Raw genomic sequence first — 57,671 nt, forward strand, 5'->3', positions numbered from 1 at the left:
CAGCCGGACCAGGGCATCGCTGACAGCCCTCAGTCATTTAGAAAGCAACTTTATTGCTTCTGCATAAAAAAATTACTGGGGATCCCTCAGCCCCGTGGGAGAGGGTTGGGTGAGGGCATCAGCCCGCACTAAATCTACTTCTCCTCCACCGCCGGCACATCCGGCCACGCGTGGACCACGGCTTTAATCAGCGTCGCCAGCGGAATGGCGAAGAACACGCCCCAGAATCCCCATAGCCCGCCGAAAATCACCACTGACAGGATAATCACCAACGGATGCAGGTTAACTGCTTCTGAGAACAGCACCGGTACCAGCAGGTTCCCGTCCAGTCCCTGAATAATCAGGTATACGGCGAAACAGCTCCAGAACTCCGTACCCAGACCAAACTGGAACAGCGCCACACCGACTACCGGAATGGTCACCACAAACGCGCCGATATACGGGATCAGAACCGAGAATCCGACCAGCACCGCCAGCAGCAGCGAGTAGTTCAGCCCAAAAATCACGAAGCCAATCCAGGTCGCCACGCCCACCACAATCATCTCAAGCACTTTGCCGCGAATGTAGTTGGTGATCTGCTGGTTCATCTCCTGCCAGACCTGTCCTGCGAGACCGCGATTGCGCGGCAGCACGCGGCGCACCGCATTCAGCATCTGCTCTTTATCTTTGACCAGGAAAAACACCATTAACGGCACGAGAACAAGGTAAACCGCCAGCGTCAGCAACCCCACCAGCGAGGCCAGAGAGTATTTCACCACCGAGTCACCCATGGTCATGATGCGGGCGCGCATGTTTTCGGCCATCGCATCGATGATCCCGGCGTCCATCAGCGCAGGATAGCGGCGCGGCAGCGTGGCGGCAAAATCAGACAGTTTATTCAGCATGCCGGGCATGTCGCGGATCAGGTAGATCCCCTGTTGCCAGGCGATGGGCATCACCACGAAGGACATCAGCAGCAGAATGCCGACAAACAGCACCAGGACAATGCTGGTCGCCCAGCGTCGGGAACAGCCGATATGTTCCAGACGCGCGGTGGGCCACTCCAGCAGATACGCCAGCACAATTGCCACCAGAAGCGGTGCCAACAGGCCACTAAAGAAGAACAGGATACCGAATCCGGCAACCAGAATGACCAGCAAAGCAATGGCTTCCGGATCGCTAAACCGACGCCGATACCACTGCATTAACATTTCGAGCATACAACCCTTCCCTGAATCGAATGGCGGGAGTGAGACGGTGAATTGTATCTAACTGTCACAAAAAAGACTTTCCTTTTTGTTTCACTGTCAGGTTTCGCAAAACCCTGATGAATGGGATTTTCTTCATCTCTTAACACGGCTACACTCGCAGAGCAGCGGAGATGAACGTTATGCGGGTTCATCGGTCAAATTAGCACATCCAACATACAGGACAGTGGTTATGTTCAGGCAGTTGAGAAAAACACTGGTTGCGACACTGATTGCCACCGTGACGGTGGGTCAGGTGTTGCCCGCTTTCGCTGACTCGTCCGATTCATTGCCGGACATGGGCACCACGGCAGGAAGCACGCTCTCCATCGGGCAGGAGATGCAGATGGGTGATTATTACGTACGCCAGCTGCGCGGCAGTGCTCCGCTGATTAACGACCCTTTGCTGGTGCAGTACATCAACGGTCTGGGGATGCGACTGGTGGCGCACGCAGACTCGGTAAAAACGCCCTTCCACTTCTATTTAATCAATAACGACGAAATCAACGCCTTCGCCTTCTTTGGCGGGAACGTGGTGCTGCATTCGGCGTTGTTCCGTTATTCCGATAACGAAAGCCAGCTGGCGTCCGTCATGGCGCACGAAATTTCGCACGTCACCCAGCGCCATCTGGCGCGTGCGATGGAAGATCAGAAGCGTAACGCCCCCCTGACCTGGGTGGGCGCGCTGGGCTCTATTCTGCTGGCGATGGCCAGCCCGCAGGCCGGGATGGCGGCGCTTACCGGGACGCTGGCGGGAACGCGTCAGGGGATGATCAGCTTTACCCAGCAGAACGAGCAGGAAGCAGACCGCATCGGCATTCAGGTTTTACAGCGTTCCGGCTTTGACCCGCAGGCCATGCCGAGCTTTCTGGAAAAACTGCTCGACCAGGCACGCTACTCGTCGCGCCCGCCTGAAATTCTGTTGACCCACCCGCTGCCGGAAAGTCGTCTCTCGGATGCGCGTAACCGTGCTAACCAGATGCGTCCGGTCGTGGTGCAGTCCTCGCAGGATTTCTACATGGCCAAAGTGAGAACGCTTGGCATGTACAACTCCGGACGTAATCAGCTCACCAGCGATCTGCTGGACGCGCTGGCGAAAGGCAACGTGCGCGAGAAGAACGCCGCGCAGTATGGCCAGGCACTCCAGGCGATGGAGGCCAGCAAGTACGATGAAGCGCGTAAAGCGCTACAGCCGCTGCTGGCGTCGGCGCCTGACAATCCGTGGTATCTCGACCTCGCAACCGATATCGATTTAGGACAGAAAAAAGCGACCGATGCGATCAACCGTCTGAAAGGGGCGAAAGACATTCGCAACAATCCGGTATTGCAACTTAACCTGGCGAACGCCTACTTACAGGGTGGCCAGCCCGGCGAGGCGGTGACCATTCTGAACCGCTATACCTTTAACAATAAAGATGACCAGAACGGCTGGGAGCTGCTCGCCCAGGCCCAGGGGCAACTGGGTAATCGCGATCAGGAGCTGGCCGCGCGTGCGGAAGGTCTGGCGCTGGCGGGACGCCTCGATCAGGCCATTTCCCTGCTAAGCAGCGCCAGCTCACAGGTGAAGCTCGGCAGCCTGCAACAGGCCCGCTACGATGCGCGAATCGACCAGCTGCGTGGCCTGCAACAACGTTTTAAGCCGTACGAGAAGATGTAATAAAGGAGAAGTCATGACAGACGCGGTAAAAATTTACCATAACCCTCGCTGCTCCAAGAGCCGCGAGACTCTGAATCTGCTGAAGTCTAACGACATCGATCCGGAAGTGGTGTTGTATCTGGAGACGCCCCCGGACGCGCAGACCATCCGCCAGTTGCTGAAGATGCTGAACATGGGCAGCGCACGCGAGCTGATGCGTCAGAAAGAAGATCTGTATAAATCGCTCAATCTGAACGATACCAGTCTCACTGAAGATCGGCTGATTCAGGCGATGGTCGACAATCCTAAGCTGATTGAGCGCCCGATTGTCGTGGCGAACGGCAAGGCGCGTATCGGCCGTCCGCCGGAAGACGTACTCGGGATCGTCTAATCGTTACGCCGCAGCGCTTCCAGAAACGCCTGCGGCGTACTCTCCCCCAGCTTTTTCTGCGCTTTTCCCCGGTTGAAAAATTCACACAGCTGGATCAACAGCTCTCCCGCCGGTTCACTATTCACGCGCGGAATGATCTCACGTAACGGCACGGCGACCTGAAGGGCAAGATAATACTGTGAATGCACTTTTACGATGACGTTATGCTCCGGCAAGTTCACTTCTAGCCCAAAAGTCTCAATAGATTGAATATCAGCCGGACAGGCAGCCAGCACCTCGTTCGTCCAGCGGGTCAGCAACTGCGGCGAGACACCGGCATAAAGCCGGGCGTAGCACCAGCCGCTGACGGGTTCACGCGCCCAGAGCAGGTGTTGCTCCCCACCGTCGTCCATATGCAGCGATAGCGGCTGATGATGCAGAAGTAGCTTCTGCGGCATGATACCGGCCTTCAGCGCCTTTTTGCCCTGCAACGACGCCCCCTTTTGTCTTACCGAAGCCGGTTTGAGGTAGCGGTTCAGGGTCGCGCGGGAAACGGCGATCCCGAGTCCGTCATTCACCAGCAGCAGCAGTTCATCCAGCGGTGCCCCAGTGATATCCCGCAGGGCATTTATCAGTGCCGCCTGCTCTTGTCTCAATGCTTTGTGTATCACTTTTGGCGTTGTGTGGTTATCCGAAACCTGGTCGCGGTTGCGCCAGCGCCTGACGGTGGTGACCGAGATCCCCAGTTCAACAGCTAGCTCTCTGTCGCTTTTATCTGACTGCTGAAGATAGCGACGGATACGCGGTGTGGTGGTGGCGTTAGCATGCAGTTTGATTTCCATCGCGTCTCTCTCCGCAACTAATCTTATGAGATTTATAGTAGAACAGCGAATGCTTTGTGACCGATTTCACCTTTCGCTCGCCGCGCTTCACTGATAATCCACAGACATAACATAAACAACACCTCTCAATCTTGTACGGAGTTCACAATGAACAATGTTCTGGGATTTCTTGAAGCAAAACTGATGCCGCTGGCGGCGAAAACGGCCCAGCAGCGTCATCTTGGGGCCATTCGTGGGGCCTACGTTTCATTCATGCCGTTTATCATCGTCGGCTCCATCCTGCTGGTGATCTCCTCCTTCCCGAATCAGGCCTATCAGCAGTTTATGTCTCAGGCCTTTGGTGAGAGCTGGAGTGCGATTATAGAGATTCCATTCAACGCGGTATTCTCAACCATGTCGCTGTTTATCAGCTTCCTGGTGGCCTACCGCCTGGCTGAGCACTATGGCGAGGACCGCATCTCCTGCGGCATCCTGGCGCTGGTCGCCTTCCTGATCCTGACGCCCTTTATCAAAGTGGCGGAAAACGGCGGCATTACCGTGATGCCGGTGGAGTGGATTGGCAGCAAAGGGTTGTTTGTGGCGATGATCGGTTCCCTGCTGTGGACGGAACTGTTCTGCTGGCTGAAGCGCAAAAAGCTGGTCATCAAAATGCCGGACGGCGTACCTCCGGCGGTGCAGGAGTCGTTCGCGGCGCTGATCCCGGCCCTGCTGGTGATGATTCTGGTGCTTATTATCCGCATCATCTTCGAAAACACCCACTACCACACCATCCACCAGTTTATTTATGAAGTGGTTGCCACCCCGGTGCGCCACTACGGCACCTCTTATTTCGGTGCGTTGATGACCGTATTCAGTATCACCATTCTGTGGTCAGTGGGCATTAACTCCGGTTCGATGATCAACGGCATTATTCGCCCGCTGTGGATGGAAAACCAGACCGACAACATCGCCGCGATCCAGGCGGGAACGACGCCGCCGCACATCATCACCGAACAGTTTTTTGACATGATCTGGATGGGCGGCGCGGGCGCCACGCTGTCGCTGGTGATAGCGATGCTGATTTTCGCCCGCAGCAAAAACATGCGAGAGGTGGCGCGCCTCGGTGCGGGTGCCTCGGTGTTTAACATCAACGAACCGATCCTGTTTGGCCTGCCGGTGATCATGAACCCGATCATGCTCATCCCGTTTAATCTGGTGCCGCTGGTGCTGGTCACCGTGCAGTATACGGCGATGAAAATTGGCGCGGTCGCCGTCACCACCGGGGTGTTTATTCCCTGGACCCTGCCGCCGGTTATCAGCGGCTTTATCGTCACCGGGCACCTGAGCGGCAGCGTGATGCAGCTGATCAACCTGCTGATTGGCGCCATGCTGTACCTGCCTTTCATGCGTATCGTGGATAAACAGTACCGCGCCGCGGAGCTGACTACCGCTACGCAACCCGACACCACCCTTGCAAAACAGGAGTAAAGCATGTGGGGAATTATCGCAACCTGGCGAATGGCACTTGAAGGGGTAACGGAATCCGCGTCTGCCCTGGCGGCGGGAAAACCGGTCGCTTCGGCGGTGGTCGATGCCGTCGCTGCCGTGGAAGACTTTCCGCTGTATAAATCCGTCGGCTACGGTGGCCTGCCGACCGAAAACGGCGAGGTGGAGCTGGACGCGGCCTATATGGACGGCGACACGCTGGCGTTCGGCGCCGTGGGGAATCTGGTGGATATCGCCAACCCGGTGCGCGTGGCGCACGCGCTCAGCCGTCAACGCTATAACAGCCTGCTGGTCGGCCAGGGCGCGCGCGAATGGGCGCTGAGCCAGGGCTTTGCCGACAAAACTATGCTCACGGATCGCGCCATGCAGCACTACCGCAAGCGCTGCCGCGAAACGCTGGATAAGGGGTTAAGCCCCTACGACGGACATGACACCGTCGGCATCATTGGCCTTGATAAACAGGGTTCGATGAGCGTCGCCACCTCCACCAGTGGCCTGTTTATGAAAAAACGTGGTCGCCTCGGTGACTCACCCATCATCGGCTCCGGCTTTTACTGCGACAGCGAAACCGGCGCGGCCACCGCCACAGGCGTCGGTGAAGACCTGATGAAGGGCTGTACCAGCTACGAAATCGTTCGCCGGATGGCGCAAGGGATGACGCCGCAGCAGGCGGCGGATTCAGTCGTATTCGAACTGGAAGACAAGCTGATGTCGCGCTTCGGTCGCGCGGGCGATCTCTCCGTGGTGTGCATGAACAACCAGGGCGAATTTGGCGCCGCGACTAACATAAAAACCTTCTCGTTCGTGGTGGCGACGGCTCGCCAGCCCCTCACCGTTTTTCGTACTGAACGCCTGCGGGAGAAAACGCACTATCACGCGGTAGATGAGGAGTGGATGCAGGCCTATGCCGCACGGATCCGCGCGCCGATTGAGGAATCATGATGATCACTTACCAGTTTATCAACGCGCTTTCAGACGCGAAGCCGAACAGCCATTTGATTGCGCGCGCTGACAGTTCCCTGTTACCGGAAAGCGCTCTTGTCGCTGAAATGCGCCAGCAGAGCACCGTCGCGGACGCTCGCTTTGGCTGCGCGCCGTTTGCGCGCATTACTCTGTTGCCGGACGCGCTATGGCATGACGCCCTGACCGAAGGGTTGCTCACCGCCCTGCGACCGCTGCTTACCGCCCCCGCCAGCGCCGAACTCGTGCTGGACGTGACGGATATCGACGATGTGGTGCTGGCGCAGGTGCTGCGTTTTCTCTTTAATCAGGCGCACAGACTCAGTGACCTGAAGCTGAAGAAGACGGACGAAGCGGTGCGTCTTACCTGCATCACTGCCCTCTGCCTGCCGGAACAGCAGGCGAAGCTGGAGACGACCTTCCGCCAGCAGCAGGCCATTGCGCTCGGCATGATCGCGGCGCGACGTCTGGCGGATATGCCGTCCGACCGCTGCACGCCGCAGTTTGTGGTGGAAGAGGCGCAAAAACTGTGTGCCGCCAGCCCTGCCCTGCGCTGCGAGGTGCTGAACGAAAAAGATATTGCTGAGCAGGGTCTTGGACTGCTGCACGCCGTTGGCAAAGGGGCGACCTGCCCGCCGCGTCTGCTGGCTATTCATTATGATGGTGCCAACGACGGCCCGATACGCTGCTACGTGGGAAAAGGCATTACCTTTGACACCGGCGGCCTGTGGCTGAAGGAAGGCGCGGGCATGTACACCATGAAATATGACATGTGCGGCGCGGCCAACGTACTGGGGCTGATGCTGACCGTTGCGGAGCTGAAATTACCCGTGCGCATCATGGGCGTGCTGGCGCTGGCGGAAAACGCCATCGGCCCCGACGCCATGCAGCCCGGCACGGTGGCAACAGCCTGTAACGGCACCACCGTTGAAATCAATAATACCGATGCCGAGGGCCGGCTGGTGCTGGCTGACGCCATTGCCTGGGCCAGCCAGCGGTACCCGCAGGCCCGCTACATCATTGATATGGCGACTTTAACGGGCGCAGTGGTGAAAGCGCTGGGGTATGAGCTGAGCGGGCTGATGACCCAGGATGAACCGCTGCGCGCCGCGTTGACGCAGGCAGGAAAACGGAGCGGTGACGAGGTGTGGTCTCTGCCGCTGGACGCACGGCTGAAAAAGCAGACCGACAGCGCGATTGCCGATCTGTGCAATACGCCGACTAACAATGCGGCGATAAGCGCCTCGGCGGCGTGGCTGCTGCATCACTTCTGTCCGCCGGCGATCCCATGGGCACATCTGGATATCAGCGGGACGGCGCTGTGGCGTGAGAACGGCAGAAGCGTGGCGTCGGGAAGACCGATTCCGCTGCTGGTTGAGCACCTGATGGGGGATCTTTAGCCCGGTGGCGCTGCGCTTACCGGGCCTACGGGTGCCATATGTAGGCCGGGTAAGGCGCAGCCGCCACCCGGCATAACTACAGCTTAAGAATATCTTTCACAAACGGAATGGTCAGCTTGCGCTGGGCGGTGATGGAGGCGCGATCGAGCTGATCGAGCGTATCAAAGAGCGTGCGCATCTCCCGATCCAGACGCTTGAGCAGGAAGCGCCCTACGTCTTCCGGCAGTTCAAATCCGCGCAGTCTGGCGCGCAACTGAAGTGCCTGGAGTTTGTCTTCATCCGACAGCGGTTGCAGCTTGTAGATTTGCCCCCAGTCCAGACGAGACGCCAGATCCGGCAGCCCCAGATTGAGCTGACGCGGCGGACGATCGCCGGTGATCAGCAGCCGGGTTTTGCCCGACTCCAGAATGCGGTTGTAGAGGTTAAAGATCGCCATTTCCCACGGCTCGTCTCCCGCCACGCATTCAATATTATCGATGCAGACCAGGGAGAGATGTTCCATGCCCTCCAGCACTTCAGGCACAAACCAGGTGCGTTTATCCAGCGGCACATAGCCTACCGCGTCACCGCGCGCCGAAAGTTCCGCACAGGCGGCATGCAGTAGGTGGCTGCGTCCCGCGCCTTCGCGTGACCAGATATAGATGTATCCGCTGTGTTCCTGGCGCAGCACGTTTTGCAGTGCAGCCAGTAAAGAGGGGTTATCACCCGGCCAGAAACTCGCGAAAGTTTCGTCGTCAGGGAGATAAAGTGGCAGAGAGAGCTGTGCCGGTCCGTTCAGAAATACCTCAACCAGAGATCTTACATAAAATCGGAATGGAGTTTAACACGGAACCAGCAAGGAGAGAACCGGGCGGATCGTCCGCCCGGTTAAAGGATCAATGTGGTGCTTTTTGGCTATCGTCAGCGTCCAGGATTTCTTCTTCCGGACGAATGACCGAGATCAGCTTGAAAATCAGGCTCAGGCCCACGCCGACGATGGTCGCCAGCGCCATACCCTTCAGCTCTGCCGCGCCGATGTGCACCTTCGCGCCGCTCACGCCGATGATCAGGATAACGGAGGTCAGGATCAGGTTCTGCGCCTTGCTGTAATCCACTTTGGATTCAATCAGCACGCGAATACCGGACGCACCGATCACCCCGTAAAGCAGCAGGGAAACGCCGCCCATCACCGGAACCGGGATAATCTGGATCGCCGCCGCCAGTTTGCCGACGCAGGAGAGCAGAATAGCGATGATCGCCGCGCCGCCGATAACCCAGGTGCTGTAGACGCGGGTGATCGCCATTACGCCGATGTTCTCCCCGTAAGTGGTGTTAGGCGTGGAGCCGAAGAAACCGGAGATGATGGTGGAGAAACCGTTGGCAAACATGGAGCGATGCAGGCCCGGGTCGCGGATCAGGTCACGCTTCACGATGTTCGCCGTCACCACCAGGTGGCCAACGTGCTCAGCAATCACCACCAGTGCAGCAGGCAGAATGGTGAAGATAGCAAACCATTCGAAGCGTGGGGTGTAGAAGGTCGGCAGCGCGAACCAGTGTGCCTCGGCAATCGGTGTGGTATCCACAACGCCCATCACGAAGGAGAGCGCGTAACCCGCCAGCACGCCGATCAGGATCGGGATAATCGCCATAAAGCCGCGGAACAGGACGGAACCGAAAACCGTCACGCCCAGCGTCACCAGCGAAATAATAATGGTTTTAGAATCCGGTGACTGACCGTCCGCAGGCAGCAGCCCAGCCATGTTCGCCGCGACACCCGCCAGTTCCAGGCCGATGACGGCAACGATTGCCCCCATTGCCGCAGGCGGGAACATCACGTCCAGCCAGCCGGTACCCGCTTTCTTCACGATGAAGGAGACCAGGCAGAACAGCACGCCGCACATGATAAAGCCGCCCAGCGCGACCTCGTAACCCAGCGGCAGCAACAGCAGTACCGGGGAGATAAACGCGAAGCTCGACCCGAGATAGGCCGGGATTTTGCCTTTACAGATGAAGAGGTAAAGCAGCGTACCGATGCCGTTAAACAGCAGCACGGTAGCCGGGTTAATGTGAAACAGGATTGGCACCAGCACGGTTGCGCCAAACATGGCGAACAGGTGCTGCAAACTAAGCGGGATTGTCTGTAAAAGCGGCGGTCTTTCACTCACCCCGATAGCACGGCGCGTCATAGTGTTTTCCTCTGAGTGTCATTGTTGGTTTTTATTCAAAAAAAAGCCGACTATCAAAGTCGGCTTCTTTATCGTTATTCGATTATTTAGTCCCAAAAATCTTATCGCCGGCATCGCCGAGCCCCGGGATAATGTACCCGTGCTCGTTCAGTCCCTGGTCGACAGACGCGGTATAGAGTTCAACGTCCGGGTGCGCTTTTTCCAGCGCCGCGATACCTTCCGGCGCCGCGACCAGCACCAGCACTTTGATGCTGCTGCAGCCTGCTTGTTTCAGCAGGTCAATGGTGGCGATCATCGAACCACCGGTCGCCAGCATCGGGTCAACTACCAGCGCCATACGCTCATCAATGTTAGAGACCAGCTTCTGGAAGTATGGGACCGGCTCAAGCGTCTCTTCGTTACGGTAGATACCTACCACGCTGATACGCGCGCTTGGGACGTGCTCCAGCACGCCTTCCATCATGCCCAGACCCGCACGCAGGATTGGCACCACGGTAATTTTTTTACCTTTGATCTGCTCAACCTGTACCGGGCCGTTCCAGCCTTCGATGGTCACTTTTTCCGTTTCCAGATCAGAGGTCGCTTCGTAGGTCAGCAGGCTACCCACTTCAGAAGCCAGTTCGCGAAAACGCTTCGTGCTGATGTCATGCTCACGCATCAGGCCCAACTTGTGTTTAACGAGTGGGTGTTTCACTTCCACAATCTTCATTCTCTTTCTCCTCTGAGGTGGCATCCGCAAAAAAATCGCGGGATTATACCGCTTTTTTCGGATTGCGCCATACCCATGTTGCTTGATGTACATCAATCAAAAACAAAAAAGCCGGAGGCTGGGCTCCGGTTTGGGTGCGGGGTCTTGCCCGGTGGCGCTGCGCTTACGCGGGCCTACGTGTAGTGTAGGTCGGGTAAGCGTTAGCGCCACCCGACAATTACAGGTTATCGCCGTTGCTCGCAATCACCTGCTTATACCAGTCGAAAGATTTCTTCTTGCTGCGGTTCAGCGTGCCGTTACCTTCGTTATCTTTATCGACAAAGATAAAGCCGTAGCGTTTCTTCATCTCGCCAGTGCCGGCAGAGACCAGGTCGATACAGCCCCACGGGGTATAGCCCATCAGATCTACGCCGTCTTCCACCACCGCTTTTTTCATCTCGCGGATGTGGGCGGAAAGGTAGTCGATGCGGTACTGGTCGTTCACCGTGCCGTCGCTCTCCTGCACGTCGATCGCGCCAAAGCCGTTTTCCACAATAAACAGCGGCAGCTGATAGTGATCCCAGAACCAGTTCAGAGAGTAGCGCAGCCCGACAGGATCGATCTGCCAGCCCCAGTCCGATTTCTGCACGTACGGGTTAGAAACCAGGCTCTTGCTCTCGTCATAATCCAGCGTCGGATTATCCGCCGTCGCTTTGGTGGCGAACGACATGTAGTAGCTGAACCCGATGTAATCCACGCAGCCCTGCGTCAGCGCCACTTTATCTTCTTCGGTGATATCCAGCGCGAAGCCGCGACGTTCAAAGTAGTTGAACAGATGCTGCGGATACTTGCCGCGCACGTGAACGTCGGTAAACCAGTAGCGGCGATGCATGGCGTTCATCGCCATCATCATGTCGTCCGGGGCACAGGTCAGCGGATAGATGGGGCACATGGCAATCATGCAGCCGATATGCAGTGACGGGTTGATATCACGCCCCGCTTTCACCGCCAGGGCGCTGGCCACCAGCTCATAGTGCGCCGCCTGGAACATCACCGGCTCGCGATCTTCTCCCGGCGCATATTTCAGCCCGGAGTTGGTAAACGGCGCAAAGTCTTCATGAAAGTTGGCCTGGTTATTGATCTCGTTAAAGGTCATCCAGTACTTCACTTTATGCTGATAGCGCTCAAAAACGACCTTCGCGAAGCGGACAAAGAAGTCGATCAGCTTACGGTTACGCCAGCCGCCGTATTCCGTTACGAGGTGGAAAGGCATCTCGAAGTGGGAAAGCGTGATCACCGGCTCGATGCCGTGCTTCAGGCACTCGTCGAAAAGATCGTCATAGAATTTGAGTCCCGCTTCGTTCGGCTCCAGCTCGTCGCCTTTCGGGAAGATACGCGTCCAGGCGATGGAGGTGCGGAAGCATTTGAACCCCATTTCGGCAAAGAGTTTGATGTCTTCTTTATAGCGGTGATAGAAGTCGATGGCTTCGTGGTTTGGGTAATTTTTCCCCTCCAGCACGCCGTTGGTGATTTCACGCGGTACCCCGTGGGCGCCTGCCGTCATGACATCGGCAACGCTCACGCCCTTGCCGCCCTCTTTCCAGCCGCCTTCAAGCTGGTGCGCCGCAACGGCCCCACCCCACAGAAAACCTGCTTTAAATCCTGACATTCGCTTTCCCTCATTCTGCGTTATTGTCTGCAAAAACAGTTACAGAAACCGGTTTCATTTTGATGATGTGCAAAGGGGATAGCCGTTGCAAGCAGATCGCCGAAACCGGTTTCATTTTCGTGAACGGAGTCAAGTTTGTTGCCCTGGACAGTCCGCACAGAAAAAAAGATCCCCGCGCCGAGAATAGGCTCGCAAACGTTTGCCTGGACTGTTAGAATTGCGCCGATTTTTCTTACTAGCTATGCAATCGCGTGGGGATTTAAGCCGTGACCAACAAAACTTCTCTCAGCTACAAAGATGCCGGTGTTGATATTGACGCAGGTAATGCGCTGGTTGACCGAATCAAAGGTGTGGTGAAAAAAACCCGCCGCCCGGAAGTGATGGGTGGCCTGGGTGGATTCGGCGCACTGTGCGCGCTGCCGCAAAAATATCGTGAACCTGTGCTGGTCTCGGGTACGGATGGTGTCGGTACAAAACTGCGCCTGGCGATGGATCTTAAGCGTCACGATACGATTGGTATTGATCTGGTGGCGATGTGCGTCAACGACCTGGTGGTACAGGGCGCTGAGCCGCTGTTCTTCCTGGATTACTACGCGACCGGCAAGCTGGATGTGGATACCGCAGCCAGCGTCATTAACGGTATCGCCGAAGGCTGTCTGCAATCCGGCTGTGCGCTGGTCGGCGGTGAAACCGCTGAAATGCCAGGCATGTATCACGGTGAAGATTATGACGTCGCAGGCTTCTGCGTCGGCGTGGTAGAAAAATCAGAAATTATCGACGGCAGCAAAGTGGCTGACGGCGATGTGCTGGTTGCGCTGGCCTCCAGCGGTCCGCACTCCAACGGCTACTCTCTGGTGCGTAAGATCCTCGAAGTGAGCGGTTGCGACCCGCTGACCACCGAGCTGGACGGCAAACCGCTGGCCGATCACCTGCTGGCCCCGACCCGCATCTACGTGAAAAACGTGCTGGAGCTGATTGAGAACGTTGACGTGCACGCCATCGCTCACCTTACCGGCGGCGGCTTCTGGGAAAACATTCCGCGCGTGCTGCCGGACAATACCCAGGCGGTGATCGACGCCTCCTCATGGCAGTGGCCGTCCGTCTTCAACTGGCTGCAAACCGCAGGCAACGTGAGCGAGCATGAAATGTACCGCACCTTTAACTGCGGCGTGGGCATGGTTATCGCCCTGCCAGCCAGCGAAGCGGATAAAGCGGTTAAGCTGCTGACAGAAAAAGGTGAAAACGCGTGGAAAATCGGTACGATTAAAGCTTCCGATTCCGAACAGCGTGTGGTCATTGAATGAAAAACATCGTGGTGCTCATTTCCGGCAACGGAAGCAATTTGCAGGCAATCATAGACGCCTGCAAACAGAAGAAAATCAATGGCACCATTCGGGCAGTATTCAGCAACAAGGCCGATGCGTTCGGCCTTGAGCGCGCGCGGGAAGCGAACATTCCTGCGCACGCGCTGGAAGCCAGCCAGTTCGCCGGGCGTGAAGCCTTTGACCGTGAGCTGGTGCAGGAGATTGACGCCTACGCGCCTGACGTGGTGGTGCTGGCGGGCTACATGCGTATCCTGAGCCCGGCCTTCGTCGCGCATTACAACGGACGTTTGCTGAATATCCACCCTTCTCTTCTGCCGAAATATCCTGGCCTGCATACCCATCGTCAGGTGCTGGAGAACGGCGATGAGGAGCATGGGACCTCCGTGCATTTCGTTACCGACGAGCTGGACGGCGGTCCGGTCATTTTGCAGGCAAAAGTACCGGTCTTTGACGGTGACAACGAAGACGACGTGACCGAACGTGTACAGGCTCAGGAACATGCCATTTATCCGCTGGTGGTAAGCTGGTTTGTTGACGGCCGTCTTGAGATGCGCGACGGTGCCGCCTGGCTGGACGGCGTGAAGTTGCCCCCGCAGGGTCATGCGGCTGAAGAGTAGTTTGTTCTGTCGGGTGGCGCTGCGCTTACCCGACCTACATATTGCATTACCCGATATTCCCTTCTCCAACCCCCTAAAATCCCCAACAAAAAAAATAACTGTCATACTTTTCTGGCACTGTTGGACATATCGTGGAAATGCTCGCCATAATAAGGACGAGACGGATTTACCACGTCCTGTGATTGAACTGGAGTGTGAGCTGTAATGGGTCAGGAAAAGTTATATATCGAGAAAGAGCTAAGCTGGTTAGCATTCAACGAACGTGTACTTCAGGAAGCGGCCGATAAAAGCAACCCGCTGATTGAGCGTATGCGTTTTTTAGGCATCTATTCCAACAATCTGGATGAGTTCTACAAGGTTCGCTTCGCCGAACTGAAACGCCGAATCATCATCAGCGAAGAACAGGGCTTAAACTCCCACTCGCGGCATCTGCTTGGAAAAATCCAGTCTCGCGTCATGAAAGCCGATCAGGAATTTGATGGCCTCTATAACGAGCTGCTGCTGGAAATGGCACGCAACCAAATCTTCCTGATCAACGAACGCCAGCTCTCCGCGAATCAGCAAAACTGGCTGCGCCACTATTTCAAACACTATCTGCGCCAGCATATCACCCCGATTCTGATCAACCGTGAAACCGATCTGGTGCAGTTCCTGAAAGATGATTACACCTATCTGGCGGTAGAAATCATTCGTGGTGAGACCATTAACTACGCGCTGCTGGAAATACCGTCTGATAAAGTCCCGCGCTTTGTAAATCTGCCGCCGGAAACCCCGCGCCGACGTAAGCCGATGATCCTGCTGGATAACATTCTGCGCTACTGTCTGGACGATATCTTCAAAGGTTTCTTCGATTACGACGCGCTCAACGCCTACTCGATGAAGATGACCCGTGACGCCGAGTACGATCTGGTGCATGAGATGGAGGCCAGCCTGATGGAGCTGATGTCTTCCAGCCTCAAGCAGCGCCTGACGGCAGAGCCGGTGCGTTTTGTCTATCAGCGCGATATGCCGGACGCGATGGTGGAGATGCTGCGCGATAAGCTGACCATCTCCCGCTACGACTCCATAATCCCCGGTGGGCGTTACCACAACTTTAAAGATTTCATTGGCTTCCCGAACGTCGGCAAAGCCAATCTGGTAAACAAACCGTTGCCGCGCCTGCGCCATATCTGGTTCGATAAATTCCGCAACGGGTTCGATGCCATCCGCGAGCGGGATGTGCTGCTCTACTATCCGTATCACACCTTTGAACACGTGCTGGAATTGCTGCGTCAGGCCTCGTTCGATCCGAACGTACTGGCGATTAAAATCAACATTTATCGCGTGGCGAAAGATTCCCGCATCATCGATGCGATGATCCACGCAGCGCACAACGGCAAGAAAGTGACCGTGGTGGTTGAGCTCCAGGCTCGCTTCGACGAAGAGGCCAACATCCACTGGGCGCGCCGACTGACGGAAGCGGGCGTGCACGTCATCTTCTCCGCGCCGGGGCTGAAAATTCACGCCAAGTTGTTCCTGATCTCCCGTAAAGAGGGCGACGACGTGGTGCGCTACGCCCATATCGGTACCGGGAACTTTAACGAGAAAACCGCGCGTATTTACACCGACTATTCGCTGCTGACTGCCGATGCCCGCATCACCAACGAAGTGCGTCGGGTGTTCAACTTCATTGAGAACCCGTACCGCCCGGTGAGCTTCGATTATCTGCTGGTGTCACCGCAGAACTCACGGCGCCTGCTGTACGATATGATCGACAAAGAGATTGCCAATGCGCAGAACGGCTTGTCGTCCGGCATCACGCTGAAGCTCAACAATCTGGTGGACAAAGGCCTGGTGGATCGCCTGTATGCGGCCTCCAGCTCCGGCGTTCCGGTAAATCTGCTCATTCGCGGCATGTGCTCGCTCATTCCGGAACTGGAAGGCATCAGCGACAACATCCGCGTGATCAGCATTGTGGATCGCTATCTTGAACACGATCGCGTCTATATTTTCGATAACGCCGGTGATAAGCGCGTATACCTCTCGTCCGCCGACTGGATGACGCGTAACATTGATTACCGTATTGAAGTGGCGGCACCGCTGCTGGATCCTCGCCTGAAGCAGCGTATCCTGGACATTATCGAGATCCTGTTCAGCGATACGGTGAAAGCACGTTATATCGACAAAGAACTCAGTAATCGCTATGTACCGCGCGGCAATCGCCGTAAAGTGCGGTCGCAGCTGGCGATTTACGATTACATCAAATCACTTGAGCAACCCGATTAACCTATGCCAATAAACGATAATACCCCACGCCCGCAGGAGTTCGCTGCGGTCGATCTTGGCTCAAACAGTTTCCATATGGTCATCGCCCGCGAGGTGGATGGCGCGATGCAGATCATCGGTCGTCTGAAGCAGCGCGTGCATCTGGCCGATGGGCTCGACGCGCGTAACATGCTGAGCGAAGAGGCAATGGAGCGCGGGCTTAACTGCCTGTCGCTGTTCGCAGAACGTCTGCAAGGCTTTTCGCCGTCCAGCGTCTGCATCGTCGGGACGCATACGCTACGCCAGGCGCTGAACGCGCCGGAATTTCTTAAGCGCGCGGAAAAGGTTATCCCCTACCCGATTGAGATCATCTCTGGTAACGAAGAAGCGCGCCTGATTTTTATGGGCGTGGAGCATACGCAGCCGGAAAAAGGCCGCAAGCTGGTGATTGATATCGGCGGAGGCTCAACCGAACTGGTGATTGGCGAAGATTTCGAGCCGCGTCTGGTTGAAAGCCGCCGTATGGGCTGCGTCAGCTTCGCGCAAATGTATTTTCCGGGCGGCGTCATCACCCGCGAAAACTTCCAGCGCGCGCGCATGGCCGCCGTGCAAAAACTGGAAAATCTGGCCTGGCAGTATCGTATTCAGGGCTGGAACGTGGCGCTGGGCGCATCGGGGTCGATTAAAGCGGCCCATGAAGTGCTGCTGGCGATGGGTGAAAAGGACGGGTTTATTACGCCTGAGCGCCTGGTGAAACTCACCGAAGAGGTGCTTAAGCACAAGAGCTTCGACGCCCTGAGTCTGCCGGGCTTGTCCGACGAGCGTAAAGCGGTGTTCGTACCGGGGCTGGCGATCCTCTGCGGCGTGTTTGACGCGCTGGCGATCAAAGAGCTGCGCCTCTCTGACGGCGCCCTGCGCGAAGGTGTGCTGTATGAGATGGAAGGCCGTTTCCGTCATCAGGATATTCGCAGCCGCACCGCGCAGAGCCTTGCCAACCAGTACAATATCGACCGCGAACAGGCGAAACGGGTGCTGGAAACCACGGTTCAGATGTACGAGCAGTGGGAGGAGCAGAATCCAAAGCTGGCGCATCCGCAGCTGGCCGCGCTGTTAAAATGGGCCGCGATGCTGCATGAGGTGGGGCTGAACATAAACCACAGCGGAATGCATCGCCATTCAGCCTATATTCTGCAAAATAGCGATCTGCCTGGCTTCAACCAGGAGCAGCAAACCATGATGGCGACGCTGGTGCGCTATCACCGCAAAGCCATCAAGCTCGACGATCTGCCGCGCTTTACGCTATTTAAGAAAAAGCAGTTCCTGCCACTCATTCAGCTTCTGCGCCTGGGCGTGCTGCTCAATAATCAGCGGCAGGCGACCACCACACCGCCGACACTGAAGCTTAAAACGGATGACTATCACTGGACGCTGAGCTTCCCGCACGACTGGTTTAGCCAGAACGCGCTGGTGCTGCTGGATCTGGAAAAAGAGCAGCAGTACTGGGAAGCGGTCACCGGCTGGCTGTTGAAGATTGAAGAAGAGAGTTCTGAGGCGGCAGCGTAACGGCTAAGGCGCTCTCCTGAGAAGGCTGTGTTTCGAGCAACGTATCAAGCTCAACTGGCAACCCAATTAAGTAGCCCTGCACATAATCGATACCTAGCGCGTGCACCGCGCTACGTATCTCTTCTGTTTCCACACATTCTGCCACCACCAGCATTTTCTTCATCCGGGCCAGATGGCAAATGGATGCCACGATCTGGTAATCCAGGCTGTTGCTGACAATATTGCGAATAAAGCCGCCGTCGATTTTGAGAATGTCGGCGTCCACGCTTTTTAACCGCGCATAGCTGGCGTAGCCGGTGCCAAAATCATCAATGGCGATCCGTATTCCCATTTTTTGCAATTGCCTGAGGGTGGATGCCGCCAGATCCGCATGACCAAAGGCGCTACTTTCGGTCACTTCAAAGATCAGCTGCCATGCTTCAACGGCATATCTGGCTAACAGGCGGCTCACTTCAAGCGGGAACTGCGCCCGGTAGACGGTAGAAGGTGCGAGGTTGATGGCAAAGCGCTGGCCCGGCAAACGCTGGCGGTGCTGTGCCAGGAAACTCAACGTACGCTCCAGTACCCATAAATCGACACGCGACGATAAACCAAACTCCTGTGCTATGGGCAGGAACTGCTCGGGAAAGATCAGCGCCCCGTTATCATCACGCATTCGCAGCAGCACTTCGTGGTAATGATCGCCGCGCAGGCCGCGAACGGGCTGAACTAACAGGCTAAAAGCGTTCTGCTCCAGCGCTGTCTGCAAACGGCTCATCATCGCCACCTTATCTTTCAGGCTACGCTGCAAGTGAACAGCCCCGCGCTGCTGAAGGTTTTCCGGGTGATTCGTTGAGAGGGAGAGGTCAGCCACGATGCCCAGTTCCCCCAGCACCAGATAGAGGTGATTGACGGGTGAGCGTACATAGCAGTAGCTCACGCCAACCTGAGGCTGCACCGGCATACCATCCCAGATAAAAACAAATTGCTTAATATGCTCGTCCAGCGTCTCAATGCGCTGTTGATGCGACTCCGCCTCCAGACGCACCGCCATGTCATATCCGGTGAGGTGATAGACTTGCTCTTTTGGCTGAAGGGTGCCATTTATCCATTGCGCCAGCTGCTGTTTATACTGGATCCGTAGCAGTACGCCGTAATTGCGTCCCAGTACCTCCAGCTCGGGCACGCGCAGTAAACAGAGCGCTGACCACGGATGACTGGCCAGCTCGCGCGACAGCGCCCGCAGGTTGGGCATATGCACCACCGGATCGAGAAAAGCCTGACTGCGGGAGCGAATATTGATGGTCCGCTGGCGTGTCGCCAGCATCGACATGTACGTCACAACGAAGGAAAAGACCAGATAGCTGGATGAGGTGATCGCCAGCTGAATGCCATAACCCCCCTGCACCGGAATGTAGTGATAAAAAAAGTGAATCGACACCAGCAGGACCGGCGTCCAGATGATTGACATCAGCTTGTAGCCAAAGCGCATCGCCCCCCAGAGCATCACGGGCATCAGCAGTGACAAAGTGTAGTTGGTGCTGAAAATGGAACTGTTTTCATTCATGGGCAGCAGCAGCATGGCCAGCAACCCACCAAGAGCTAAAAACCACACCACAAACTCAACGGCCGTCACCTTTTTGTCTATTTGCGTGCGGAGCTGGGACATCAGTCCCTTGATATAGCGCGGATGACGTATCAGGCGGAGCAGCAGGTAGCTTAGCGGCACACCCGTCAGCCCGCTCACCAGCAGCCCCTGATAGTTAATAAGGGTCCGAATATTGAGGGGATTCAATCCTGCAAGGCTCTGGCGGCTCTCATAGACCCCGAGATAAACCGCAAACTGAAATAGCACCAGAAAAAGCGTTGCCGGGCAAAACACCTGCCAGAAGATACGTTGCCCCATCAGGCGTATGTCACCGTAAGCGGTCATATTGCGTCGGGGCGCAAACACGCGATAACCGCCCCAGCTGAGCACCAGGGGAACGATAAAATGCAGAATGCCGGTCACGGTTTCAAACAGCCCAACGGACGGGTAATAACGTAAAAACAACGACACCACCACTCCGGGAAGGGCTTCCAGGCCAAAGAACAACATCAGCGTCAGCAGAAAGGAGAGCGGGAGATAATAGAGCGCAACGATACCGTCGCCCAGCTGCGTTAAGGTATTAGCCACACTAAGCACCGGGAGTAACACGACGGGTAATATAAGAGGAAGTGCCCACCAGCGGTCTTTATTTTGCTTCAGGATGTGGTGAATATTCATAGATGCTCGTTTACAACCCTTGCGCTCCAGAGGGTAAATGAAGACAGGCATCCAACCTGACGTACACGATGCCCGGAAAATTCCTGGCAAGCACAGTGGAGGTGGGATTTTAAATATCAACGACGAGATGCCGTTGACCTAAATCAAATTAATTTATCTGAATAAACATTTCTTACGTTTTATTTGAATATTTTTCCTGTAATTATCAATGCGATAAATAAAAGCGTTGTTTTTAATAACATAAATTAATGTAAGCATTGACGGTATTTTACATTTCGCTGAATTGACCCCGACTTGCGGCTGTGCCTTAATAGCCGTATCGCCCAAAAGGGTATACTCAGGAAAAGAAAGTGAGTCAGGCTACGCGTATGCGAAAACGACATCGATTTAACACCCGGATGACCCGCATCATACTGCTCATCAGTTTCCTGTTTTTCTTTGGCCGCTTTGTTTATTCCTCCATTGGCGCCTGGTATCACCATCAGGACAAAATTCAGTCGCAGCAATCAGGTCTTGTAGTGGATTCGCCCGAGCGCTAAAGCGTGTTCGCTCCAGGCAGACAAACTGTATCGCACTGTATCCCGAGCGCTACGCTGACAAACCGGTACAAAACACCCGCAAAAGCAAACATCCCCGATACATAAAAATGGTCTTCTGTGTCCCTCGCCATAATAAACTGATGAGGAGAGACACCGATGATTCGTCGATATTTCCTGCTTCCTGTATTTGCGCTGACGTCCTTTGCTGGCGCACTGGCCGCACCGTTGGATGGCCTGAGCGCCGGTGATGTTAATGGCCCGGCCGCCGTAGCGCCGCAGGAAAAACCCCAGCCGCCAGCAAAACTGATCGTCGACCCACCGCTGGCGGGACCGCTGAGTAAAGGTGCGGTCTTTATTCAGTACCGCGTCGAAAACCTGCGCATTGAACCTGTATTTGGACCCGACGCGCTGAAAGTCACTCCGCGTATCGGCCATATTCACGTAGTGGTGGATGACGCGCCCTGGCACTGGGCTGATACCAGCGGCGAGCCGGTGATCCTGGTCGGGCTGCCCGCCGGGAAACACAAGGTAACCATCATCGTTGCCGACCCGACGCATAAGCCCATCGACCATAAAACCGTTGAATTCACCGTACCGCCCCACGCGGCGGTTCATCACTTTTAAGGAGCCTGTTATGAAAGCATTGTCTGTATTAACAGCGGCGCTGCTGGCGGTTTCCACCAGCGCGCTGGCAGAGACGAAAGCCAGCGTGGTGCTGGTGCACGGGGCGTTTGCCGACGGGAGCAGCTGGAATAAGGTGATCACCCGGCTGCAAAAACACCATACCGAGGTCATTGCGGTACAACTTCCGCTCACGTCTCTGAAAGATGATGTCGCCGCCACGCAGCGTGCTATTGCCCGGGCTCATGGGGATGTGGTGCTGGTCGGTCACTCCTGGGGCGGGACGGTAATCAGCGAGGCGGGAAACAATGCCCGCTGAAGTCACTGGTTTACGTTGCCGCTTTTGCGCCGGATTCCGGCCAGTCGACGGCAGAACTGGCAAATAGCTTCCCTGATCCGCCAGGGAGCGCCAGCCTCGCTAAAACGGCAGAGGGGTATTTATATCTGCCGACAAAAGCGGTCAGCGAGAATTTTGCCCCTGACGTGAAGGACGTTGAGCGCAGCGTGATTGCCGCGACGCAGAGCCCCATTAAGGCCAATGCGTTTGGGGAGAAAGTCGCGCATGCCGCCTGGCATGACAAACCGAGCTGGTATGTGGTCAGCAAAAATGACCGGATGATCAATCCTGAGCTTGAGCGCGCAATGGCGAAGAAAATCAACGCCAACACCACGGAGGTTGCGGCAAGCCATGTATCGATGGTCAGCCAGCCGGACGTTGTTACCCGTACGATTGAACAGGCGTTATCGGGTCAACAGTGATAAAAAAAGCCCGCATGATGAACGGTCCGACTTCGGGCCACGCCATCCTACGGGCTTTATGTACTTCCGGCTCCTGTAACGGGGTTACGTGCGGTTTTGTCACAAACGCGCCTTCGCCCTCACTGAACCATCAGAAGCTATACGTCACCTTCAAACTTCCCACAGGAGACGTTTTTCGCTGAACAATGGGGCTATCGCCCGCCTCTCCCGTCAGCTGCGTAACGCCAGCTGCGGCAAGCAGGCTCCAGCGGGAGGTGAGCTTATGGGTCCAGTCCAGGTTCAGCGAATAGGCGTATATGCCCGATCCGGCATCATGTCGGGCAAATCCCGATGCGGCCGACTGGGCGGCGCTGACCCCGTAGTACGTTTGCATGTACTTGCTGGATCCCCAGCTGCCGGTCAGCGCCAGCGTCACCGAGTTTTCAGGAGAGGTGTAGAGCGGGCTGGCAATGCCAAAGTGCACAGCCTCACCGTTGTCTCTTTCCGAAACCGGGACCTCAGCCTGCAGCTGCACGTTAAGCCAGTCAGTTATCCTGTACCCCAGCCCCGGCACAACGACGACCGAGCCTTTGATGTCACCCATCCCCCGCAGGTAGTCGCTGCCGGAGGCGATTGAATCGCTGCTTACGTCGCGATCCTTACGTCCTGCGCGATAGCTCAGCGCAGCGCTGTAATCCAGGTTGCCAACGCGGTTGCCGTAGCCGAGCCCGCGGGTGGTACTGATAAAGAACCCATTTGCCATCGCGTAATCAACCACCTGAGCCGCAGTAACGCGGCTCTTATCCGAACCGGAATAGCGTGGCGCAACATCCACGCCGCCCCCCAGGGTTAAAACGTTGCCCTGGCGCTGCCCGGCCGCCAGCGCCGGGGTAGCCAGTAACGCCAGGACGGCCCCCGACAGGATGCTTTTCACGCTGCGACCGATGAGTGAACGGGGGAACCTGTGACGCAGTTTGCAGTTTCTCATTAAAGAAGCCCTTTTGGATTCAGATGGTTACGATTCAGGCGGTGTTAAACGCCAGCGCGCTCATTCTGAATACCCTCCCTAAGGTTCTTATGAGCCGAAAATGAAGAAACGCTGAAGCACGTGCTGGTTCTGTAAAGCTGAATGATTTCCTGATACCGTTTTTTTCTTAAGCTGTTCTTCATCCACTGCTGATACCGTTACCTTTGTGAAAATTCTACTAATTGAAGACGACCTGGATCTCGGCAACGGCGTACGTTTCGCCCTTGCAGATCAAGGATTTGATGTCATATGGGTACGCCGGAAAGAGGATGCGCTGCATCAGCTTGAGCTCTGCGTGCCGGAGCTTATCCTGCTCGACCTGGGGCTGCCCGATGGCGATGGCATGAGCCTGATGACGCGTCTGCGTCAGCAGCTCCGGGGGATCCCCGTCATTATCCTGACGGCGCGAGGCACGCTGCAGGACCGCCTGTGCGGGCTGGACGCGGGCGCGGACGACTATCTGGTCAAACCTTTTGTTCTCGCCGAGCTGCTGGCACGCGTGAGAGCCCTTGCGCGACGCAGTTACGGTTTTGAAAATGAGGCAATAGAAATTCGCGGTTTGTCGCTTCATATTCCGACGCGTCGCGTAACGGTGAGCGCACGCCACGTTGAGCTGACGGCAAGCGAATATGCGCTGCTTGAAACGTTAATGCTGCGCGCCGATCGCGTGCTTACGCGGCGGTATCTGGAAGAGAGGATATTCGGCACGAAAGAAAATCTCAGCAACGCGCTCGACGTGCATATGGGTAACCTGCGGCGAAAAATTGGCGATGGCTTTGTGCGAACGGTGCGGGGCGTAGGGTACGTCATTGATACCGTACCGGTTCAGAAGGCGGCAGGTTGATGCGTAATTTTTGGTACCGCCTCAGGCTCCCTACGCTGGTCAGGCGAATGCTGGTCGCCCAGATGCTGCTGCTTACGTTGCTCTGGTGTTTCTTTTTAACCTTCATTTTGCTGGAGGACCTGCGCAGCCCTCCAATACTCACGGGCAGTGAGACTTACGAAACCCTTTTTTCCCTTGTTGAGAGCATGGAGGATAGGCCGCAGGCGCGTAATGAGGTGCTGGCCGCGTTCAGCAAGGCGCTGCGGGAGGGTTATGGCGGCGGTGAAGATCCGGAACTCGCTATCAACCTGATCGTTCGCAAGCATAATGAGATTATTTTTTCTTCGCGTGGCGCGCCAACGGAGGTGAAAAATAGCCGTCTGGGGGAAATGCAGCGCGTCCGGACCGGAGACCACACCTGGACGAGCCGCACGCTCAAATCCGCGCGCTCCGACGTTGAAGTCACCCTTTTCACCCCGGCTGGCAGCTGGAATTTCTTTATCTACCTGAACTCGCGCGGCTATTACGTCATGCCGCTGCTGGTATGCATCCCTTTTCTTCTGTTTCCCGCGTGGCTGTCAATCCGCATCGCGATGCGCCCCTGGAACAGGGTAGTGAATGAAATTTCATTGCGCACGCCAGACGATCTCTCTCCCTTAAAAGCCGTTCCCAGGCACAGGGAGCTGCGCCAGACGGTGGACGCGATTAATGACTTTCTCGCCAGGGTGCGGGAAAGCGCCGAAAGGGAAAGGGTGTTTATTGCCGATGCCGCGCACGAGCTGCGTACGCCGCTGGCCGCGATGCGAATCAACGTCGAGGCGCTTCAGTCCTGGGTCATCAGCGAAAGCCAGCAGGAGCTGCTTGCAGGCATTGTTCGCAGCAATAGCCGTGCTGCTCGTCTCGTCAATCAGCTTCTGCTGATGAAGCACAGCGAAGCGCACATCGACACGGAAATGGAGCCAGTGCCGCTGACAACGCTTATTCAGGAGCGAATGGCCGCACTGGAGCCGCTGGCATCGGCACGCGGGATTGAGTTTGAATTCTTCGCCGACGATGAAATCCATGTCGCAGGCATTCGGGAACGTCTGGTGTCGCTGATCGACAATTTAATTGAGAATGCCGTGAAGTACAGCCCTGAGGGTGGACGCATTGAGGTACAACTGCAATCGCGTGATACGTCCGCTCAGCTGCGCGTCTCAGACGCGGGCCCCGGTATCCCGGTTGAACTGCGGGAGCGCGTGTTCGACAGATTTTTCCGGGATCCTAATCAGACCCAAAGCGGGAGTGGACTGGGGCTTGCCATCGTCAAAGCCGTTACGCAGCAACACAACGGCAGGGTCAATCTGAGTACGTCAGCCGAAGGTGGTCTTATGGTGACCGTTGATTTCCCGAATCCGGCGTTCGCATGAACGTAAACCCGGCGCTACACGTCCTGACATGTGTCAGCGCAGCGTTACTTCACGTATGCCGCAGATTGCTTCAATAAAATTACCGTATTTGTTATATTGTTACTTACTAATTATTCACCTCTGCGGTGCCAAAAAGAACAAGATTCACCGCAACCCAGGACAGAAAAATGTTAGATTACCGCTTCCCGACAGCTTTGCAGATGGTTCTCAGCGTAGCGATGGCGGAGCAATCGTGTGAACGTTCGACGAGTGCAATCCTGGCTTACGGCCTGGAAGCGAATCCGAGCTTTATCCGCAAATTAATGGTTCCTCTCGCCCGCGACGGCATTATCGTCTCCACGCTTGGCCGCAACGGCTCTATTCACCTTGGCCGCCCGGCTGAAGAGATCACCCTGCGTGATATCTACCTTTCCGTCACTGAAGATAAAAAGCTGTGGGCGTCCCGTCCTGACGTCCCGGCCCGCTGTGTGGTCAGCGCCAACGCCTGCTGGTACTTCAAATCAATCGCTGATGAAGCGGAGCAGGCTTCGTTAGCGGTTTTAGCGCGCCATACCGTCGCCAGCGCGCTGGAAGAGGTGAAAAAAGCCGATACCAGCGGGTGCGATCCGGTGCCGGAACTCTGTACGCAGCATAAAAAAGCGCCTTAATCCTGACGGATTGCGAAAAAAAAGCCGCCTTCACAATGAAGGCGGCTTTTTGTTATCTGCTACGTCCTACGCAGGCAACACCTCTCTTTCCGCTTTGCCGCGCGTCACGAACTTACGCAGCGTCACGTAAAAGACCGGCGTCAGGAACAGACCAAACAGCGTCACGCCCAGCATCCCGGAGAAGACGGTGATCCCGGTGACGCCGCGGACTTCTGCCCCTGCCCCGTGACCTAGGATCAGTGGAATGGTCCCGGCAATAAAGGCGATAGAGGTCATTACAATCGGGCGTAAACGCAGGCGGCACGCCTCCAGCGCAGCCTCCATGATGCCTTTGCCCTGAATTTCCAGCTCGCGGGCAAACTCCACGATGAGTATCGCGTTTTTACAGGCCAGCCCCATCAGCACGACCAACCCCACCTGCACGAAGACGTTGTTATCGCCCCCGGTCAGCCAGACGCCGAACAGCGCGGAGAGCATCGTCATCGGAACGATAAGGATCACCGCCAGCGGCAGCGTCCAGCTTTCATACAGCGCCGCCAGCACCAGGAACGCCAGCAGCACCGCGACCGGGAAGACGATCAGCGCCGTATTGCCCTGGGTGGCCTGCTGGAAACTCAGGTCCGTCCATTCAATATTCATCCCGTTCGGCAGGATCTGCTTAGACATGGCGTCCAGCTGCGTCATCGCCTGCGCGGAAGAGAGCACCCGCGGGTCAGCATCACCAATAAGATCCGCCGCCGGGTAACCATTGTAGCGGATCACCGGGTCCGGCCCGTAGGTGGTCGTGATTTTCACCATACTGCCAATCGGCACCATTTCGCCCTGGTCATTGCGTGTGCGTAAATTCGCGATATCTTCCACGCTGTCGCGGAACTGCCCGTCGGCCTGTGCCATTACGCGCCAGGTCCGTCCAAACTGGTTAAAGTCGTTTACATATGACGAGCCCAGATAGGTTTGCAGCGTGCCGAAAAGATCGGTAAGCGATACGCCCTGCGCTTTCGCTTTATCACGGTCAACCTGCACATCCAGCTGCGGAACGTTAGCCTGGTAGGTTGAGATTGGGAAATGCATCCCCGGCGTCTGCATAATCGCCCCGGACATGGTGTTCACCGCGTTTTGCAGCGCGCCATAGCCCAGACCAGCACGATCCTGAATGTACAGCGAATAACCCGACCCTTGACCCAGCCCTAAAATCGGCGGCGGCAGAATCGAGAAGCCAAAGCCCTGCTGGATTTGAGCGATTTTCGCATTGATCTCCGCGTTAATTTCCGCCGCACTATGTTTACGCTGGTCGAACGGCTTCAGGCCAAAGAAGACCGTCCCGGTGTTCGGCGTATTGGTGAACTGGAGCGCGTTCAGGCCAGGAAACGCGACCGCATAATCCACACCTTCGGTATTCATCCCGATCTCGCTCATTTTGCGGATCACCGCATCGGTACGCGCCAGCGACGAGCCTTCCGGCATTTTCACGCCGCCGATCAGGTACAGCTTATCCTGCGTCGGAATAAACCCGCCGGGTACGACTTTAAACATCACACCCGCGGCACAAAGCAGCAGCAAATAAACCGCAAACACTGCACCGCGTCGGCCAAGCGTTTTCCCTACCAGTCCCTGATAGCCGGTCGAGCTGCGATGGAAAAAGCGGTTAAACGGACGGAAAATCCAGCCGAACAGACGATCGATAAGCCGGGTCGGGAAATCTTTCGGGGCACCATGCGGCTTCAACAGCAGCGCGGCCAGCGCCGGAGAAAGCGTCAGCGAGTTGATCGCGGAGATCACCGTGGAAATGGCTATCGTTACCGCAAACTGTTTGTAGAACTGGCCGGTCACGCCAGAGAGGAACGCCATCGGCACAAACACTGCACACAGCACCAGCGCAATGGCGATAATCGGCCCGGACACTTCACGCATCGCCTGATGCGCCGCCGCAAGCGGGGCGAGCCCCTCTTCGATATTTCGCTCGACGTTCTCCACCACCACGATGGCATCATCCACCACGATACCGATGGCCAGCACCAGCCCGAACAGGCTCAGGGTATTCAGCGAGAAGCCCAGCAGGTAAAGAATGCTGAAGGTACCCACCACCGATACCGGCACCGCGATCAGCGGGATGATCGACGCGCGCCAGGTTTGCAGGAACAGGATCACCACCAGCACGACCAGCACCACCGCTTCCAGCAGCGTTTGTACAACCGCACGGATCGAGTCGCGCACAAATACCGTTGGGTCGTAAGGTGCCGCCCACTTCATATCGTCCGGGAAACGGGTGGACAGTTCGTCCATTTTGGCGCGCACCGCGTTAGACAGATCGATGGCGTTTGCCCCCGGCGACTGGAAGATACCAATCCCGACCGCGTCTTTATTGTTCAGCTGGGAGCGCAGCGCATAGCTGCCGGAACCCATCTCGATACGCGCCACGTCGCGCAGGCGGACGACCGTACCGTCCTGCGTTGTTTTCAGGACAATATTGCCAAACTCTTCTTCGGTATGCAGACGGCCCTGGGCGTTAATGGAGATCAGGAAATCGCTCTCTTTCGGCAGCGGCTCGGCGCCAAGCTGCCCGGCGGATACCTGTACGTTTTGCTCCTGCATCGCCGTCACCACGTCCGAGGCCGTCAGTCCGCGCGCCGCCACCTTGTTTGGATCCAGCCAGACGCGCATCGCGTATTCACCCGAGCCGAAAATCTGGATCTGACCCACGCCGGGCAGACGCGCCAGCTCGTCCTTCACCTTCAGCGTGGCGTAGTTACGCATATACAGTGAATCGTACTTACCGCCAGGCGAAAAGAGATGCACCACCAGCGTCAGCGTTGGCGACTGTTTCTGAGTCGTGATGCCCAGACGCCGAACGTCTTCCGGCAGACGCGCCTCGGCCTGTGCAACGCGGTTTTGCACCTGTACCTGCGCCTGATCCGGGTCGGTACCCGGACGGAAGGTGACGGTAGTCACCAGCACGCCATCGGAGCCCGCGACGGATTTCATGTACATCATGTTTTCAACGCCGTTGATCGCCTCTTCCAGCGGCGTCGCCACGGTTTCGGCAATCACTTTCGGGTTAGCGCCCGGGTACTCGGCGCGCACCTGCACGCTTGGCGGCACGACATCAGGATATTCGCTCACCGGCAGCAGCGGGATGGCGATTAATCCTGTGATAAAAATCAGAATCGACAGTACGGCGGCAAAAATCGGCCTGTCGATGAAAAAACGGGAAAAGTCCATGGATTGGATTCTCAGGTAAGGGATCAGTTGAGGGCGGCGCTGGCGGTCATGGCAACGGTTTTCGCGTTAACCGGCATACCCGGCATAAACACTTTTTGTAAACCATCGACGATGACTTTATCCCCGGGATTCAGCCCCTGCTGTACGATACGTAAACCGTCGGCCAGACGCCCCGGCGTAATATCGCGGCGCTGCGCTTTCCCGTCTTTATCAACGACATAAACATACTTACGATCCTGATCGGTCAGCACCGCCTTATCGTCAACAAGCGTGGCTTTAAATTCCGCACTGCCCGGCAGGCGCACGCGTGCGAAGAGTCCCGGCGTGAACTGACGCTGTGAGTTATCCAGCAGCGCGCGCATGCGGATTGTACCGGTACTCGGCGTGAGCTGGTTATCCAGGAAATCCACTTTGCCCTGATGGGGATAGCCCTCCTCACCCGTCAGACCAATCTCCACCGGCAGCGCCGTGTGGTGACTGGACGCCCCCTGCCCGCTGCGGGCCAGGTTCTGATAGTGAAGATAGGTGGACTCGTCCACGTCGAAGTAGACGTAAACCGTCTTCTGTGAGACCAGGGTGGTGAGCACGCTGGCGCTGTCACCCGCAGTCACCAGGTTACCGCTGGTGATCAGCGCCCGGCTGGCGCGACCGTCGATAGGCGCGGTCACTTTGGTGAAGTCGAGGTTGAGCTGCGCGGCATCAACCGCCGCCTGCGCCGCGCGAATATCGGCCTGCGCCTGGGTAGCGGCGGAACGGCGCTGCTCCCACTCTTCACGGGATACCACGTTGGTATTGACTAATTTATCAGTACGGTTAGCCTCGCTTCGCGCCAGGCTGGCCTGCGTTTTGGCTCTCGCCAGGTTCGCCTGCGCCTGTTCCAGCGCCGCGCGATAGGTTCGGTCATCAATCGTGAACAGCACCTCGCCCTTTTTCACCTCCTGGCCGTCGGTGTAATTCACTTTATCAATGTAGCCGGAGACGCGTGGGCGCAGCTGAACGCTTTCCACCGCTTCAATGCGACCGTTAAAGCTGTCCCACTGGCTAATGGATTTCACCACCACGTCAGCTGCGCTGACGACGGGCGCTTGCGGTGCGGCATTTTGCGCGACGCTGTCATCGCACCCGACGAGAAGCACGGAGAGTAAAACCACCCCCGTCGCGCTCAGATGAAAGTAACCCCAGGTTTTTTGCAGGCTCATTATTTTTATTCCGGTTATTGTAGCCGCCGGGCAAGACGCAGCGGGAGGCGCCGCGCCACTTCCTTTGTCCGGTCTGGCTTAAGGCCATTTGTGTCGTTCATCGCCACAAAACTGTAACAGTTGCGAATACACTATCGCGGCGATTGTAGGAAGGCGCTTAATTAAGTGCAAGAATAATTGTTGCACTTTATGTGCTATTTGCCGCGAAAGTAAATCACGGGTTTTGAGAAGGGATTTAAATGTAACAATAAAACTTGCAATTAATATCAAAACGGGCCACCTTTAAGTGCAACAAACAAAGATGCTTTTAATGCGTGGCGTAGGGGGAAGCAAGATGAACACGGGTGCATTCATTCACGATTTGCTCGACTGGATCGACAACAACCTTGATAGCCGCCTGGACATTGAAACCGTCTCCAGGCGAGCCGGCTATTCGAAATGGCATCTCCAGCGGATCTTCAAAGAACATACCGGCTCCCCTCTCGCCGAATATATTCGCGCGCAAAAGCTGCAAAAATCGGTTGAGCGCTTAGCCCAAAGCGATGAACCGATTCTGAACGTGGCGATCGCGCTGGGCTTTGACTCTCAGCAGTCCTTCAACCGCAGCTTTAAGCGTCAGTATGGTCAGGCGCCAGGGGCATGGCGACGCAGTATCGGCTGCCGTGGATCCCGACAGATGAGCCAATAATTCACGTCCCGTTCGGATATCAGTTACAAAAGAAAAACCCTCTGTAAACAGAGGGTTTTATCAGTCTTACCTGCTTATAACTTCGCAGGAAAGGTTATGGGCTTACTCCCACTCGATCGTCGCCGGTGGCTTGCCGCTGATGTCATACACCACGCGGGAAATGCCGTTCACTTCGTTGATGATGCGGTTAGACACGCGGCCTAAGAAGTCATACGGCAGGTGCGCCCAGTGCGCGGTCATGAAGTCGATGGTTTCAACCGCACGCAGGGAGACAACCCAGTCGTACTTGCGGCCATCGCCCATCACGCCGACGGAGCGAACCGGCAGGAACACGGTGAACGCCTGGCTTACCTTGTTGTACAGGTCAGCCTTGTGCAGCTCTTCAATGAAGATCGCGTCCGCGCGACGCAGCAGGTCGCAGTACTCTTTCTTCACTTCGCCCAGCACGCGTACACCGAGGCCCGGGCCCGGGAATGGGTGACGGTAGAGCATGTCGTACGGCAGCCCCAGCTCCAGACCGATCTTACGCACTTCGTCTTTGAATAGCTCACGCAGTGGTTCAACCAGGCCCATCTTCATCTCTTTCGGCAGGCCGCCCACGTTGTGGTGAGATTTGATGACGTGTGCTTTACCGGTTGCGGAGGCGGCGGATTCGATCACGTCAGGGTAGATAGTGCCCTGCGCCAGCCATTTCACGTCTTCCAGCTTCAGCGCTTCTTCGTCGAACACTTCCACGAATACGCGGCCGATGATTTTACGTTTCGCTTCCGGATCGTTCTCGCCTTTCAGCGCGTCCAGGAAGCGCTGCTCGCCTTCCACGTGAACGATGTTCAGACCGAAGTGGTCGCCGAACATGTCCATGACCTGCTGGGCTTCGTTCAGACGCAGCAGGCCGTTGTCCACGAAGACGCAGGTCAGGTTTTTGCCGATGGCGCGGTGCAGCAGCATCGCGGTCACGGAGGAGTCCACGCCGCCGGAGAGGCCGAGGATCACTTTGTCATCACCAACCTGCTGGCGGATACGCTCCACGGCGTCGTCGATGATTTTTGCCGGGGTCCACAGGGCTTCACACTGGCAGATATCACGCACGAAGCGCTCCAGCATGCGCATACCCTGACGGGTGTGAGTCACTTCCGGGTGGAACTGCACGCCGTAGAAGCGTTTTTCTTCGTTCGCCATAATCGCGAACGGGCAGCTTTCGGTGCTGGCTACGGTCACGAAGTCCGACGGGATAGCGGTGACTTTGTCGCCGTGGCTCATCCACACGTCCAGCAGCGGTTTGCCGTCTGCGGTCAGGGAGTCTTCGATACCGCGCACCAGCGCGCTGTCGGTGACGACTTCAACCTGCGCGTAGCCGAACTCACGCTCGTTAGAGCCTTCTACGTGGCCGCCCAGCTGCATCGCCATAGTCTGCATGCCGTAGCACACGCCGAACACCGGTACGCCAGCTTCGAATACGTACTGCGGCGCGCGCGGGCTGTTCTCTTCGGTGGTGCTCTCCGGGCCGCCGGACAGGATGATGCCGCTTGGATTGAACTCGCGAATCTGTGCTTCCGTGACATCCCACGCCCACAGCTCACAGTATACGCCCAGCTCACGCACGCGACGCGCCACCAGTTGAGTGTACTGAGAACCAAAATCGAGGATGAGGATGCGATGTTTATGAATGTTTTCCGTCATTGACGCTAATTCCGAGGCAAGTGAAACAGATTAAATAAATCGCCCGACACGAGGTCGGGCGAAGAAAATCATGATCCCAGACGGTAGTTCGGGGACTCTTTGGTGATCGTCACGTCGTGCACGTGGCTCTCCTGGATACCCGCACCGCTGATGCGTACGAATTCCGCTTTGGTACGCAGCAGGTCAATGGTACCACAGCCGGTCAGTCCCATACAGGAACGCAGGCCGCCCATCTGCTGGTGGATGATCTCTTTCAGACGGCCTTTATAGGCCACGCGGCCTTCGATGCCTTCCGGTACCAGTTTGTCAGCGGCGTTATCGGTCTGGAAGTAACGGTCGGAGGAACCTTTGGACATCGCGCCCAAGGAGCCCATACCGCGGTAGGATTTGTAAGAACGGCCCTGGTAGAGTTCGATTTCGCCCGGGGATTCTTCGGTACCGGCCAGCATGGAGCCCACCATCACGGCTGCGGCACCTGCGGCGATCGCTTTGGCGATGTCGCCAGAGAAGCGGATACCGCCGTCCGCGATAACCGGAATACCGGTGCCTTCCAGCGCTTCAACCGCGTCAGACACCGCGGTGATCTGCGGAACGCCCACGCCGGTGACGATACGGGTAGTACAGATAGAGCCAGGGCCGATACCCACTTTCACCGCGCTGCAACCGGCTTCCGCCAGCGCGCGAGCACCTGCGCCCGTAGCCACGTTACCGCCGATGATCTGGAGATCCGGGTATTTAGCACGGGTTTCACGAATACGTTGCAGAACGCCTTCGGAGTGGCCATGTGAGGAGTCAATCAGCAGCACGTCAACGCCCGCGGCAACCAGCGCGTCAACGCGCTCTTCGTTACCTGCGCCCGCGCCAACCGCAGCGCCGACGCGCAGACGGCCATGCTCGTCTTTACAGGCGTTCGGTTTACGTTCTGCTTTCTGGAAATCTTTAACGGTGATCATGCCACGCAGGTGGAAGTTCGCATCCACAACCAGCGCTTTCTCAACGCGTTTTTCGTGCATTTTCGCCAGCACCACGTCGCGGGTTTCGCCTTCGCGAACGGTCACCAGGCGCTCTTTTGGCGTCATATAGACGCTGACAGGCTGGTTCAGGTCAGTCACGAAACGCACATCACGACCGGTGATGATGCCCACCAGCTCGTTGTCTTCGGTCACAACCGGGTAACCTGCAAAGCCGTTACGCTCGGTTAGCGCTTTCACTTCGTGCAGGGTGGTGGTTGGCAGAACGGTCTGAGGATCGGACACGATACCGGATTCATGTTTCTTCACGCGGCGAACTTCTTCCGCCTGACGCTCGATAGACATGTTTTTGTGGATAAAGCCAATGCCGCCTTCCTGTGCCAAAGCGATAGCCAGACGCGCTTCAGTCACGGTGTCCATTGCTGCGGAGAGCATAGGAATGTTCAGACGAATGGTTTTCGTCAACTGCGTGCTGAGGTCGGCAGTATTCGGCAGAACGGTGGAATGAGCGGGAACGAGGAGGACGTCGTCAAACGTCAGTGCTTCTTTAGCGATACGTAGCATGGGCAATATCTCTGACCTGGGTGGTTAAATATTGCCGTGGCATTATACAGAGCGTAACCGATTGCATCTACACTTTTTTGAAAAAAATGCTTGCGATCGCCTCTCAGCAGGTTACTATCGACTGAATAACTTGCTGATTTAGAATTTGATCCCGCTCACATGTTATCCTCTCAATCCCCCTCAATTTATACTGTCAGCCGCCTTAATCAGACGGTGCGTTTGCTGCTTGAGCAGGAAATGGGACAGGTCTGGATCAGCGGTGAAATCTCTAACTTCACGCAGCCTGCTTCCGGTCACTGGTACTTTACGCTAAAAGACGACACCGCTCAGGTGCGCTGCGCGATGTTCCGCAACAGCAATCGTCGCGTGACGTTCCGCCCTCAGCATGGCCAGCAGGTTCTGGTTCGCGCCAACATTACCCTGTATGAGCCGCGCGGCGATTATCAGATTATCGTCGAGAGCATGCAGCCCGCCGGTGAAGGCTTGCTGCAACAGAAGTACGAGCAGTTAAAAGCCATGCTTTCGGCTGAGGGATTGTTTGACCAGCAGTTTAAAAAGCCCCTGCCCTCACCTGCCCACTGTGTTGGAGTTATCACCTCGAAAACCGGCGCGGCGCTGCACGATATTTTGCACGTCCTGAAGCGCCGTGACCCTTCCCTGCCCGTCATTATCTACCCAACTGCCGTTCAGGGTGACGATGCGCCGGGGCAGATCGTGCGCGCGATTGAGCTGGCGAATGCGCGTCAGGAGTGCGATGTCCTGATCGTCGGGCGCGGCGGCGGCTCGCTGGAAGACCTGTGGAGCTTTAACGACGAGCGCGTGGCGCGGGCAATCTTTGCCAGCCTTATCCCTGTGGTGAGCGCCGTCGGCCATGAAACGGATGTGACGATAGCCGATTTTGTCGCGGATTTACGCGCGCCCACGCCGTCCGCGGCGGCAGAGGTGGTCAGCCGTAATCAGCAGGAGCTGCTGCGCCAGATCCAGAACGGGCAGCAGCGCCTGGAGATGGCGATGGACTACTTCCTCGCCAACCGTACCCGCCGCTTTACCCAGCTTCATCATCGTCTGCAACAGCAGCATCCGCAATTGCGTCTGGCGCGTCAGCAAACCGTACTGGAGCGTCTGCGTCAGCGGATGAACTTCGCGCTGGATAACCAGCTTAAGAAAGCGATATCGCGCCAGCAGCGCACGACTCAGCGTCTGAACCAGCAGAATCCGCAGCCAAAGATTTATCGCGCACAAACGCGGATCCAGCAGCTTGAGTTCCGCCTCGCGGAAAATATCCGCTCACGCCTGAGCGCCACCCGCGAGCGTTTTGGCAATGCGGTCACCCATCTGGAAGCCGTCAGCCCACTCTCCACGCTGGCCCGCGGCTATAGCGTGACCACCGCGACGGACGGCAAAGTGCTGAAGCAGACGAAGCAGGTTAAAGCAGGGGATGTGCTCACCACCCGGCTTTCTGACGGCTGGGTCGAGAGTGAAGTGAAAGAGATCAAACCGGTGAAAAAAACGCGTCAGCGTAAAAGCGGATAAATCTTCGCCGGTTACAAACTATACTGCTGCTATTGCCTTTTTTAATAAGGAGAGCAGCATGCCCCATCTACATAGCGTCATCCCTCCGTATATTCTTCGCCGTATTATCGAAAGCGGTTCTGAGCCGCAGCAGCGCTGCGCCCGTCAGACCTTAACCCACGTCCAGACGCTGATGGCCCATATGCCGGGCAAACCCGCCGCGCCGCATGTGAATAAAGCCGGTCAGCTTGAGCGTGACATCTACGATGCGAAACAGACCCAGGAGCTGCCGGGTACCCAGGTACGCTATGAAGGCCAGCCCTCCAACGGAGATGTGGCGGTGGATGAAGCGTACGATTATCTGGGTATTACCCATGATTTCTTCTGGAAAGAATATCAGCGCGATTCGCTCGATAACAAAGGGCTGATCCTCACCGGCACCGTGCACTATGGCCGTGAGTATCAAAACGCCTTCTGGAACGGCCAGCAGATGGTCTTTGGCGATGGCGACGGGGAAATCTTCAACCGCTTTACCATTGCCATCGACGTGGTAGCGCATGAGCTTAGCCACGGCGTGACGGAGACCGAAGCCGGACTCATCTACTTTGAACAATCGGGCGCGCTGAATGAGTCGTTATCCGACGTGTTCGGTTCGCTGGTGAAGCAATACCATCTTAAGCAAACCGCCGATAAAGCAGACTGGCTGATTGGTGAAGGGCTGCTGGCGGAGGGCATCAACGGGAAAGGGCTTCGCTCCATGTCTGAACCCGGCACGGCCTATAACGATCCGCTGCTCGGTAAAGATCCGCAGCCCGGGCATATGAAAGATTTCATCAAAACGCGCGAGGATAACGGCGGCGTACACCTTAACTCCGGTATCCCCAACCGCGCGTTTTACCTGGCCGCAACGGCGATCGGTGGCTACGCCTGGGAAAAAGCGGGTTATGCCTGGTACGACACGGTTTGCGATCGCAACCTGGCGCAGGATGCGGATTTTGATGCCTTTGCAAAACTGACGATAGCGCACGGCGAGAAACGCTCCGGTAGCGACGTTGGGGCGGCTATAAAACAAGCCTGGGAACAGGTAGGAGTGCTGTAATGCAGGTTCCGGAACTGACGGATGACGCCGTGGTTGAGCTGGCCCGGGAAGGCGGCGTCGCTTTTATCCCTAAGCTGAGCGGCCAGCGCACCATTGCGCTCTCCTCGCTTAATGAGGCCCAGCGCCAGCGCCTGGTGAGCATTCTGGAGCAGGCTTTCCCGCGCGGCCAGCCGCCCGGGCAAGCCTCTTCCCCCGGCAGAGGTGACCAGCGCTATTTCCGCATCCAGATTATCTGGACCGGCCAAAATCAGGCGCACTACGCCGATATCATCGTGCTGGTACCCGAGCAGGAAGCACCCGAGTCGCTGGTGGAACTGTGGCAGAAAGGTGAAGGCTGCGTGTGCGATTAACCTTCAGCCCGAACAAACTCCACGCGTTTTTTAGAGATAAGACCGTGGCCGTTCTGGCAAAAGTAATCCACCGCACCGCAGGCCTTGAGTACCTGAAGCGGTTGATGGCAATCAGGGCAGCGCGCTTCGAGGGGAATATCGTTATTGCAACTGTCGCAGTGCGCGATACCGTTTTGCGGCTCGAGCGCTGCGTGGCAATCCGGACAGGTTATCGACATGCTCTCTCCTGTTGAGGTGGGCCGGGGCTGGATAACTGCCCCGGCAGGCTGAATAGTATCAGGCTTCGGTAGCCGGTTTTGTCTGCACATTTTCCAGCATGCGACGCACCGGAACAATGAGGACGATCAGCACCGCAGCACAAATCAACAGCGCGATGGAGCAACGGGCAAAGAGGTCTGGCAGCATATCCAGCTGGTCGGCCTTCACGTGACCACCAATCAGGCCCGCAGCCAGGTTACCCAGCGCACTGGCGCAGAACCACAGGCCCATCATCTGACCGCGCATTCTTTCCGGCGCCAGCAGGGTCATGGTTGCCAGACCAATCGGACTCAGGCACAGTTCCCCGAGCGTCAGCATCAGGATACTGCCCACCAGCCAGAACGGAGAAACCCCTGCTCCACCGTTGCTCAGCACGTTCTGTGCCGCCAGCATCATCAGGCCGAAGCCCGCCGCCGCGCACAAAATACCGATCACGAACTTGGTGATACTGCTCGGGCGAATATTATTGCTCGCCAGCTTCGGCCATGCCCAGCTAAATACCGGTGCCAGCAGAATGATAAACAGGGCATTAATCGACTGGAACCACACCGCCGGGATCTCAAAATCACCGATCATGCGGTTAGTGTAGTCGTTGGCGAACAGGTTGAAAGAGGTTGGCTTCTGCTCGAACGCGGACCAGAAGAACGCGGCGGAGACCAGCAGAATAAAGCATACCAGCAGCCTTGCGCGCTCTTTGCGATTCAGCCCGGCGAAGATGAACAGGTAGATGAAGTAGAGCGCGACGGAGGCGGCAATCACATATACCAGCACGCTGGCCACCGCGACCGGATTAATCACAATCACGCCCTGGGCAATCAACGTGACGATGATTGCAACACCCACAGCCAGCGCCAGCAGCCAGGCACCCACGCCGTTACGTTTCACTACTGGACTGTTCCAGGTGGAGTCCAGACCGACTTCGCTGTCGTAGCGCTTCATGGCCGGAACGGCAAACACGCGGAAGATAATCAGGGCGACCAGCATCCCGATACCGCCGATACCAAAGCCCCAGTGCCAGCCGTGGGTTTTAATCAGCCAGCCGGAAATCAGAGGAGCAATGAACGAGCCCATGTTGATGCCCATATAGAACAGCGAGAAACCGCCGTCACGACGCGCATCGCCCTTTTTGTAGAGGGTACCGACCATGACCGAGATACAGGTCTTGAACAGGCCGGAGCCGAGCACGATGAACATCAGGCCGATGAAGAACAGGTTGTCGCCCATAATGGCCGACAGGGCAATCGACAGGTGCCCAAGCGCAATCAAAATCGAACCGTACCAGACGGCCCGCTGCTGGCCGAGCCAGTTATCCGCCAGCCAGCCGCCCGGCAGTGCGGCGAGGTACATGGTGCCCGCGAAGATGCCGACAATCGCCGAGGCGTTTTCACGCGCCAGGCCCATCCCCCCGTCGTACACGGTGGCGGCCATAAACAGGATCAATAGCGGGCGAATACCGTAAAACGAGAAACGCTCCCACATCTCGGTGAAGAACAGCGAACCGAGCGGATAAGGATGGCCGAAGAAGGTTCGGCTCTCTTTTTGATTAACAGAGGATTGCATAATTCTCCCGAAAGGTATGTGTCGTGCTTGTAAACACCAGCATGTACGCCGAACGGTTACGTATCCGATCGATTTTTTACATGCGGCGAAATATTGGTTAACCATTTGATAACCAGGCGCTAGTTTTGTCTAGTACCGAACCCTGGACTTTAAGATGAAAATTCGACGATTGTCTACTTTCTTAGATATAAACATGGTTAAAAGCGAATAGTGATTGACATCACAAAGGGAAGGCAGGCCTTTTGAATGAGCGAAAAAACCCGCGACAGGCGCGGGTTTTAGTGAGTTCGGTAAGAATTATTTGCTTTTCTTAATGTGCTTAATCAAACGCTTACGCTTACGCATCTGGTTCGGCGTCAGGGTATTACGTTTATTCGCAAACGGGTTTTCCCCTTCCTTGAACTGAATACGGATAGGCGTACCCATCACGTCCAGCGACTTACGGAAGTAGTTCATCAGGTAGCGTTTGTAGGAGTCCGGCAGGTCTTTCACCTGGTTACCGTGGATCACCACGATAGGCGGGTTATACCCCCCGGCGTGGGCATATTTCAGCTTCACGCGACGGCCACGCACCAGCGGCGGCTGGTGATCTTCTGCTGCCATGTTCATGATACGGGTCAGCATCGCCGTGCTCTGGCGGCGGGTAGAGCTGTCATAGGCTTCACGAACGGATTCGAACAGGTTGCCTACGCCGCTGCCGTGCAGGGCAGAGATGAAGTGAACGCGGGCAAAGTCGATAAAGCCCAGACGGAAGTCCAGCATCTCTTTCACCTGTTCGCGTACTTCATTGCTCAGGCCATCCCACTTGTTGACGACGATAACCAGTGAGCGCCCACTATTAAGGATAAAGCCGAGCAGAGAGAGATCCTGATCGGAGATACCTTCACGTGCGTCAATAACCAGCAGCACCACGTTGGCGTCTTCAATCGCCTGAAGGGTTTTGATCACCGAGAATTTTTCCACTACATCAGTGATTTTCCCGCGCTTACGCACCCCTGCAGTGTCGATAAGTACGTACTCACGTTCATCGCGCTGCATTGGAATGTAAATGCTGTCGCGCGTTGTGCCTGGCATGTCGTAAACCACCACGCGCTCTTCGCCCAGAATACGGTTAGTAAGCGTAGACTTACCTACGTTTGGGCGACCAACGATAGCCAGCTTAATCGGCAGATCCTGCGGGTTGAAGTCATCTTCCGGCTCTTCCTCGCCTTCCTCTCCGGCTTCAAACTGTGCCCAGTATTCGGCGTCTTCGTCCACCTCTTCCGGCGGGTTTACTTCATCAACCCACGGCAGCAGAACGGTTTCCAGCAGGCTGGTGACGCCACGGCCATGCGAGGCCGCGATAGGATAAATATCACCCAGACCTAAAGACCAGAAATCCGCAACGGCCTGATCGGCATCAATGCCGTCAGTTTTGTTCGCCACCAGGAAGGTTGGCTTTTCGCGTGAACGCAGATGTTTAGCGATAGCGGAGTCCGCGGGCATCAGGCCAGCGCGCGCATCCACCATAAACAGAACCACATCCGCTTCTTCGATAGCCAGCAGAGATTGCTCTGCCATGCGGGTTTCTACGCCGTCTTCCGTACCGTCAATACCCCCGGTATCGATACAGATGAACTCGCGTCCTTCCACCTCTGCACGACCGTACTTACGGTCACGCGTCAGCCCCGGGAAATCCGCAACCAGCGCATCACGGGTGCGTGTTAAACGGTTAAAAAGAGTGGATTTTCCAACGTTAGGGCGCCCGACAAGCGCGACCACAGGTACCATGTTTGAAGCCTCATAAAATTCAAAATAACGTCGCTTTCGCAGCGTTTTTAAAAATGTCAAAACGGCTCCTGAGTGAACAGGAGCCGTTTAGTATACTACAACCGCCGTGTAATTAACGCGTGATCGCGTACAGCGTGCCGTCTTTTGCCTGAATCAGCAGTTTACCGTCAGCCACAACCGGGTCGGTCAGGAAGCCTGAGCCGTCCACTTTCTGCTGCGCCACGAAGCGGCCATTCTCTGGATCGATCCAGTGCATATAGCCTTCACTGTCGCCCACCACCAGGCTGCCGTTATACAGTGCCGGTGCGGTCAGCAGACGGTGCAGCAGATCGCTCTGCGTCCACAGCGTCACGCCACCTTCGGTGCTCAGCGCCAGCAGACGGTCGTTCTGATCCACCATATAAATACGGTTGCCGTCGACAATGAAATCGTTCACGGAACCCAGCTCACGTTTCCACATGATCTGGCCGCTACGCAGGTCCAGCGCCGTCAGGTTGCCGTTATACGCCAGCGCGTAAACCACACCGTCAACGATGACCGGCGTGGTGTCCACGTCACTCAGACGGTCGATTTCAGTTGAACCGGTCGCCTGGGAAATACGCTGCTGCCAGATCATCTGACCCTGCTGCATCAGTACTGCGCTGACACGACCGTTGTCACCACCCACAATGGCGGCGCCAAATGCAGTCGCCGGAGCAGATTCACCACGCAGAGACAGCGCTGGCATATCCAGGTTAACCGTCCATTTTACCAGACCATCGGCTTCGTTCAGCGCCTGCAACTGGCCGTTGCTGGTATGGATCAACACCAGGCCGTCGCTGACAACCGGACGTGACAAGGATTCACCGGCAACGCTGGTCTGCCATGCAACCGAACCGTCGCTGGCATTCAGCGCGTAAACCTGCGCTTTTTCGCTGCCCACATACACGTGACCGCCAGCAACGGTCAGGCCGCCAGAAAGCAGCGCAGGTTTACGGGAGAACCAGCCGTCTTTTTCCGCCAGGTTAATGGACCACACTTCTTTTCCGTCATCAGCGTTCAGCGCTTTAACGGTGCCTTTGCGATCGGCCGCATAGACCACGCCGTCAGCAAATGCCGGGTGCAGGTTGGAATAAAAATCGCCAATACCATCACCCACGGAGGTGTCCCAGGCGGTGGACGGAGTGAACTGGTTTTCAACCGTCGGCAGCGGGGACATTTTGACAACGTCTTCTTCGCCACTGAACAGTGAACAACCACTCAATAACGTAACAGAAAGCAGTCCTGGCAGAAGTAATTTACGCAATTGCATTGGGTCCCTCTCAGACGGACAAATTATTTATTTTCATCTGCATCATTTCGCTCAGCGCAGGTGAAGCTTTACTATCCACGCCAGCTTGCCACGCTTTACGCGCGCCCGCTTTATCACCCTTACTCAGCAGTGCTTCACCGCGAAGATCGGCGACAATAGCGGCAAAGCCATCACCTTTGATGGTATCAAGCGTTTTCAGCGCGTCGTCGGCTTTTTTCTGCTGAACCTGAATACGTGCCAGGCGCAGATTGATCACCGCTTTCAGATTTTCGTCACTGGCAGCAGCAAGCCCCTGAGACAGTTGCGCAGCGGCTTTATCCAGTTCGTTTTTATCAACATACTGCTGAGCCACTTCCAGCGCAGCCAGCGCACCGTAGGTGTTTTTGTTGTCAGCGGCAAATTTCTCCGCAGCCGTCAGCGTTTGCGGCTGATCGGCACGGATTGCGCTAACGGTGTTTTCGTAGTTCAGGGATGAACCGCGAGCAGAGTCAGCCTGATGATTGTTCCAGTAACGCCAGCCAACCAGCGCACCAACACCTAAAATAACCCCTACAACCAGTGCCTTGCCGTTTTCAGCAAAGAAGCGTTTAACCGCATCAACCTGGTCGTGTTCGTTCTCGTACATTTCCACGCAGTCCTTCTCCTTAGCCCAATAGAGTGCGCAAGTGCGCCGCAACGCCATCCTGCGTTACCGTAGTTTGCTCACCAGAGCGCAGGTCTTTAACCACCACTTCGCCGTTGGCCACTTCGGACTCACCCAGCACCAGTGCAATACTTGCGCCCCACTTATCGGCACGAGCAAACTGTTTTTTAAAGTTGCCGCCGCCGTGGTTGGTCATCAGCTTTACGTCCGGCAGCGCATCGCGCACGCGTTCGGCAAGCTGCATCGCCGCAGACTGCGTATCCGCACCTGAGGCCACCAGGTATATATCGACAACAGGATCGGCTTTAAATTCCGGATTAACTGCCTGAACCAGCAAAACAAGTCGCTCAAGGCCCATCGCGAAGCCTACAGCCGGTGCTGCGCGACCACCCAGTTGCTCGACCAGTCCGTCATAACGACCGCCAGCACAGACGGTGCCCTGCGAACCGAGGCTGGTGGTGACCCACTCAAATACGGTGCGGTTGTAGTAGTCCAGACCGCGCACCAGACGCTGGTTAACGGTATAAGCAATGCCCGCCGCTTCAAGCAGCTTGCACAGGCCAGCAAAGTGTTCGCGGGAATCCTCATCCAGGTAGTCACCCAGCGCTGGCGCATCGTTCAGCAGCGCCTGTACGTCAGGATTTTTGGAATCGAGTACGCGCAGCGGGTTGCTGTACATACGACGTTTACAGTCTTCGTCGAGCTTCTCTTTGTGTTGTTCCAGGAACGCCACCAGCGCATCGCGATAGTTCGCACGCGCTTCCAGAGAACCGATAGAGTTCAGCTCCAGGGAAACGTGCTCAGAAATACCGAGCGCACGCCACCAGCGGGCAGTCAGCATAATCAGTTCGGCATCGATATCTGGTCCTTGCAGACCAAACACTTCCACGCCAAGCTGGTTGAACTGACGGTAGCGGCCTTTTTGCGGACGTTCGTGGCGGAACATCGGGCCGATATACCACAGGCGCTGCTCCTGATTGTACAGGAGACCATGTTCGATGCCGGCGCGTACGCAACCCGCCGTCCCCTCAGGACGCAGGGTCAGGCTGTCGCCGTTGCGGTCCTCAAAGGTATACATCTCTTTTTCAACCACGTCGGTCACTTCGCCGATCGCGCGTTTGAATAACGGGGTCTGCTCTACAATCGGCAAACGAATTTCGCTGTAACCGTAGCTGCCGAGCACCTGCTTCAGTGTGCCTTCAATGCGCTGCCAGATGGCGGTTTCGCCAGGCAGATAATCGTTCATGCCGCGGATGGCTTGAATGTTTTTTGCCACGTTTATTCTCTTTCTATATACAAAAAAGAACCCAAAGAATGGGTTCAATCATACATGGGAAGCAGCCTGCTTCCCATCACGTTATTTTTCAACCTGCTGAACGCTGATGCGCTGCGCTTCGTCCATCATCGTCGCTTTTGCGCGAATGCGGGCTTCAAGCTGGTCGATCATATCACTATTATCCAGACGATCTTTACGAACGCCATCTTCATAGAGACCACTTTTCTTGTTACCGCCGGTAACGCCCAGCGTGGACACCAGCGCTTCACCCGGACCGTTCACCACGCAGCCGATGATGGAAACGTCCATCGGGGTGATAATGTCTTCCAGACGCTCCTCCAGGGCATTGACGGTGCCGATCACGTCAAACTCCTGACGTGAACAGGTTGGGCAGGCGATGAAGTTGATCCCACGCGCGCGGATACGCAGTGATTTCAGGATGTCGAAACCGACTTTGATCTCTTCCACCGGATCGGCGGCCAGGGAGACGCGTAACGTGTCACCGATGCCTTCAGAGAGCAGCAGGCCGAGACCAATTGCCGATTTTACTGAGCCGCTGCGCAGCCCACCCGCCTCGGTGATGCCAAGGTGTAGCGGCTGATCGATCTGTTTTGCCAGCAGACGATACGATTCAACGGCCAGGAAAACGTCAGACGCTTTCACGCTCACTTTGAACTGATCGAAGTTAAGGCGATCCAGATGATCGACGTGACGCATGGCGGATTCGAGCAGCGCCTGCGGCGTCGGCTCACCGTACTTTTCCTGGAGATCTTTTTCCAGAGAGCCAGCGTTTACGCCGATACGGATTGGAATGTTTTTGTCGCGGGCGCAGTCAACAACCATGCGAATGCGTTCTTCGTTACCGATGTTGCCTGGGTTAATACGCAGGCAATCGACACCGTATTCAGCGACTTTCAGCGCGATACGGTAATCGAAGTGAATATCGGCAACCAGCGGAACGCTCACCTGCTGCTTGATCAGTTTGAACGCCTCAGCGGCGTCCATGGTCGGCACTGAGACGCGAACAATGTCCGCGCCGACGCGTTCTAATGCTTTGATTTGATTAACCGTCGCTTCTACATCCGTAGTACGCGTATTGGTCATCGACTGGACGGCGATAGGCGCCCCATCGCCGATTGGCACGTTCCCAACGTAAATCCGTTTCGATTTTCTACGTTGAATAGGAGCCTGGTTATGCATGTAAAATCTCCCGCATTGCCCGTCTGTTACTGTGCTGCTGATTGTTCGGCATTAACGGTAAGACGCGCAACCTGGTTAGTTCTGATAAAGCGGCTCAGATCGACAGGTTTTCCTTGATACTGGATCTGTACCGCTGCCGGTGCGCCGATTTTAAGCTTGTATGGTGCCTGGCCCGTTAGATTTAACGTGCCATCTTTACGTTGCAGGCCGCTGAACAGCTTTTTACCTGTCGCGTCAGTCACTTCCAGCCAGCAATCAGCCGTGAAATTCATCACCAGCGCATTCGGGTCAACGGCAGGTGCCGCCGTACCCGCCGGGTCAGTTGGCAGTGACGCCGCGGTGTTATCTGCCGGTGCCGTTGCCGCAGGGGCGGTATCAACATTGGCCTGAGAAGGTGATACGACCGCGTTCTGATCCTGGGCCTGGGTAGCCGGTGCGGTATTCGCCGTCGATTCTGGCGTCGCCGCTGGCTCGGTTGCAGGCGTGCTGCTTGCTGCCGCCTGAGGTTCGCTCGAGGTCGCAGCCCCTTCGGTGCTCAGCGGCACGCTTTGCGCGCCGTTAGTACCAGACTGATTAAGCTCAGCGGAGGACTGATCGGCCATGGTAGTGATCTCTTCCTGTTGCGCTTTGTGGTTTTGCCACCACCATGCGCCCGTCAGGCCGACAACCACGAACAGGACCAGCCAGGTAAAGCTCATCAGCCAGCCATCGCGTTTTTTACGACGTTTACCCAAAGAGAAGCTTTGCATCGGCGCAACTTTTGCCGCACGCACAGGCGCCTGCTTCTCCATCATCGGCAGTAATTCGTCTTCAGGGATATGAACCAGTTTGGCGTAAGAACGGATATAACCGCGCAGAAACGTTGAAGCCAGATCGGCGGGCGCCTTATCTTCTTCAATGTCGCGAACGGTGGAAACCTTCAGGCACAGGCGTTCTGCAACGGCTTGCTGGCTGAGTCCGAGTTGTTCACGGGCGTTGCGAAGACGAACGCCAGTGGAGGGTGCTGCATTTTGATCGTGAGTGGCTTCAGTATTCATTCGCTACAACTACTGGTACGTGAAAATAAGGGTTCAGGTGCCGGTGAGTCACAATGCCACCCGCACCGCGAAACTTTAGGTCAGTTAACCTGGAACAAACAGTATAAGACTGTCGGGCCGCAGATGACAGCGCTGGCAGGCCTTCACGCTAAACTGTTGTTACGTCGTTACATACTGCCCGAAAGTCGTATGAAACGCACCGTAATTATTAATCAGTCGTGATGATTGTGGCTGGTTATTCAGTAAATTAATGCTTCACGGCGCAAAAAATGCGCCGTGTCTGCATAATAATCAAACGGTTTTAACCGCGATTGACTCACCCTGCATACGCTTACGCAGCGTACGTTTGGTACGGTCAATAACGTCACCCGCCAGCTGACCACAGGCTGCGTCGATATCGTCGCCACGCGTTTTACGTACGATGGTGGTGAAACCATACTCCATCAGCACTTTTGAGAAGCGATCGATACGGCTGTTCGAGCTACGGCCATACGGCGCGCCCGGGAACGGGTTCCATGGGATCAGGTTGATCTTACATGGCGTATCTTTCAGCAGTTCAGCCAGCTCATGTGCATGCTCGGTCCCGTCGTTAACATGATCCAGCATCACGTATTCAATGGTCACGCGGCCCTGGTTAGCATTCGATTTCTCCAGGTAACGGCGCACGCCAGCCAGGAAAGTTTCGATATTGTACTTTTTGTTGATCGGCACAATTTCGTCACGGATGGCGTCGTTTGGCGCGTGAAGGGAGATAGCCAGCGCAACGTCAATCATGTCGCCCAGTTTGTCCAGCGCAGGCACAACGCCGGAAGTAGAGAGCGTAACGCGGCGCTTGGACAGACCAAAGCCGAAATCGTCGAGCATGATTTCCATCGCCGGAACGACGTTGGTCAGGTTGAGCAGCGGTTCACCCATCCCCATCATCACCACGTTGGTGATTGGACGTGTACCGGTGACTTTCGCCGCGCCCACAATTTTCGCCGCACGCCAGACCTGGCCGATAATTTCCGACACGCGCAGGTTACGGTTAAAGCCCTGCTGCGCCGTAGAGCAGAATTTGCACTCCAGCGCACAGCCCACCTGAGAAGAGACGCACAGCGTGGCGCGATCGTCTTCCGGGATATACACGGTTTCAACACGCTGATCGCCAACGGCAATGGCCCACTTGATAGTGCCATCTGAAGAGCGCTGCTCTTCCACCACTTCCGGTGCGCGGATTTCCGCCACTTCTTTAAGCTTATTGCGCAGCACTTTGTTGATGTCCGTCATGTCATCAAAGTTGTCGCTGCAATAGTGGTACATCCATTTCATGACCTGATCGGCACGAAACGGCTTCTCGCCCATCTCTTTAAAGAACTCGCGCATCTGCTGACGGTTCAGGTCCAGCAGGTTAATTTTTCCATTTTTATTGGGAACCGCAGGAATGGCGACTTCGGAGGTATTCACTAATTCAGACATAATTTTTTCCGGCCTCGTTGTTACACGTTGTGGCCCTTGGTGGGTTGAAAAGAAACGCCCCGGTAAGCAGTCTGCTCGTCCGGGGCGTTGCATTGTACAAAGTCTGGCGCAGGGATGCCACGTTTGCACGCGGCATTTACGAAATTATTAGCGAGTGCGCGGGCACACTTCGCCTTCTGCAAAGAAGAACGCGATTTCGCGCGCAGCAGATTCAACAGAGTCGGAACCGTGGGTGCCGTTCTCGGTGAAGCTGTCTGCGTAATCGGCGCGCAGAGTACCTGCCAGTGCGTTGTCCGGGTTGGTTGCACCCAGCAGATCGCGGTGACGCTGTACCGCGTTTTCGCCTTCCAGTACGGATACCACGATTGGGCCAGAAGTCATGAACTCGACCAGACCGTCAAAGAATGGGCGACCTTCGTGCTCAGCGTAGAAACCGCGAGCCTGCTCAACGGTCAGGTGCAGCATTTTGGTGCCAACGATCTTAAACCCTGCTGATTCAAAGCGAGCGAAGATGCTGCCAATAACGTTTTTTGCCACCGCGTTTGGTTTGATGATGGAAAAAGTACGTTCAATAGCCATTGATAACCTCTGTAAAATGTTCTGTTGTTTTTGCATACCTGAGTATGGTGTGGCGCGGATTATAAAGAGCAATAGCGCCATTGCCTATGGTTATGCATAACATTTTTTTAAAATGAGACGAAGATTAGCAACAGCTCGTATTTCGCATGCCGTACTGATGGTGAAAACAGAGCGGACACTGCTTTTCATCAGAACTAAATGACCAGAAATGGCGGTGGCACGTCAAACAAACGGCTTCATATGCCGGTATGGTCACGCTTTTCGCTGTCCCGTCTGTTTGCGTCACGTTTATCGCCGCATGCTGGCATACCGCTTCGCAGCCGCCACACCCCGTACAGCGTCCGGTTTCCACGACCAGTTCAGCGTTCTCAAACCGAATCGCGTTTTCCGTACAACTCCGCCAGCACGCGCCGCAGAGTACGCAGGATTCGGTATCGAGAGTTATCTCTGCCTCGCTAAATGCAGAAAACGCCCTGCGCAGCTCACGCTGACCGGGCACGACGCAACAGACCCGGACATCCTCACGGGGAACGTGCATCAGCGCACGCCGGGCGGTATTTACCTCGTTGACGGGTATATGTTTAAACGCCCACGCTGCTTCACCACGTCGACGAAGCGCCAGATTCAGCCGGGCAATCGCCAGCAACCAGTCAGGATTCTGCTCCGCGTCGATACTGATAAAACGAACGTGGTGCTGCGCGTGCCACAGCAGAAGCTCATTCACCCCTGGCGCACGGTCAGTAAAAGGCCCAACAAGCGTATCGCCACACAGAAAACGTTTTCGCGGCGTGATGCCGGTGATGGCTTCAGCGGGGCAGACAAACAGGCAGTCACCGCATTCAATACAGTGGCTGTCATCAACCGAGACGCCGGTGTCGTTAAAAGAAAAAGCCTGCACGGGACAGACGTCCGCGCAGGCGCAGCAGGAAGAGTGGCGAAAACGGCGAAGGACGCACGCATGCGTCACGTCCATCGCCGGGGCAAAGGTTAATCCGCCCATCAGCCAATACTGAAGAAAACAAAGCGCAGCATTAGCTCACCCACAATCAGCAAGGCGCTGCCCAACAGCATTGTGCCTCGCGCCGCTTTTAAGCCGCCCGCAGCAAAGCACAGCATACCCGCAACGGAAACGCACCAGCTCAGCAGATGCACGGTTCGCAGTTGCTCCAGCATTTGTAACGGTGCGTGTGGGAACGTCACAACGGTGTTGTCCATAGCCGTAATATCTGCCAGCCAGACGGGCTGCATCACCAGACGTGCAATCACCAGCAGCGTGATAATGACAATCGCCGTTCGCACGCGAGTCTGGGAACGTGCCCCAACGGCCATGCAGGCTGAACCGATAATTCCCACCGAACCGATAAACAGCACCAGGGTATTAATGTGATGCCACGTCACCACGGATGCATGCATGTAGATCTGCGCCATGCAGAACACATCCACCAGCCCGACAAGACCTGCCACAACCAACAGCGGCTTCCAGCCTGGTTTTTTGACAAACATCAGCAGCGTTGCGAGGCCAAGTGCCGCAAGATAAAGACTGGCAAAGATAATCTCACGGCTCAGCCAGGAGCTGGATACGTGACGCAGCGCGTTAAACGCATTAAGTGGATAGCCCATGTGCAACGCGGAGGCGAGCAGACCGAGGCTGGCCAGCACAAACGCTTCGGCAGCCGGCAGCAGCACGCTGCGTTGCGTGCTTCCGAAGGCCAGCCACAGCGTAACGCCAACCGATCCTTGCAGGAACAGCGTAAAAATCAGCAGCGGTAACTCATGCATGACGTTTCCCCTCTTTCTCTGCGCCCTGATGCGCTTTGATCACCAGGTTCGGTTTGGTGATGGAGGAATCAGGCAAGCCTTTCACATCACAGACCGCACCATACTTCGCCCGCAGTTCATCAATCGGCCCGAATTTAATCGCTTCGAGAGGACAGGTTGCCACACAGACAGGCTGTTCCCCCTTCGCCTGTAGATCCACGCAGAAATCACATTTGGACATCTGCCCGGTCTGCTCGTTGAGCTGTGGCGCGCCGTAAGGGCATGACCACGCGCAGTAGCCGCAGCCGACGCACTTATCAGTATCTACGCGCACAATACCGTCCCCCGGACGCTTATGCATCGCGGTGGTCGGACAGTTTTTGGTGCAGATTGGGTCGGCACAGTGGTTACAGGAGATAGAGAGCGTGTAGGCAAAAACGTTATTGCTGACGCCGCCCTGCCCGGTCGGGATAAAGCTCCCGCCATTAACTTCGTACACGCGACGGAAACGACGTCCGACCTCAAGGTTGTTTTTATCTTTGCACGCTACCTGACATGCTTTGCAGCCCGAGCAGCGAGAAGAGTCGATATAAAAACCCAGCTGTTTGTCGCTTACCGGTGCGTAATGTTTAAACTGACTCATGCTTTAGCTACCTCCACCAGCATGGTTTGATGGGAATTCCCTTTCGCAAGCGCGGTAATACGTGCGGAACTGAGCACGTTCGCGCAGCCGCCCTTATCAATACCCTGCTCGTCCGGCTGCCACCAGGCACCCGCCTGCATGGCCACAACGCCTGGAATGATGCGCGGCGTGACCTCCGCCGGGATCTCGCAAATGCCGCGCGCGTTATGAATACGCACGGTATCTCCCTGCGCAATGCCGCGTTTTTGCGCATCCTGCGGGTTGATCCACAGCTTTTGCTGCTGCGCCTCAATTAACCACGGGTTGGCGTACTGGGTGGAGTTAGCGCGGTTTTTTCCTTTCCAGGTAATCAGCTGGAGCGGGAAGCGTTTCGCCAGCGCGTCTTCCGGCCCTTCATGGGCAGGCACGTAGTGCGACAGCGCCGGAATTTCCGGGTGATGCATGTCGTACAGACGCTTCGAGAAGATCTCAATTTTTCCGGACGGCGTCGGGAACGGATGATTCTGCGGATCGCGAATGTTGTCTTCAAAGGCGACGAACGGCGCGCTTTTGAAAAGGTGCTGACGCGTCTTCTGTAGCGTCGCGAAGTCCGGCAGGTTTTCGTCAGGCATGGAAAGACGCGTCTGCTCCCAGATGTGCTCAATCCACGCTTTTTCGTCACGCCCTTCGCTGAACGCGGGTTCGACGCCAAGCTTAGCAGCGACCTCCCGCAGCCAGTCGTAGTCTGAACGGCGTTCAAATTCAGGTTCAATGAGCTTTTCTGACAGGATCAGATAGCTTGCCGTGCCCCAGGTTTCGCCGATATTCCAGCGTTCCATAAAGCTGGTTTCCGGCAAAAGAAGGTCGGCGTATCGGGCGCTCGGCGTCATAAACAGATCGCTTGCGACGATAAACTCGATTTTCGACTCGTCTTCCAGGACACGGGTTGCCTGATGAAGATCCGGGTTCTGGTTAGCCAGATAATTTCCCGCCAGCGAGAACAGGATGCGGATATTGCTGTCCAGCTTTTCGGCATCCTTCAGGCCGACGTCCGCGGTGACCTGAGAGGCATCGTCGGCGGCCTGCACCCAGTTCATCACCGATATTTTGGCTTTGACCGGGTTGTCCGGCATTTCTGGTCCGGCGGCAAATTTCCGGTTTGCGCAGCCGCCATAGCCTGCTGCCCAACCGCCTTTCACCCCGACGTTACCCGTGAGCGTAGCCAGCAACGTCGAGCCGCGCGCGGTGCGCTCGCCGCAGTTATGACGCTGCGGTCCCCAGCCCTGGATCAGCGCAGCGGGTTTGGTGGTTGCGTAGTCGCGCGCCAGTTGCCGAATTGTTTGTGCAGGCACGTGGGTGATTTTCTCTGCCCACTCGGGCGTTTTCGCCACGCCATCTTTTGCGCCGCTCAGGTAAGCCATCAGGGATTCATTGGCCGGAACGCCTTCTGGCATAGTGTCTTCGTCAAAGCCCAGGGTGTAGCGCTGAATAAAGTCGCGATCATGCAGGTTCTCCGTGACGATCACATACATCATCGCGTCCATCAGGGCGTTGTCCGTGGTGGGAAGCAGCGGGATCCACTGATCGGCCAGGGAGGAAACCGTATCGGAATAGCGAGGGTCGACAACAATAAAGCGAGTGCCGTTTTGCTTCATCTTCTGGTAGAAGTGGTTGCTGTGACCAAAGATCGTTTCCGTCGGGTTATGTCCCCAGAGGATGACCAGTTTGGTGTCCAGCAGCGTGTCCAGAGAACTGCCGCTGGCAGCGGTGCCATAGGTATACGGCGTTGCTGCCGCCGTGTTACCCATACTGACCGAGTGATAGCTTTCGAGATAGCCGCCGGTTAAGTTGAGAAGACGACGAACCATTTTATCGCCGGAAAAAGTCCCGCCGGACACAGCGGTGCCCACATGAACATAGCGTGAAGCCGCACCGTATTTTTGCGTAATAGTTTTTAATTGATTCGCAATAAGGGTGGTGGCTTCATCCCAGGTAATACGCTCGAATTTTCCTTCGCCACGTTTCCCTACACGTTTCATTGGGTATTTCAGCCGATCGGGATGGTAAACAAATTTCCGATAAGCCCGGCCACGCACGCAGGCGCGCATTACGGGCATTTGCGGATCCAATGCGTTATCCGGACGCGTAGAAATTCGGGTCACAACGCCCTCACTGACGTGAGCACGAATATCACACTTGCCGCCGCAGTCAAACGTACTACAGGTTTGCACCACTTTTTCTTCAGGCGTAGTGTCTGAAACCGCCGCGCCCTGTGCCTGTACTTTGCCGGTTTTGACGACAAAAGGCAGAGCGGCGAGCGCCGATCCTGCCTGAATAAACTGACGCCGGGATATGGCGGGAATAGTCCCCTCTCCCTGATGTTTATTTTTTTCCATTGCTCGTTCCTTAAAATAAAAACGCATTCTCGTTTTTTTTCAGGAACGGATATTGATAATTATCAAGCTAACTCTTGAGGAGTAACACTTAGCGATCTAACTCAAAATTGACCGTCGCCGTTTGTCCGGTTTCATCTAATACAACTAACTGATATTTACCCGGTAAATATAATTGCAGTGAATAATTCTTCTGATGTCCGTCCAGCGGTTCTCCATTCAAAAACCACCATCTTTGCCCCTCCCCGCCGCTGGTTGAAACGAACAGGGTCATGTTTTTCTCACCCGGAAGACGTTTAATTACCGCCCCTTCTCTGACGCCTGACAACATCAGCGGCGCCGCATTATGGTTATCCAGCGGAGGGCAAATCGCTGAACGGGCGGGGAGACGAGCAGCCCGTTTTTCGGCAGCAGGCAGCCAGGGCTCCAGCGGCAGCGGCCAGACATCCAGCACTTTTTCTGTCGCATCAGGACAATCCGCTGCGACGCGTTTGCCTTCTTTATCCAGCCAGACCGGGAAACGGATCCCGCGAATACCCTCTTGTTCCGGCAGCAGCAGCGTAGGCGGTTCACTGCCTTCCAGCAGCCAGGTTGACAGCCGACGCCGACAGTTTTCGTTCCCTTCAGGCAGGGACTGGCCCCCCGGCCAGCAAATCACGCCCCGTCCTACGCTTGCAGGACGCGGATCGCGCGGCAGACGGGCTTCATCCACCATCGAGCGGGACTGAAGCATGTTATTGACCTGATTCAGGAGCGGAACCGCGCTGGCGAAACCAAACTGCCCGGCAACGGGCGTGCCGTCCGGACGTCCGGTCCAGATTCCAATGACATACCGGGCGTTCAGCCCGATGGCCCAGGCATCCCGGTAGCCGTAACTGGTGCCCGTTTTCCTCGCCAGCGGCGCAACCTGGGGCAGCGCACTGTCCGGCAGGGGCTGTGCTTCACTGGCGAGAATGCGACGAATGATCCACGCCGCCCCCTGCGACAGCAGCGGACGTTCGATCAGCGGATCGCCCGGCTGTAAACGCAACCGGCCCGCCTGCCCCTGCCGCGCAAAGGCACTGTAGGCGGCAGCGATATCAGCCAGGCGTGCCCCAGCGCCACCCAGGATCAGGGAGAGGTTGGGCTGCGCACCCGCGGGGAGTATGAGCGGTAATCCCGCGTTGCTCAGCATGCCTGCAAAACGTTTTGGGCCGTACGCTTCCAGTACCTGCACCGCAGGCAGGTTGAGGGAACGCACCAGGGCTTCGCTCATGCTGACCGGCCCATGGAAACCGCTGTCAAAGTTGCCGGGGCGATAATCCCCCGTTTTTCTTGGAACATCCTGTAATAACGAAGCGGGATGGATCAGGCCATCGTCCAGCGCCATGCCATAGATGAATGGCTTGAGGACCGATCCCGGCGATCGGATCGCATTGACCATATCCACGTGACTAAAGCGACTGTCATCATTGATATCTACCGAGCCTACCCAGCCACGCACTTTCATGGATGTATGATCCACGACGATCATCGCCAGTGAACTGCGGGCAGGCAGGCGCGATTTCCAGTTAATTGCCAGCTCTTCAAGCTGTCGTTGCAAAGCTGCATCCAGCGTGGTGACTATTTTTGTGTCGCGGCTTTTACTCAACATCATGCGGGAAAAGAGCGGCGCCAGCTGCGGCATCTGCCGGGGGGCCAGCCAGACCGGCTCTTCACGGGACTCTTTCACCTGCTTCTCAGACCAGACGCCCTGAGTCAGCATGCGGTCGAGCACTTTGTTCCGCGCCGCTTCGGCACGTTCCGGCCAGCGGTCGGGGCGCAGACGGCTGGGTGCCTGTGGCAGTACAGCCAGCAACGCCGCGTCGGAATAGCTCAGCTGAGACGGCGGTTTGCCAAGATAAGTCCAGCTTGCCGCGCCCACGCCCTGCAACGTGCCGCCAAACGGGGCACGGTTGAGATACAGCGTCAGGATTTCACGCTTGGAGAGATGCCACTCCAGCTGCATCGCCCGCCACAGCTGACGAATTTTACCGCCAAAGGTACGCGGATGCGGATCCAGAAGACGTGCCACCTGCATGGTAAGCGTGCTCCCGCCAGAAACCACTCTCCCGGCGGTGAGATCCTGCCAGGCGGCACGCAGTACAGAAAGCGGATTGACGCCAGGGTGATCCCAGAACCAGCGATCTTCATACTGGATCAGCGCCTCAAGATAGCGTGGGGAAACCTCTTCAATGGTAACCGGATAGCGCCAGATGCCTTCGCTGTCGGCAAAACGCCACAACGGAACACCCTGCTCATCCACGACCACTCGCGCAGGGTTGACCTCTTTCAGGGGCAACGGCCACACGCGGTCAGCGGCGACAATCAGCCCCCCTGAAAAGAGAAGCGCTCCCGCAAGCCACAGCCAGCGGGAGCGAATCAGGCGTGCTATCTGCATCTTACGGAACAACGATCAGCGGGCCACTGGCCGACCCCGTTGCCCGCCACTGCGGAACGTACATGGACTCGACCATCGGAACAGGCACCTGATAGGTTCCCGGCGTAACGGCACGGGCCAGGTAAACCAGCGTGACCGGCTGACCTTCATTGACCGGCACGGCGGCCACAAAGCGATCGTCGCGGAATTCCATGTGCTGAATATCAGACTGTTGCATCTGATTCAGCAGGTTTTGCACTTCACTGCCGCTGTCCTGCAAGCTGGCGCTGCTGCTCGCCAGATTCTGGTTTTCCAGCTCCAGACCTGCCGGGAGCAGATCCACCACCAGCGCATCCGGTACGTTCTGGCTGGCCTTCACTTCCAGCCACACCAGAACCAGCTCACCGCTCTTAAGTGAAGAGAGCGACTTGCTGCTGCCGTCTGTCGCCAGGATATGACGTTCAATCTGCAAGACGTGAGAAGATGGCTGGGGCGCATACTCCGGATAGCCAGTAGTGTCCAGTCGTACCCACAGCGGCGTCGTGCCGGTATTCGTCACCTGCAAGGCACCAGGCTGGTCGCCGTTCAGGTTTTCTACCTGCGCTTTATCACTGCTCTGGGTCTGTTCAGAGAGGGTGGTCGTTGCCTGCCACGCGCCTGACAAGGTTTGCAGTGAACGTCCAGCCAGGAACAGCGCATTGCTCTCCTGGGTTGACAGCCAGCGCTGGCTGAACGCGTCTTCAGATAACGCGTTCAACAGCCTGTTTTGCGCATCCGGCAGCAGCTTGTACTCTTCCAGCAGGGAGAGCATCAGGGCATTATCACGCAGCTGGCTGCCGTAATCCGCCATCCAGTTTCGGCTGTCGTTACGGGGTGTTTTGAGAGCCAGATCCAGCGCCTGCTGGCTGCGCGGTGTATCCCCCATCAGTTTGAGTGCCATGCCCAGCTGCATCAACGGAAGCCCGGAAGCGGCCTGAGCGTGACGCTCCCAGATTTCACGCAGTGCACCGAGCGGCGCTTTTTGCTGACGAGCCAGCACCAGCGAAGCATACGCCTGGACAGCAAATTTGCTGGCCTGGGTGTCGTCGCTGTAGCGGATGGACATCATCCCCGGATCCTGTAAATAGCGCAGCAGTCGGCTGTTGGCGTTATTCACCGCCTCGGCAGGCACGCTGTAACCCTGCTCCCCTGCCCGCACCAGGAAGTCCGTAACATAGGCGGTCAGCCAGTACTCTTCCGGGCCGTTTTTATCCCACAAGGCAAAACCGCCATCGTCACGCTGCATTTGCAGCAGACGGGAGATGCCGATATCAATGGCCGCACGGCGTTTATCGTCGGTGTCGCCTTTAATGCCCAACGCCGTAAGCTGTGCCGCGTTGGTGTAGAGGGACGGGAACAGGCCGCTGGTGGTCTGCTCAAGACATCCGTATGGATAGGCCTGAAGTTCACGAATGTAGCGCGCCAGGTTCAAAGGTGGTTTACCGCTGAGCAACAGCTGTCCCTGTAGCGTGGCAGGCGAGAAACCGTCGATATGCTGTGCTGGCGCGCTCCAGGATTCGCCAGGGTTCAGCATCGTGCCCGTATTCACCGTTTGCGCCGGGAATGCGGGGCGTACACCAATTTTCCAGCTCTTCTGCTGCGGCGCAAACGTCTCACCAGGGAGCTGAAGCCCCGTCACCTGAGCAGTTACTTCACCATCGCCATAGCCTTCCAGCGCGCGCACCGGAATAAACAGAGTGCTACGAGCGCCAGGCGGCAGCTTAACCGGCTCTGGCTGAGCACCTTCGAGCGACACCTTACCGGTTGCGGTTAACGCAATGTTCAGCGTTTGCGACTGGTCAGTAAGGTTGGTCAGGTCCAGCGTCAGGCGAGAGGTATCGCCACTTGCGAGGAATCGCGGCGTGTTA

Annotated in this window: 46 protein-coding genes and 1 pseudogene (1 of these 47 running past the window's edge); 19 read left to right on the forward strand and 28 right to left on the reverse strand. The window is 56.4% G+C overall.

Going from position 1 to position 57,671, the window contains the following annotated elements; all coding sequences use genetic code 11:
• Window positions 1–134 precede the first annotated feature (134 nt).
• The gene (locus ACNQ0T_RS15775; protein ID WP_003860546.1) at window positions 135–1,199 is read right to left on the reverse strand and encodes an AI-2E family transporter; all 1,065 of its coding nucleotides are present in this window, start codon (window positions 1,197–1,199) and stop codon (window positions 135–137) included.
• 220 nt (window positions 1,200–1,419) lie between these two features.
• On the opposite strand from ACNQ0T_RS15775, the gene bepA reads away from it, so the two are divergent.
• Window positions 1,420–2,883: a beta-barrel assembly-enhancing protease gene (gene bepA, locus ACNQ0T_RS15780; protein ID WP_038416488.1), complete on the forward strand. Its 1,464-nt coding sequence runs from the start codon at window positions 1,420–1,422 to the stop codon at window positions 2,881–2,883.
• A 13-nt stretch (window positions 2,884–2,896) separates the two neighbouring features.
• Window positions 2,897–3,253 (forward strand): arsenate reductase (glutaredoxin), encoded by a 357-nt coding sequence (gene arsC / locus ACNQ0T_RS15785; protein WP_022648973.1) that lies wholly within the window; start codon window positions 2,897–2,899, stop codon window positions 3,251–3,253.
• Here arsC and ACNQ0T_RS15790 read toward each other — a convergent pair.
• Window positions 3,250–4,074 carry a homeodomain-like domain protein gene (locus ACNQ0T_RS15790; RefSeq protein ID WP_032623803.1) on the reverse strand — a complete coding sequence of 275 codons (825 nt, stop codon included), beginning with the start codon at window positions 4,072–4,074 and terminating at the stop codon, window positions 3,250–3,252. The genes arsC and ACNQ0T_RS15790 overlap by 4 nt on opposite strands.
• A gap of 147 nt (window positions 4,075–4,221) precedes the next feature.
• Between ACNQ0T_RS15790 and celB the strand changes: the two genes are divergently transcribed.
• From celB to ACNQ0T_RS15805, 3 genes are read left to right on the forward strand one after another with little or no spacing between them, the layout of a single operon-like run.
• On the forward strand, window positions 4,222–5,541 hold the full coding sequence (gene celB / locus ACNQ0T_RS15795) for a PTS cellobiose transporter subunit IIC (RefSeq protein ID WP_063149264.1): 1,320 nt from the start codon (window positions 4,222–4,224) through the stop codon (window positions 5,539–5,541).
• Window positions 5,542–5,544: 3 nt separating this feature from the next.
• Window positions 5,545–6,501, forward strand: coding sequence for a N(4)-(beta-N-acetylglucosaminyl)-L-asparaginase (locus ACNQ0T_RS15800; RefSeq protein WP_022648976.1), 957 nt, complete (start codon window positions 5,545–5,547; stop codon window positions 6,499–6,501).
• Window positions 6,501–7,919, forward strand: coding sequence for a leucyl aminopeptidase family protein (locus ACNQ0T_RS15805; RefSeq protein ID WP_417930241.1), 1,419 nt, complete (start codon window positions 6,501–6,503; stop codon window positions 7,917–7,919). Before ACNQ0T_RS15800 ends, ACNQ0T_RS15805 begins: the two co-directional genes overlap by 1 nt.
• A 76-nt stretch (window positions 7,920–7,995) precedes the next feature.
• Here ACNQ0T_RS15805 and ACNQ0T_RS15810 read toward each other — a convergent pair whose 3' ends face one another.
• The 4 genes from ACNQ0T_RS15810 to ACNQ0T_RS15825 form a co-directional block, all read right to left on the reverse strand.
• Window positions 7,996–8,697 (reverse strand): DnaA inactivator Hda, encoded by a 702-nt coding sequence (locus ACNQ0T_RS15810; RefSeq protein WP_211482948.1) that lies wholly within the window; start codon window positions 8,695–8,697, stop codon window positions 7,996–7,998.
• A gap of 97 nt (window positions 8,698–8,794) precedes the next feature.
• A complete protein-coding gene (gene uraA, locus ACNQ0T_RS15815) occupies window positions 8,795–10,084 on the reverse strand; it encodes a uracil permease (protein WP_058646177.1) in 1,290 nt (429 codons plus the stop codon).
• A gap of 82 nt (window positions 10,085–10,166) precedes the next feature.
• A complete protein-coding gene (gene upp, locus ACNQ0T_RS15820; RefSeq protein WP_022648979.1) occupies window positions 10,167–10,793 on the reverse strand; it encodes a uracil phosphoribosyltransferase in 627 nt (208 codons plus the stop codon).
• A 217-nt stretch (window positions 10,794–11,010) separates the two neighbouring features.
• On the reverse strand, window positions 11,011–12,441 hold the full coding sequence (locus ACNQ0T_RS15825) for a 6-phospho-beta-glucosidase (RefSeq protein ID WP_276170119.1): 1,431 nt from the start codon (window positions 12,439–12,441) through the stop codon (window positions 11,011–11,013).
• Between the two features lie 266 nt (window positions 12,442–12,707).
• On the opposite strand from ACNQ0T_RS15825, the gene purM reads away from it, so the two are divergent.
• From purM to ppx, 4 genes are all read left to right on the forward strand, one after another.
• Window positions 12,708–13,745 carry a phosphoribosylformylglycinamidine cyclo-ligase gene (purM, locus tag ACNQ0T_RS15830; protein WP_023300680.1) on the forward strand — a complete coding sequence of 346 codons (1,038 nt, stop codon included), beginning with the start codon at window positions 12,708–12,710 and terminating at the stop codon, window positions 13,743–13,745.
• A complete protein-coding gene (gene purN, locus ACNQ0T_RS15835) occupies window positions 13,742–14,383 on the forward strand; it encodes a phosphoribosylglycinamide formyltransferase (RefSeq protein ID WP_023300681.1) in 642 nt (213 codons plus the stop codon). Before purM ends, purN begins: the two co-directional genes overlap by 4 nt.
• Before the next feature lie 204 nt (window positions 14,384–14,587).
• The gene (gene ppk1, locus ACNQ0T_RS15840) at window positions 14,588–16,648 is read left to right on the forward strand and encodes a polyphosphate kinase 1 (protein ID WP_006811494.1); all 2,061 of its coding nucleotides are present in this window, start codon (window positions 14,588–14,590) and stop codon (window positions 16,646–16,648) included.
• Between the two features lie 3 nt (window positions 16,649–16,651).
• Window positions 16,652–18,190, forward strand: coding sequence for an exopolyphosphatase (gene ppx, locus ACNQ0T_RS15845; protein ID WP_003860570.1), 1,539 nt, complete (start codon window positions 16,652–16,654; stop codon window positions 18,188–18,190).
• On the opposite strand, the gene ACNQ0T_RS15850 is transcribed toward ppx, so the two are convergent.
• Entirely contained in the window at window positions 18,138–20,435 is a 2,298-nt protein-coding gene (locus ACNQ0T_RS15850) for an EAL domain-containing protein (protein WP_417930220.1), read from the reverse strand. The two genes, ppx and ACNQ0T_RS15850, sit on opposite strands and share 53 nt — an antisense overlap.
• A 368-nt stretch (window positions 20,436–20,803) precedes the next feature.
• On the opposite strand from ACNQ0T_RS15850, the gene ACNQ0T_RS15855 reads away from it, so the two are divergent.
• From ACNQ0T_RS15855 to ACNQ0T_RS15865, 3 genes and pseudogenes are all read left to right on the forward strand, one after another.
• A complete protein-coding gene (locus tag ACNQ0T_RS15855; RefSeq protein ID WP_017383512.1) occupies window positions 20,804–20,974 on the forward strand; it encodes a YfgG family protein in 171 nt (56 codons plus the stop codon).
• Between the two features lie 156 nt (window positions 20,975–21,130).
• Window positions 21,131–21,598, forward strand: coding sequence for a DUF6130 family protein (locus ACNQ0T_RS15860; protein WP_045308561.1), 468 nt, complete (start codon window positions 21,131–21,133; stop codon window positions 21,596–21,598).
• A gap of 10 nt (window positions 21,599–21,608) precedes the next feature.
• Window positions 21,609–22,354: pseudogene (locus ACNQ0T_RS15865) on the forward strand (alpha/beta fold hydrolase).
• Between the two features lie 130 nt (window positions 22,355–22,484).
• Here ACNQ0T_RS15865 and ACNQ0T_RS15870 read toward each other — a convergent pair.
• Window positions 22,485–23,321, reverse strand: coding sequence for a MipA/OmpV family protein (locus tag ACNQ0T_RS15870; RefSeq protein WP_045621476.1), 837 nt, complete (start codon window positions 23,319–23,321; stop codon window positions 22,485–22,487).
• Window positions 23,322–23,526: 205 nt separating this feature from the next.
• Between ACNQ0T_RS15870 and ACNQ0T_RS15875 the strand changes: the two genes are divergently transcribed.
• The 3 genes from ACNQ0T_RS15875 to ACNQ0T_RS15885 all read left to right on the forward strand — a co-directional run bounded on the left by ACNQ0T_RS15875 (window position 23,527) and on the right by ACNQ0T_RS15885 (window position 26,239).
• Complete coding sequence (locus ACNQ0T_RS15875) at window positions 23,527–24,204, forward strand: response regulator (protein WP_038416495.1); 678 nt, start codon at window positions 23,527–23,529, stop codon at window positions 24,202–24,204.
• Window positions 24,204–25,592, forward strand: a complete 1,389-nt coding sequence (locus tag ACNQ0T_RS15880) for a sensor histidine kinase (protein WP_319854392.1) — start codon at window positions 24,204–24,206, stop codon at window positions 25,590–25,592. The genes ACNQ0T_RS15875 and ACNQ0T_RS15880 overlap by 1 nt, the downstream gene beginning before the upstream one ends.
• A 167-nt stretch (window positions 25,593–25,759) precedes the next feature.
• A complete protein-coding gene (locus ACNQ0T_RS15885; RefSeq protein WP_417930221.1) occupies window positions 25,760–26,239 on the forward strand; it encodes an RrF2 family transcriptional regulator in 480 nt (159 codons plus the stop codon).
• A gap of 66 nt (window positions 26,240–26,305) precedes the next feature.
• Here the strand turns inward: ACNQ0T_RS15885 and oqxB are convergent, their stop codons facing one another.
• Together oqxB and ACNQ0T_RS15895 are read right to left on the reverse strand one after the other, a co-directional pair.
• Window positions 26,306–29,458: a multidrug efflux RND transporter permease subunit OqxB gene (oqxB, locus tag ACNQ0T_RS15890; RefSeq protein WP_045621480.1), complete on the reverse strand. Its 3,153-nt coding sequence runs from the start codon at window positions 29,456–29,458 to the stop codon at window positions 26,306–26,308.
• Window positions 29,459–29,481: 23 nt separating this feature from the next.
• Window positions 29,482–30,657 carry an efflux RND transporter periplasmic adaptor subunit gene (locus ACNQ0T_RS15895; RefSeq protein ID WP_417930222.1) on the reverse strand — a complete coding sequence of 392 codons (1,176 nt, stop codon included), beginning with the start codon at window positions 30,655–30,657 and terminating at the stop codon, window positions 29,482–29,484.
• Between the two features lie 334 nt (window positions 30,658–30,991).
• Between ACNQ0T_RS15895 and ACNQ0T_RS15900 the strand changes: the two genes are divergently transcribed.
• Window positions 30,992–31,345 carry a helix-turn-helix domain-containing protein gene (locus tag ACNQ0T_RS15900; RefSeq protein WP_006811509.1) on the forward strand — a complete coding sequence of 118 codons (354 nt, stop codon included), beginning with the start codon at window positions 30,992–30,994 and terminating at the stop codon, window positions 31,343–31,345.
• Window positions 31,346–31,447: 102 nt separating this feature from the next.
• Here ACNQ0T_RS15900 and guaA read toward each other — a convergent pair whose 3' ends face one another.
• Window positions 31,448–33,025 carry a glutamine-hydrolyzing GMP synthase gene (gene guaA / locus ACNQ0T_RS15905; RefSeq protein WP_006811514.1) on the reverse strand — a complete coding sequence of 526 codons (1,578 nt, stop codon included), beginning with the start codon at window positions 33,023–33,025 and terminating at the stop codon, window positions 31,448–31,450.
• Between the two features lie 68 nt (window positions 33,026–33,093).
• Window positions 33,094–34,560, reverse strand: coding sequence for an IMP dehydrogenase (gene guaB / locus ACNQ0T_RS15910; protein WP_003860601.1), 1,467 nt, complete (start codon window positions 34,558–34,560; stop codon window positions 33,094–33,096).
• A gap of 159 nt (window positions 34,561–34,719) precedes the next feature.
• Between guaB and xseA the strand changes: the two genes are divergently transcribed.
• Genes xseA through ACNQ0T_RS15925 form a run of 3 tightly spaced genes read left to right on the forward strand, consistent with a single transcriptional unit; the run spans window position 34,720 to window position 37,521 of the window.
• Window positions 34,720–36,093 (forward strand): exodeoxyribonuclease VII large subunit, encoded by a 1,374-nt coding sequence (gene xseA / locus ACNQ0T_RS15915; RefSeq protein ID WP_045621484.1) that lies wholly within the window; start codon window positions 34,720–34,722, stop codon window positions 36,091–36,093.
• A gap of 58 nt (window positions 36,094–36,151) precedes the next feature.
• Entirely contained in the window at window positions 36,152–37,171 is a 1,020-nt protein-coding gene (locus tag ACNQ0T_RS15920; protein ID WP_023306696.1) for a M4 family metallopeptidase, read from the forward strand.
• A complete protein-coding gene (locus tag ACNQ0T_RS15925) occupies window positions 37,171–37,521 on the forward strand; it encodes a protealysin inhibitor emfourin (RefSeq protein ID WP_023300706.1) in 351 nt (116 codons plus the stop codon). Before ACNQ0T_RS15920 ends, ACNQ0T_RS15925 begins: the two co-directional genes overlap by 1 nt.
• Here the strand turns inward: ACNQ0T_RS15925 and ACNQ0T_RS15930 are convergent.
• The 16 genes from ACNQ0T_RS15930 to ACNQ0T_RS16005 all read right to left on the reverse strand — a co-directional run.
• Window positions 37,518–37,739 carry a zinc ribbon domain-containing protein gene (locus ACNQ0T_RS15930; protein WP_023300707.1) on the reverse strand — a complete coding sequence of 74 codons (222 nt, stop codon included), beginning with the start codon at window positions 37,737–37,739 and terminating at the stop codon, window positions 37,518–37,520. The genes ACNQ0T_RS15925 and ACNQ0T_RS15930 overlap by 4 nt on opposite strands.
• 58 nt (window positions 37,740–37,797) lie before the next feature.
• Window positions 37,798–39,339, reverse strand: a complete 1,542-nt coding sequence (locus ACNQ0T_RS15935) for a peptide MFS transporter (protein ID WP_023306697.1) — start codon at window positions 39,337–39,339, stop codon at window positions 37,798–37,800.
• A gap of 297 nt (window positions 39,340–39,636) precedes the next feature.
• Window positions 39,637–41,109, reverse strand: a complete 1,473-nt coding sequence (gene der, locus ACNQ0T_RS15940; RefSeq protein WP_417930223.1) for a ribosome biogenesis GTPase Der — start codon at window positions 41,107–41,109, stop codon at window positions 39,637–39,639.
• Window positions 41,110–41,221: 112 nt separating this feature from the next.
• Window positions 41,222–42,400, reverse strand: coding sequence for an outer membrane protein assembly factor BamB (gene bamB, locus ACNQ0T_RS15945; RefSeq protein ID WP_022648999.1), 1,179 nt, complete (start codon window positions 42,398–42,400; stop codon window positions 41,222–41,224).
• A 10-nt stretch (window positions 42,401–42,410) separates the two neighbouring features.
• Window positions 42,411–43,031 (reverse strand): YfgM family protein, encoded by a 621-nt coding sequence (locus ACNQ0T_RS15950; protein ID WP_032622338.1) that lies wholly within the window; start codon window positions 43,029–43,031, stop codon window positions 42,411–42,413.
• Between the two features lie 13 nt (window positions 43,032–43,044).
• The gene (gene hisS, locus ACNQ0T_RS15955; RefSeq protein WP_022649001.1) at window positions 43,045–44,319 is read right to left on the reverse strand and encodes a histidine--tRNA ligase; all 1,275 of its coding nucleotides are present in this window, start codon (window positions 44,317–44,319) and stop codon (window positions 43,045–43,047) included.
• A gap of 81 nt (window positions 44,320–44,400) precedes the next feature.
• Window positions 44,401–45,519, reverse strand: coding sequence for a flavodoxin-dependent (E)-4-hydroxy-3-methylbut-2-enyl-diphosphate synthase (gene ispG / locus ACNQ0T_RS15960; protein ID WP_038416503.1), 1,119 nt, complete (start codon window positions 45,517–45,519; stop codon window positions 44,401–44,403).
• Between the two features lie 26 nt (window positions 45,520–45,545).
• Complete coding sequence (gene rodZ, locus ACNQ0T_RS15965; protein WP_336196162.1) at window positions 45,546–46,556, reverse strand: cytoskeleton protein RodZ; 1,011 nt, start codon at window positions 46,554–46,556, stop codon at window positions 45,546–45,548.
• A gap of 291 nt (window positions 46,557–46,847) precedes the next feature.
• Window positions 46,848–48,014 (reverse strand): bifunctional tRNA (adenosine(37)-C2)-methyltransferase TrmG/ribosomal RNA large subunit methyltransferase RlmN, encoded by a 1,167-nt coding sequence (locus tag ACNQ0T_RS15970; protein WP_003860623.1) that lies wholly within the window; start codon window positions 48,012–48,014, stop codon window positions 46,848–46,850.
• A 147-nt stretch (window positions 48,015–48,161) separates the two neighbouring features.
• Window positions 48,162–48,593, reverse strand: coding sequence for a nucleoside-diphosphate kinase (ndk, locus tag ACNQ0T_RS15975; protein ID WP_003860625.1), 432 nt, complete (start codon window positions 48,591–48,593; stop codon window positions 48,162–48,164).
• Between the two features lie 124 nt (window positions 48,594–48,717).
• Window positions 48,718–49,593 (reverse strand): 4Fe-4S binding protein, encoded by an 876-nt coding sequence (locus ACNQ0T_RS15980; protein WP_417930224.1) that lies wholly within the window; start codon window positions 49,591–49,593, stop codon window positions 48,718–48,720.
• Entirely contained in the window at window positions 49,593–50,372 is a 780-nt protein-coding gene (locus tag ACNQ0T_RS15985; protein WP_417930225.1) for a dimethyl sulfoxide reductase anchor subunit family protein, read from the reverse strand. The genes ACNQ0T_RS15980 and ACNQ0T_RS15985 overlap by 1 nt, the downstream gene beginning before the upstream one ends.
• On the reverse strand, window positions 50,365–50,994 hold the full coding sequence (locus tag ACNQ0T_RS15990; protein WP_022649006.1) for a DMSO/selenate family reductase complex B subunit: 630 nt from the start codon (window positions 50,992–50,994) through the stop codon (window positions 50,365–50,367). The genes ACNQ0T_RS15985 and ACNQ0T_RS15990 overlap by 8 nt, the downstream gene beginning before the upstream one ends.
• On the reverse strand, window positions 50,991–53,369 hold the full coding sequence (locus tag ACNQ0T_RS15995) for a DMSO/selenate family reductase complex A subunit (RefSeq protein WP_022649007.1): 2,379 nt from the start codon (window positions 53,367–53,369) through the stop codon (window positions 50,991–50,993). Before ACNQ0T_RS15995 ends, ACNQ0T_RS15990 begins: the two co-directional genes overlap by 4 nt.
• Before the next feature lie 88 nt (window positions 53,370–53,457).
• Entirely contained in the window at window positions 53,458–55,785 is a 2,328-nt protein-coding gene (pbpC, locus tag ACNQ0T_RS16000; RefSeq protein WP_417930226.1) for a peptidoglycan glycosyltransferase PbpC, read from the reverse strand.
• A 1-nt stretch (window position 55,786) separates the two neighbouring features.
• Window positions 55,787–57,671, reverse strand: the end of a protein-coding gene (locus ACNQ0T_RS16005) for an alpha-2-macroglobulin family protein (RefSeq protein ID WP_417930227.1). 3,068 nt of this gene lie beyond the right edge of the window; 1,885 of the gene's 4,953 nt are visible here — the last part of the coding sequence; its start codon lies beyond the right edge, outside the window — the gene reads right to left on this strand; it ends in the stop codon at window positions 55,787–55,789.

The sequence above is a fragment of the Enterobacter cloacae complex sp.6700776 genome, assembly GCF_048284255.1.
GTDB classification, from domain to species: domain Bacteria; phylum Pseudomonadota; class Gammaproteobacteria; order Enterobacterales; family Enterobacteriaceae; genus Enterobacter; species Enterobacter intestinihominis.

Bases quoted from the DNA above. Each gene is read 5' to 3' on its own strand.
- ACNQ0T_RS15980 (WP_417930224.1), bottom strand. From the start codon at position 49,593: ATGGGCGGATTAACCTTTGCCCCGGCGATGGACGTGACGCATGCGTGC.
- ACNQ0T_RS15825 (WP_276170119.1), bottom strand. From the start codon at position 12,441: ATGTCAGGATTTAAAGCAGGTTTTCTGTGGGGTGGGGCCGTTGCGGCG.
- ACNQ0T_RS15995 (WP_022649007.1), bottom strand. From the start codon at position 53,369: ATGGAAAAAAATAAACATCAGGGAGAGGGGACTATTCCCGCCATATCC.
- ACNQ0T_RS15970 (WP_003860623.1), bottom strand. From the start codon at position 48,014: ATGTCTGAATTAGTGAATACCTCCGAAGTCGCCATTCCTGCGGTTCCC.
- purN (WP_023300681.1), top strand. From the start codon at position 13,742: ATGAAAAACATCGTGGTGCTCATTTCCGGCAACGGAAGCAATTTGCAG.
- upp (WP_022648979.1), bottom strand. From the start codon at position 10,793: ATGAAGATTGTGGAAGTGAAACACCCACTCGTTAAACACAAGTTGGGC.
- ACNQ0T_RS15800 (WP_022648976.1), top strand. From the start codon at position 5,545: ATGTGGGGAATTATCGCAACCTGGCGAATGGCACTTGAAGGGGTAACG.
- ACNQ0T_RS15790 (WP_032623803.1), bottom strand. From the start codon at position 4,074: ATGGAAATCAAACTGCATGCTAACGCCACCACCACACCGCGTATCCGT.
- ACNQ0T_RS15850 (WP_417930220.1), bottom strand. From the start codon at position 20,435: ATGAATATTCACCACATCCTGAAGCAAAATAAAGACCGCTGGTGGGCA.
- ppx (WP_003860570.1), top strand. From the start codon at position 16,652: ATGCCAATAAACGATAATACCCCACGCCCGCAGGAGTTCGCTGCGGTC.
- ispG (WP_038416503.1), bottom strand. From the start codon at position 45,519: ATGCATAACCAGGCTCCTATTCAACGTAGAAAATCGAAACGGATTTAC.
- ACNQ0T_RS15920 (WP_023306696.1), top strand. From the start codon at position 36,152: ATGCCCCATCTACATAGCGTCATCCCTCCGTATATTCTTCGCCGTATT.
- ACNQ0T_RS15855 (WP_017383512.1), top strand. From the start codon at position 20,804: ATGCGAAAACGACATCGATTTAACACCCGGATGACCCGCATCATACTG.
- pbpC (WP_417930226.1), bottom strand. From the start codon at position 55,785: ATGCAGATAGCACGCCTGATTCGCTCCCGCTGGCTGTGGCTTGCGGGA.
- ACNQ0T_RS15985 (WP_417930225.1), bottom strand. From the start codon at position 50,372: ATGCATGAGTTACCGCTGCTGATTTTTACGCTGTTCCTGCAAGGATCG.
- oqxB (WP_045621480.1), bottom strand. From the start codon at position 29,458: ATGGACTTTTCCCGTTTTTTCATCGACAGGCCGATTTTTGCCGCCGTA.
- ACNQ0T_RS15895 (WP_417930222.1), bottom strand. From the start codon at position 30,657: ATGAGCCTGCAAAAAACCTGGGGTTACTTTCATCTGAGCGCGACGGGG.
- ACNQ0T_RS15930 (WP_023300707.1), bottom strand. From the start codon at position 37,739: ATGTCGATAACCTGTCCGGATTGCCACGCAGCGCTCGAGCCGCAAAAC.
- ACNQ0T_RS15900 (WP_006811509.1), top strand. From the start codon at position 30,992: ATGAACACGGGTGCATTCATTCACGATTTGCTCGACTGGATCGACAAC.
- ppk1 (WP_006811494.1), top strand. From the start codon at position 14,588: ATGGGTCAGGAAAAGTTATATATCGAGAAAGAGCTAAGCTGGTTAGCA.
- ACNQ0T_RS15870 (WP_045621476.1), bottom strand. From the start codon at position 23,321: ATGAGAAACTGCAAACTGCGTCACAGGTTCCCCCGTTCACTCATCGGT.
- der (WP_417930223.1), bottom strand. From the start codon at position 41,109: ATGGTACCTGTGGTCGCGCTTGTCGGGCGCCCTAACGTTGGAAAATCC.
- ACNQ0T_RS15925 (WP_023300706.1), top strand. From the start codon at position 37,171: ATGCAGGTTCCGGAACTGACGGATGACGCCGTGGTTGAGCTGGCCCGG.
- bamB (WP_022648999.1), bottom strand. From the start codon at position 42,400: ATGCAATTGCGTAAATTACTTCTGCCAGGACTGCTTTCTGTTACGTTA.
- ACNQ0T_RS15860 (WP_045308561.1), top strand. From the start codon at position 21,131: ATGATTCGTCGATATTTCCTGCTTCCTGTATTTGCGCTGACGTCCTTT.
- ACNQ0T_RS15885 (WP_417930221.1), top strand. From the start codon at position 25,760: ATGTTAGATTACCGCTTCCCGACAGCTTTGCAGATGGTTCTCAGCGTA.
- arsC (WP_022648973.1), top strand. From the start codon at position 2,897: ATGACAGACGCGGTAAAAATTTACCATAACCCTCGCTGCTCCAAGAGC.
- ACNQ0T_RS15775 (WP_003860546.1), bottom strand. From the start codon at position 1,199: ATGCTCGAAATGTTAATGCAGTGGTATCGGCGTCGGTTTAGCGATCCG.
- uraA (WP_058646177.1), bottom strand. From the start codon at position 10,084: ATGACGCGCCGTGCTATCGGGGTGAGTGAAAGACCGCCGCTTTTACAG.
- ACNQ0T_RS15805 (WP_417930241.1), top strand. From the start codon at position 6,501: ATGATCACTTACCAGTTTATCAACGCGCTTTCAGACGCGAAGCCGAAC.
- bepA (WP_038416488.1), top strand. From the start codon at position 1,420: ATGTTCAGGCAGTTGAGAAAAACACTGGTTGCGACACTGATTGCCACC.
- xseA (WP_045621484.1), top strand. From the start codon at position 34,720: ATGTTATCCTCTCAATCCCCCTCAATTTATACTGTCAGCCGCCTTAAT.
- ACNQ0T_RS15935 (WP_023306697.1), bottom strand. From the start codon at position 39,339: ATGCAATCCTCTGTTAATCAAAAAGAGAGCCGAACCTTCTTCGGCCAT.
- guaB (WP_003860601.1), bottom strand. From the start codon at position 34,560: ATGCTACGTATCGCTAAAGAAGCACTGACGTTTGACGACGTCCTCCTC.
- ACNQ0T_RS15990 (WP_022649006.1), bottom strand. From the start codon at position 50,994: ATGAGTCAGTTTAAACATTACGCACCGGTAAGCGACAAACAGCTGGGT.
- ndk (WP_003860625.1), bottom strand. From the start codon at position 48,593: ATGGCTATTGAACGTACTTTTTCCATCATCAAACCAAACGCGGTGGCA.
- guaA (WP_006811514.1), bottom strand. From the start codon at position 33,025: ATGACGGAAAACATTCATAAACATCGCATCCTCATCCTCGATTTTGGT.
- rodZ (WP_336196162.1), bottom strand. From the start codon at position 46,556: ATGAATACTGAAGCCACTCACGATCAAAATGCAGCACCCTCCACTGGC.
- celB (WP_063149264.1), top strand. From the start codon at position 4,222: ATGAACAATGTTCTGGGATTTCTTGAAGCAAAACTGATGCCGCTGGCG.
- ACNQ0T_RS15880 (WP_319854392.1), top strand. From the start codon at position 24,204: ATGCGTAATTTTTGGTACCGCCTCAGGCTCCCTACGCTGGTCAGGCGA.